The organism is Enterobacter sp. JBIWA003, from assembly GCF_019968825.1.
Classification (GTDB): Bacteria; Pseudomonadota; Gammaproteobacteria; order Enterobacterales; family Enterobacteriaceae; genus Enterobacter; species Enterobacter quasiroggenkampii.
The window spans coordinates 1316478-1373435 of record NZ_CP074170.1 but is presented as its reverse complement, the minus strand read 5'-3'; the positions used below and the strand labels follow the sequence as shown (position 1 = coordinate 1373435).

Sequence of the window (56958 nt, the reverse complement as noted above, 5' to 3'; positions counted from 1 at the left end):
CACCTCTCCATTATTGAGAACCTGACGCTGGCCCAGGTGAAAGTGCTCAAGCGTGATAAAAAAGCGTCGCGCGAGAAAGGCCTGAAGCTCCTGGAACGCGTTGGCCTCTCTGCGCATGCCGATAAGTTCCCGGCGCAGCTTTCCGGCGGCCAACAGCAGCGTGTGGCGATCGCCCGCGCGCTGTGCATGGATCCGGTTGCCATGCTGTTTGATGAGCCAACGTCGGCGCTCGACCCGGAGATGATCAACGAAGTGCTGGACGTGATGGTCGAACTGGCGCACGAAGGGATGACCATGATGGTGGTGACCCACGAAATGGGCTTCGCCCGTAAGGTGGCCAACCGCGTGATCTTTATGGACGAAGGGAAAATTGTCGAAGATTCCCCGAAAGAGGAGTTCTTCGCCAACCCGAAATCCGAACGTGCGAAAGATTTCCTCGCCAAAATCCTGCACTAATCTTCTCGGTGCGCAATCTGCGGATTGCGCACTGCTTCACGCTTTAGCTCTCTTTATCTATTCGACGTCACATTGCAGCGTTAACCTTGTCACAAAATAACGCTATGAATGGAGAACGCTATGGCACAACCCATCATTTTCGATTGCGATCCGGGTCATGATGACGCGATCGCGCTCGTTCTTGCACTTGCCTCCCCTGAACTCGACGTCAAAGCCGTCACCTCTTCCGCCGGAAACCAGACGCCGGATAAAACCCTGCGTAACGTTTTGCGCATGCTGACGCTGCTCGGGCGCACCGATATTCCCGTCGCCGGTGGCGCCCTCAAGCCCCTGATGCGTGAATTAATTATCGCGGATAACGTGCATGGTGAAAGCGGGCTGGACGGTCCGGCGCTGCCTGAGCCGGGCTTCACGCCGCAAAACTGCACCGCAGTGGAGCTGATGGCGAAGGTGCTGCGCGAGAGCGCGGAACCCGTGACGCTGGTGGCTACCGGGCCGCAAACCAACGTAGCGCTGCTGCTGAACAGCCACCCTGAACTGCACAGCAAAATCGCCCGTATCGTCATCATGGGCGGGGCCATGGGTCTGGGAAACTGGACGCCGTCCGCAGAGTTCAACATTTTTGTCGACCCGGAAGCGGCGGAGATCGTCTTCCAGTCCGGTTTGCCCGTCGTGATGGCGGGGCTGGACGTGACCCATCGCGCGCAGATTATGGCTGACGACATTGAGCGCTTCCGTTCCGTTGGTAATCCGGTCGCGACAACCGTGGCTGAGCTGCTCGACTTCTTTATGGAGTATCACAAAGCCGAGAAATGGGGATTCCACGGCGCGCCGCTGCACGATCCATGCACCATTGCCTGGCTATTAAAGCCGGAGATGTTTACCACCGTCCACAGGTGGGTTGGCGTCGAAACTCAGGGGAAATACACCCAGGGGATGACGGTGGTGGACTACTACTCGCTGACGGGAAATAAGCCGAATACCACGGTGATGGTGGATATTGACCGTGAGGCGTTTGTGGATTTGCTGGCGGAGAGGCTGGCTTACTATAGTGCGGCCTGATGCCCTCACCCCGGCCCTCTCCCACGGGGAAAGGGAGCACACACTAAAAACGGCAACATGGTTGCCGTTTTGCTTTTACCTTGTGCGGCCTGATGCCCTCTCCCACGGGGAGAGGGCGCAAACCTGCGCTTTTACCTAGGGCTCAAACGGACGACGCTGGAACTGATCGTGGCCGCATTTCGGACACAGCGACAGGACCTCGGGCGTATACACCGCAATATGATGGTGGCAATTCTCGCACACCAGATTTCCCAGCCCGACCACCTCACCGCTGTGGTACACACCGTGGTGGTTCAAATCCTGAAAGACTTCACGCCACTCCAGCTGAGTTTTATCCGTGATATCGGCCAGCTCCTGCCACAGGCTCTCTTTGATCACCCGCATGAAAACGCTGTCCGTGACCTCCTCCTGGCTCTCCTGGTAGCTGCGCGCGAACTCTTCCAGATCGCGACGCACAGCACGCGTCACCTCTTCCACTTCGGTTCGCGTTAACTCACCCGTTTGCGACACGCGGGCACGCGCCTGCTCCACCAGCGCATCGATATCGCGCTCGCCGTTACGCAGCCGTTCCGTCAGTGTCGCCACCAGTTCGCGGTAAAATTGAGCAACCTTGTTCATCATTTTGCCTCCCGGGTAAGTAACTATTTCTAATAATAGACCTTATTTCATCGCCGCTTTGTCAGGTGAAGCACAGACCCGGTAAATTCCTGCAAAGCGCATTTGTGCGAAAGGCTGTTTTGACGCGGGCGTTTGGGCTAAGCTATGCGGATCTGAATTACCACATCCATTGGCTACATTTGTAGCTGTATTGAAAACAGGACCACTGGCTGCCATGCAAGAGCAATACCGCCCGGAAGAGATAGAATCAAAAGTCCAGCAACACTGGGACGAGAAGCGCACCTTTGAAGTAACCGAAGACGAGAGCAAAGAGAAGTATTACTGCCTGTCGATGCTTCCCTATCCTTCTGGTCGACTACACATGGGCCACGTGCGTAACTACACCATCGGTGATGTGATTGCGCGTTACCAGCGCATGCTGGGTAAAAACGTTCTGCAACCCATCGGTTGGGATGCGTTCGGTCTGCCTGCGGAAGGCGCGGCGGTAAAAAATAATACGGCGCCGGCACCGTGGACGTATGACAACATCGCGTACATGAAAAACCAGCTCAAAATGCTGGGCTTCGGCTATGACTGGAGCCGCGAGCTGGCAACCTGTACCCCGGAATACTACCGCTGGGAACAGAAGTTCTTCACCGAGCTGTACAAAAAAGGCCTGGTGTACAAGAAGACCTCTGCCGTTAACTGGTGCCCGAATGACCAGACCGTTCTCGCGAACGAACAGGTTATCGATGGCTGCTGCTGGCGCTGTGACACCAAAGTAGAGCGTAAAGAGATCCCGCAGTGGTTTATCAAAATCACCGCTTATGCTGATGAGCTGCTGAACGATCTGGATAATCTGGACCACTGGCCAGATACCGTTAAGACCATGCAGCGCAACTGGATCGGCCGTTCCGAAGGCGTGGAAATCACCTTCAACGTTGAGAACTACGACCAGACCCTGACCGTCTACACCACCCGTCCGGACACCTTCATGGGCGCGACCTACCTGGCCGTGGCCGCAGGTCACCCGCTGGCGCAGAAAGCGGCAGAAAACAATCCGGAACTGGCTACCTTCATCGACGAATGCCGCAACACCAAAGTGGCCGAAGCCGATATGGCAACGATGGAGAAAAAAGGCGTTGATACCGGCTTTAAAGCCATTCACCCGCTGACGGGCGAAGCGATCCCTGTCTGGGCCGCCAACTTCGTACTGATGGAATACGGCACGGGCGCCGTGATGGCCGTTCCGGGTCACGACCAGCGCGACTACGAATTTGCCACCAAATATGGCCTGACCATCAAGCCTGTTATCCTGGCAGCTGACGGTTCTGAACCAGACCTGTCCGAACACGCGCTGACCGAAAAAGGGACCTTGTTCAACTCCGGCGAGTTCAGTGGTCTGAGCTTCGAAGAGGGCTTCAACGCCATCGCCGACAAGCTGGCCTCCCTTGGCGTGGGCGAACGTAAAGTTAACTTCCGTCTGCGCGACTGGGGTGTTTCCCGTCAGCGTTATTGGGGTGCGCCAATTCCAATGGTGACGCTGGAAGATGGCACCGTGATGCCAACGCCAGAAGATCAGTTGCCGGTGATCCTGCCGGAAGACGTCGTTATGGACGGCATCACCAGCCCGATCAAAGCCGATCCTGAGTGGGCTAAAACCACCGTCAACGGCCAGCCTGCGCTGCGCGAAACCGACACCTTTGACACCTTTATGGAGTCATCCTGGTACTATGCTCGCTACACCTGCCCGCAGTATCAGGATGGCATGCTGGATTCCAACGCGGCGAACTACTGGCTGCCGGTAGATATCTACATCGGTGGTATCGAACACGCCATCATGCACCTGCTCTACTTCCGCTTCTTCCACAAGCTGATGCGCGATGCGGGCATGGTGAACTCTGACGAACCTGCAAAACAGCTGCTGTGCCAGGGCATGGTGCTGGCGGACGCCTTCTATTACGTCGGTGCAAACGGCGAGCGTAACTGGGTTTCTCCGGTTGACGCGATCGTTGAACGCGACGAGAAGGGCCGTATCGTGAAGGCCAAAGACGCCGAAGGTCATGAGCTGGTCTACACCGGCATGAGCAAGATGTCTAAGTCGAAAAACAACGGTATCGACCCGCAGGTGATGGTTGAGCGTTACGGTGCGGATACCGTGCGTCTGTTCATGATGTTTGCATCTCCGGCAGACATGACGCTGGAGTGGCAGGAGTCTGGCGTAGAAGGCGCAAACCGCTTCCTGAAACGCGTCTGGAAGCTGGTTTACGAGCACACCTCACTGGGCGATGCCCCGGCGCTGAACGCCGCCGCCCTGACTGAAGATCAGCAGGCGCTGCGTCGCGATGTTCATAAAACGATTGCGAAAGTGACCGATGATATTGGTCGTCGTCAGACCTTCAATACCGCAATTGCGGCTATTATGGAACTGATGAACAAGCTGGCGAAAGCCCCGCAGGACGGCGAGCAGGATCGTGCCTTAATGCGTGAAGCACTGCTGGCCGTCGTTCGCATGCTGAACCCGTTCACGCCGCACGTTAGCTTTACCCTGTGGCAGGAGCTGAAAGGCGAAGGCGATATCGACAACGCGCCGTGGCCGCAGGCTGACGAAGCCGCGATGGTGGAAAACACCACGCTGGTCGTAGTCCAGGTGAACGGCAAAGTCCGCGGTAAAATTACCGTGGCGGTCGATGCAACCGAAGAACAGGTTCGCGAGCGCGCGGGCCAGGAACCACTGGTCGCTAAATATCTTGAGGGCGTTACCGTACGTAAAGTGATCTACGTACCGGGTAAACTGCTGAATCTGGTCGTTGGCTAAGCGCGGGAGGAAACGTGCGACAACTGGCAACAATACTCTTATCTCTGGCGGTGCTTGTCACCGCTGGCTGTGGCTGGCACCTGCGCAATACCACGGCGGTGCCTGCTCAGATGAAAACCATGATCTTTGATTCCGGGGATCCGAATGGTCCACTCAGTCGGGCAATTCGCAATCAGCTGCGTCTGAACGGCGTTGAGCTTGTTGAGAAACAGACGCTGCGTCAGGATGTACCGTCTCTGCGTGTGACAGGAAGTGGTCTGTCGAGAGATACCGCGTCTATCTTCCAGGATGGCCGTACCGCAGAGTATCAAATGGTGTTGACGGTCAACGCGGCAGTTCTGATCCCGGGTAAAGACATCTATCCGATCAGCACGAAAGTGTACCGTTCGTTCTTCGATAACCCGCAGACGGCGCTGGCAAAAGATGCCGAACAGCAGATTATCATCAACGAAATGTACGACAAGGCGGCGGAACAGCTGATCCGTAAACTGCCAAGTATTGCAGCGTCAACCAAACAAGGATCTGACATTGTTGATAAACCGGTTGATGGCACGCTTCCTGCTGCTAACTCTCTGGGTAAATGATGATCAGGCTGTATCCTGAACAACTCCGCGCGCAGCTCAATGAAGGGCTGCGCGCGGCGTATCTGCTTCTTGGAAACGATCCGTTATTGCTTCAGGAAAGCCTGGATGCCGTGCGGCATGCCGCCGCCGCGCAGGGCTTTGATGAACATCACACCGTCCAGCTGGATAACAACACCGACTGGAACGCCCTCTTCTCGCTTTGTCAGGCGATGAGCCTGTTCGCATCGCGCCAGACAATTCAGATCCTGCTGCCGGAGAACGGCCCTAACGCGGCGATAAACGAGCAGCTCGCAACGCTGGTCAGCCTCTTACACAGCGATCTGCTCCTTATTGTGCGTGGCAACAAGCTGACCAAAGCGCAGGAAAACGCGGCCTGGTTTACCCAACTCGCGACCCACGCGGTGCTGGTCACCTGTCAGACGCCTGAGCAGGCACATCTGCCTAAATGGGTCGCCGCGAGAGCGAAACAGCACAACCTTCAGCTGGATGACGCGGCAAATCAGCTGCTCTGCTACTGCTATGAAGGTAACCTGCTGGCCCTGGCGCAGGCGCTTGACAGACTCTCCCTGCTCTGGCCGGACGGCAAGCTGACCTTGCCGCGCGTCGAGCAGGCCGTTAACGACGCGGCGCACTTCACGCCGTTCCACTGGGTGGACGCGCTGCTGTCGGCAAAAAGTAAACGCGCCCTGCATATTCTGCAGCAGCTGCGCCTCGAAGGCAGCGAACCGGTTATTCTGCTGCGAACCCTGCAGCGCGAATTACTGCTGCTGATTACACTCAAGCGTCAGTCTGCCCATACGCCTTTGCGTTCGCTGTTTGATAAACACCGGGTGTGGCAAAATCGCCGGGCTTTGACCACCGAGGCCATCAACCGCCTGAGTCATGAACAGCTTCGCCAGGCGGTACAGCTTCTGATGCGCGCCGAGCTTACGTTAAAGCAAGATTACGGCCAGTCGGTCTGGGCGGAGCTGGAAAGCCTTTCTCTGCTGCTCTGCCACAAGGCGCTGGCAGACGTTTTTATTGATGGATAGTATGCATTCTTTACAGGCCCTGTATGGCGGCACCTTCGACCCGGTACACTACGGGCATCTGAAGCCGGTTGAAATTCTGGCGAATCTGATCGGCCTTCAGCGCGTTACCATCATGCCCAATAATGTCCCGCCCCACCGCCCACAGCCCGAGGCGACCAGCGAGCAGCGAAAAGAGATGCTTGCCCTGGCCATCGCAGATAAGCCACTCTTCCGGCTTGACGAGCGTGAGCTGCGTCGCGACACACCCTCATGGACCTCGCAGACGCTTCAGGAGTGGCGCGCAGAACAGGGGCCAGACCAGCCGCTGGCTTTTATCATCGGTCAGGATTCCCTGCTGAACTTCCCCACATGGCATAAATATGAAACCATTCTGGAGAACAGCCATCTGCTCGTCTGCCGCCGTCCTGGCTATCCGCTGACCATGCGCGAAGCACAGTACCAGCAGTGGCTGGAAGATCATCTCACCGCCAATGTTGAAGATCTCCACAACCAGCCTGCCGGGAAGATTTATCTGGCGGAAACGCCGTGGTTCGATATCTCTGCGACCCTCATTCGCGAGCGTTTACAGCAGGGTTTAGCATGTGACGATCTGCTCCCCGCACCGGTGCTGGCCTATATCCATACGCACGGTTTGTATCAGAAAAGCGCAGATGAATAGCGGGAAGGCATAAAAAGCGGCTTATTGTTTATCCTGCCTTGACAGGGTAAGCCATACTGTTATTCTCCGCTGCCAGACTTTCCCGCCAGTCATTGCTTTACAGAAATTGTTTTACAAAAATGGCGATGCAATCTCAGGCGGAGGGTGGGATGATACCCGCCTTCAAAAGCCCGGCCGGAGACATTTGTCCCGACACAGGCATGAGTTCAGGTATACTGCCTGGCTACGAATTCAAAGTTTTACAATCTCATTCACCCCAGGGGGAAAACTTGCAGGGTAAAGCACTCCAGGATTTTGTTATTGACAAAATTGATGACCTGAAAGGTCAGGACATCATCGCGATTGACGTGAAGGGTAAATCCAGTATTACCGACTGCATGATTATCTGCACCGGTACGTCCACGCGTCATGTTGTTTCGATTGCCGATCACGTGGTTCAGGAATCGCGTGCAGCAGGGCTGTTACCGCTGGGTGTTGAAGGTGAAGCGACGGCTGACTGGGTGGTTGTCGATCTCGGCGATGTGATTGTCCACGTCATGCAGGACGAGAGCCGTCGCCTGTATGAACTGGAAAAACTCTGGGGTTAATGCGTGAAGTTGCAGCTGGTCGCCGTCGGCACCAAAATGCCGGACTGGGTACAAACCGGTTTTACTGAATATCTGCGTCGTTTTCCAAAAGACATGCCGTTCGAACTGGTGGAAATTCCCGCCGGTAAGCGCGGCAAGAACGCCGATATCAAACGTATTCTCGATAAAGAGGGTGAACTGATGCTGGCTGCCGCAGGCAAGAACCGCATCGTCACCCTCGATATTCCAGGAAAACCCTGGGATACGCCGCAGCTGGCGCACGAACTGGAGCGCTGGAAGCAGGATGGTCGTGACGTCAGTCTGTTGATTGGCGGGCCTGAAGGGTTATCCCCTGCCTGCAAAGCGGCAGCAGAACAAAGTTGGTCCCTCTCCGCGCTGACGCTTCCCCACCCGCTCGTTCGGGTACTGGTGGCAGAAAGCCTGTATCGCGCGTGGAGCATTACTACCAACCACCCCTATCACCGCGAGTAATGACTGACCAGGGTAGATTAAGCAGCGGATGAAACTACAGAATTCTTTTCGCGACTATACGGCTGAGTCCGCGCTGTTTGTGCGCCGGGCGCTGGTCGCCTTCACCGGGATTTTGCTGCTTACCGGCGTGCTGATCGCCAACCTTTATAATCTGCAAATTGTCCGCTTTACCGATTACCAGACGCGTTCCAACGAAAACCGTATCAAGCTGGTACCTATCGCACCCAGCCGCGGCATTATTTACGATCGTAACGGCACCCCGCTGGCGTTAAACCGCACCATCTATCAAATCGAGATGATGCCGGAAAAAGTCGATAATGTTCAGGATACGCTGGAAGCGCTGAAAAGCGTTGTTGACCTTAACGACGACGATATCGCTGCCTTTAAAAAAGAACGCGCCCGCTCACACCGATTCACCTCCATTCCGGTTAAAACCAACCTGACGGAAGTCCAGGTGGCCCGCTTTGCGGTGAACCAGTACCGTTTCCCCGGCGTGGAAGTAAAAGGTTACAAGCGTCGCTACTACCCCTACGGCTCCGCGCTGACGCATGTGATTGGCTACGTCTCCAAGATTAACGACAAAGACGTCGACCGCCTCGATAAAGACGGCAAGCTGGCGAACTACGCCGCAACGCATGATATCGGTAAGCTGGGCATTGAACGCTACTACGAAGATGTCCTGCACGGGCAAACCGGCTATGAAGAAGTTGAGGTTAACAACCGTGGCCGCGTGATTCGCCAGCTTAAAGAGGTACCGCCGCAGGCGGGGCATGACGTCTATCTGACCCTCGACCTTAAGCTGCAGCAGTATATTGAAACCCTGCTGGCGGGGAGTCGTGCAGCCGTTGTGGTCACCGATCCTCGAACCGGCGGCATCCTGGCGATGGTGTCAATGCCAAGCTATGACCCGAACCTGTTTGTTGACGGCATTTCCAGTAAAGACTACTCCGGTCTGCTGAATGACCCCAACACGCCGCTGGTGAACCGCGCGACGCAAGGGGTTTACCCACCGGCATCAACGGTTAAACCGTACGTGGCGGTCTCTGCACTGAGTGCTGGCGTCATCAACCGCAATACCAGCCTGTTTGACCCGGGCTGGTGGCAGCTGCCGGGTTCAGATAAGCGCTATCGCGACTGGAAAAAATGGGGTCACGGTCATCTGAACGTCACCAAATCGCTGGAGGAGTCTGCGGATACCTTCTTCTATCAGGTGGCCTATGACATGGGGATCGACCGCCTGTCAGAGTGGATGAGCAAATTCGGCTACGGACACTACACTGGCGTTGACCTTGCGGAAGAACGCTCCGGCAACATGCCGACGCGCGAATGGAAGTTGAAGCGCTTTAAAAAGCCGTGGTATCAGGGCGATACCATTCCGGTGGGTATCGGCCAGGGCTACTGGACGGCAACGCCGCTTCAGATGAACAAAGCCATGATGATCCTCATCAATGACGGCGTGGTGAAAGTGCCGCATCTGCTGCAGAGTACGGTTGAAGACGGCAAAAAAGTGCCGTGGAACCAGCCGCACGAAGCCCCGGTGGGTGACATTCATTCCGGCTTCTGGGAAATCGCTAAAGACGGTATGTACGGCGTGGCAAACCGCCCGAACGGTACCGCACATAAGTATTTCGCCGGGACGCCGTACAAAGTGGCGGCGAAGTCCGGTACTGCGCAGGTATTTGGCCTGAAAGCCAACGAAACCTATAACGCGCACCGCATTGCCGAACGTCTGCGTGACCATAAGCTGATGACGGCGTTTGCCCCTTATGACAACCCGCAGGTCGCGGTGGCAATGATTCTGGAGAACGGCGGTGCCGGGCCTGCAGTAGGGACCATCATGCGCCAGATCCTTGACCACATCATGCTGGGTGATAACAACACCGAACTGCCGGCTGAAAACCCGGCCGCCGCTGCGGCGGAGGACCAATAATCATGACGGATAATCCAAATAAAAAATCGCTGTGGGACAAAATCCACATCGACCCAGCCATGCTGCTGATCCTGCTGGCTCTGCTGGTTTACAGTGCGCTGGTTATCTGGAGCGCCAGCGGCCAGGACATCGGGATGATGGAGCGCAAAATCGGCCAGATCGCCATGGGCCTGATCATTATGGTGGTGATGGCGCAGATCCCGCCACGTGTCTACGAAGGTTGGGCGCCCTACCTCTACATCTTCTGTATTATTTTGCTGGTTGCGGTCGATGCATTTGGCGCCATTTCAAAAGGGGCGCAGCGCTGGCTGGATTTGGGTATTGTCCGCTTCCAGCCCTCGGAGATTGCCAAAATCGCCGTCCCACTGATGGTGGCACGCTTTATCAACCGCGACGTCTGTCCGCCGTCGCTGAAGAATACCGCTATCGCGCTGGTGCTGATTTTCCTGCCAACGCTGCTGGTTGCGGCACAGCCTGACCTCGGCACCTCAATCCTTATCGCGCTCTCAGGTCTGTTTGTCCTCTTCCTGTCGGGCCTGAGCTGGCGCCTGATTGGCATCGCGGTGGTGCTGATAGCGGCGTTCATCCCTATTCTCTGGTTCTTCCTGATGCATGATTACCAGCGCCAGCGCGTCATGATGCTGCTCGATCCGGAAACCGATCCGCTAGGCGCGGGCTATCATATTATTCAGTCCAAGATTGCGATTGGCTCCGGCGGCCTGCGCGGGAAAGGCTGGCTGCACGGTACGCAGTCGCAGCTGGAATTTTTACCGGAACGCCACACCGACTTTATCTTTGCGGTACTCGCGGAAGAGCTGGGGCTGGTGGGCATCTTAATACTCCTGGCGCTATACGTTCTGCTGATCATGCGGGGATTGTGGATTGCAGCACGCGCGCAAACGACCTTTGGTCGCGTCATGGCTGGCGGGTTGATGCTGATTTTATTCGTTTATGTCTTCGTAAATATTGGTATGGTGAGTGGTATTCTGCCGGTGGTAGGCGTACCGCTGCCGCTGGTGAGTTACGGGGGCTCGGCACTGATCGTGTTGATGGCCGGGTTTGGTATCGTGATGTCGATCCATACCCACAGAAAAATGTTGTCAAAAAGCGTATAAAAATAAGGGGATCGGAATGCGTAAGCAGTGGCTGGGGATCTGCATTGCGGCAAGTTTACTTGCGGCCTGCACAAGTGATGATGGTCAGCAACAGGCAACCGTCGCGCCGCCGCAGCCTGCGGTGTGTAATGGCCCAATCGTTGAAATCAGCGGTGCCGATCCCGTTTATGAACCGCTGAATGCCAGTGCCAATCAGGATTACGAGCGCGACGGCAAAAGCTATAAAATTGTTCAGGATCCTTCCCGTTTCAGTCAGGCGGGCTTTGCCGCCATTTACGATGCCGAGCCAGGCAGTAACCTGACGGCCTCCGGGGAGACGTTCGACCCGATGCAGCTGACGGCGGCACACCCAACGCTGCCGATCCCGAGCTACGCCCGTATCACCAACCTGGCAAACGGCCGTATGATTGTCGTGCGTATCAACGACCGCGGCCCGTACGGAAATGACCGGGTGATCTCCCTGTCTCGCGCGTCAGCCGATCGTCTGAATACCTCGAACAACACCAAAGTCCGTATTGACCCAATTATCGTGGCACAGGATGGTTCGCTGTCCGGGCCAGGTACCGCGTGTACGACGGTGGCGAAACAGACCTATGCCCTGCCCGACCGCCCAAATCTTGACGGCGGAATGGGCAGCGTCTCTTCTCCGGCCGAGCCTGCTCAGCCGGGGGGAGAAATACGCCCAATCAGCAATGACACGCTGCAAAGCGACGATTCAACGGGCGCACCGGTAAAGAGTAGCGGCTTTCTTGGTGCACCGACGACCTTAGCCTCGGGCGTGCTGGAAGGCAGTGAGCCTACCCCAGCCCCAGCCCCCGCTCCCGTTGCTGCGCCAGCGACCCAGTCGGCTCCCGTAACGGCGTCCGCGGCCACGCAAAGTGCAGCGGTGACGGCTCCAACAGCGGCCAGCGGCAGCTGTGTGGTTCAGGTCGGCGCAGTGAGCGATCAGGCCCGGGCCAAACAGTATCAACAGCGTCTGAGCCAGCAGTTTGGCGTACCAGGACGCGTTGAGCAGAACGGTGCGGTCTGGCGCATTCAGATGGGGCCGTTTGCCAGCAAATCGCAGGCAGCCTCCCTGCAGCAGCGTCTGCAGAATGAAGCTCAGCTTCAGTCATTTATCGCTGTTGCGAAATAATTAACCGGCGGTATCCGAATTGTCAGTTTGTGTAAAACACATTCACAAACTCATGCTTAAAGTCGGATGCCTGCCTGAATAGCATTTGCTATAGTAAGGCACTTTTTTTAATTCCATCACGGATGTCGTAGTTCTGACCATGAAGACCACTTTTTCTGCTTGTTTTGTGCAGCGCATGGCGCTGACCACGGCCCTTTGCGCGGCTGCGCTCTCTGCAGCTCACGCCGATGACCTGAATATCAAGACCATGATCCCTGGCGTTCCGCAAATCGACGCGGAGTCCTACATCCTGATCGATTACAACTCTGGCAAAGTGCTGGCAGAACAGAATGCCGATGCCCGCCGTGACCCGGCCAGCCTGACCAAAATGATGACCAGCTACGTTATCGGCCAGGCGATGAAGGCAGGTAAATTCAAAGAAACGGATCTGGTCACCATCGGTAACGATGCGTGGGCGACCGGGAACCCGGTCTTTAAAGGTTCCTCTCTGATGTTCCTGAAACCGGGTATGCAGGTTCCTGTTTCCCAGCTGATTCGCGGTATCAACCTGCAGTCAGGTAACGATGCCTGCGTGGCGATGGCCGATTTCGCCGCCGGTAGCCAGGATGCCTTCGTGGGCCTGATGAACAGCTACGTGAACGCGCTGGGTCTGAAAAACAGCCATTTCCAGACCGTACACGGCCTGGACGCAGACGGTCAGTACAGCTCCGCACGTGATATGGCGCTGATTGGTCAGGCGCTGATCCGCGATGTCCCTAATGAGTACTCTATCTATAAAGAGAAAGAGTTCACCTTCAACGGTATCCGTCAGACCAACCGTAACGGCCTGCTGTGGGATAACAGCCTGAACGTTGACGGCATCAAAACCGGTCACACCGACAAAGCGGGCTACAACCTGGTCGCCTCCGCCACTGAAGGCCAGATGCGTCTGATCTCTGCCGTGATGGGGGGGCGCACCTTTAAAGGCCGTGAAACAGAAAGCAAGAAGCTGCTGACCTGGGGCTTCCGTTTCTTCGAAACCGTGAATCCACTGAAAGCAGGCAAAGAGTTTGCGTCTGAACCCGTCTGGTTCGGCGACAACGACCGTGCTTCTCTCGGCGTTGATAAAGACCTCTACCTGACCATTCCGCGCGGTCGTATGAAGGATCTGAAAGCCAGCTACGTACTGAACAGCACCGAGCTGCACGCTCCGCTGCAGAAAAACCAGGTTGTGGGTACCATCAACTTCCAGCTGGATGGTAAAACGATCGATCAGCGTCCGCTGGTGGTCCTGCAAGAAATTCCTGAAGGCAATTTCTTCGGCAAAATCATTGATTACATTAAATTGATGTTCCACCACTGGTTTGGTTAAAAATTGAACACTTGAAAGTGTGATTTTGATCCCCATATACTAAGTATCCTGATAACTCCCACCTGACGTGGGAGTTATTATTTTTTGACGTTACGCCGGAGCTGACATGAAAACCAAACTTAACGAACTGCTTGAATTCCCTACCCCATTTACCTACAAAGTAATGGGTCTGGCGAAACCTGAGCTGGTTGATCAGGTGGTTGAAGTGGTACAGCGCCATGCGCCGGGTGACTACTCTCCGTCAGTAAAACCAAGCAGCAAGGGCAACTACCACTCGGTTTCTATTACCATCACTGCGACACACATTGAGCAGGTTGAGACGCTGTACGAAGAGCTCGGCAATATCGAAATCGTTCGTATGGTGCTGTAGTCCCTTTGCGGTTACCCGGTTTGCCGGGTAACCCCTCTCCCCGCTGTGATATACTCCCGCATACCTTTTGTCCCTCGTCTTCGGAGACGCAGTTTTGTATCAGGATAAAATTCTGGTCCGTCACCTCGGGCTGCAACCTTACGAGCCTGTCTCCCAGGCTATGCATGACTTCACCGATTCACGCGATGATACAACCCCCGATGAGATCTGGCTGGTCGAACACCTGCCGGTCTTTACGCAGGGTCAGGCGGGAAAAGCAGAACATTTATTAATGACGGGCGATATCCCGGTTATCCAGAGCGATCGCGGCGGCCAGGTCACGTACCATGGGCCCGGGCAGCAGGTGATGTACGTCCTGCTCAATCTGAAGCGCAGAAAGCTGGGCGTCCGTGAGCTGGTTACCCTACTGGAACAAACCGTCGTCAACACGCTGGCGGAATATGGTATTGATGCGCATCCGCGTGCCGATGCGCCTGGGGTTTACGTTGGGGAAATGAAGATCTGCTCTCTGGGGCTGCGTATTCGTAAAGGTTGCTCATTCCACGGCCTGGCATTGAATATTAATATGGATCTTGCCCCTTTCCAGCGCATAAACCCCTGCGGCTACGCCGGTATGGAAATGACGCAAGTGCGCCAGTGGGTTGAAACCGCTACGCCAGACACTATTCGCCCCGTGCTGTTGAAGAACGTGTTAGCACTACTTAACAATCCCCCGCACGAATATATCCCTGCTTAATATATCCTACAACAGGGCTCGCTAATTTGGCGGGCCACCGTTTATTTACCGTTTTTGCACTTTACAATAATCCACAGATTCTATATTTTCGAAGCGCCCGAATATTACCGCTACATATTATTTAGCCTCCAGCAAGCACGGCAAACACGGCATAAGTAACGTGAGCAATTATCACACAAGTGTTTGCTTTTGATAAACAAGTGAAACAAAACCAACACTTTACGAATCTCTACAAGCATAATAAATAAATTCAACTATCATTCATATTGTGAATGTATACGGAGTGAAAGCGTGGAGTATAATAATTTACCAGCCAAACGACTGAATGAACCTGGTGGCGAAGACAAGCCGCAAATTTTTCGGACTTTACGTAATATTGATCTCAATTTACTGACTATTTTTGAGGCAGTATATGTCCATAAGGGTATCGTTAACGCTGCGAAAATTCTTAATCTCACGCCATCAGCAATTAGCCAGTCCATCCAAAAGCTACGCGCTATATTTCCTGACCCGTTATTTATCCGTAAGGGCCAGGGGGTAACGCCGACGGCCTACGCCACGCATCTCCATGAGTACATCAGCCAGGGGCTGGAGTCGATTCTGGGCGCACTAGATTTAACCGGGAGCTACGATAAGCAAAGAACCATCACCATCGGCTGTTCCCCTTCTGTGGGTGTGCTGGTCATGCCTGCGATCTTCCAGGCCGTGAAAGAGCATGCTCCGCAGCTCCTGCTTCGCAATGTGCCTCTCCATGAACCTGACGTTCAGCTTGCCCAGTTCCAGACGGACCTGATTATTGAAAGCGGCAGCTTCAGCGCCAGAGCGCTGGGGCAAAATGTGCTTTATACGGACAACCTGGTACTGGTTTGCCGGCAGCAGCATCCGGTTCTCAGCGAACCGCTGACCCTCGAAAACCTGCGCAACTACGACCACTCGTCTTTTATGACCGAAGGGCAATCTAACCATGCCCTTCGTCAGCGTATTGATGAAATTTTCCCGGAACGTCAGATCAGCTTCAGCAGTTACAATATGTTCACCACCGCCTCTCTGATCGGCAGCAGCGATATGCTGTGCGTGATGCCATCACGCCTGTATAACCTGCTCCGGAAATGCTGGCCGCTGGACAGCATTCCCCTCAGTCAGCTTAATGCGGAATCAGTTGAAATTTCACTGCATTACAACAAGCTGAGTTTGCGCGATCCGGTCCTGGAAAACGTCATCCGCATTATCCGTCAGGCCTTCTGACAGGTTGAGCCAGCATAAGCCCCTGTGACAGGCAGGGCAAAAGGCACAAAACAACAACTATTTTACAAATTGGCGATCTGGCAGGCTGCTTTAACGACCGTTTCAATGATATACTGCCTGTCGTTCATTCAAAAATAGTTGATAAATACAACATTCCCTTGAATTGAAACGCTTTCCTTCGATATTCGCAACTGGAACACGCACGCTATGAGTAAACCCATTGTGATGGAACGCGGTGTTAAATACCGCGATGCCGATAAAATGGCCCTTATCCCGGTTAAAAACGTGGCTACAGAGCGCGAGGCGCTGTTAAGAAAACCGGAATGGATGAAAATCAAACTTCCGGCCGACTCTTCGCGTATCCAGGGGATCAAAGCGGCGATGCGCAAGAATGGCCTTCACTCCGTTTGTGAAGAAGCCTCTTGTCCGAACCTTGCTGAATGTTTCAATCACGGTACCGCGACGTTTATGATTCTGGGTGCGATCTGTACCCGCCGCTGCCCGTTCTGCGATGTTGCTCATGGCCGTCCGGTCGCACCTGATGCTAACGAACCTCAGAAGCTGGCGCAGACCATCGCCGACATGGCGCTGCGCTATGTGGTTATCACGTCCGTTGACCGTGACGATCTGCGCGACGGCGGAGCGCAGCACTTCGCTGACTGTATTACGGCCATTCGCGAGAAAAGCCCAAACATCAAAATCGAGACGCTGGTGCCTGACTTCCGCGGCCGTATGGACCGCGCGCTGGATATCCTGACCGCGACGCCACCGGATGTGTTTAACCACAACCTTGAGAACGTGCCGCGTCTCTATCGTCAGGTGCGCCCGGGCGCTGACTATAACTGGTCTCTGAAACTGCTGGAACGCTTCAAAGAAGCGCATCCGCATATTCCGACCAAGTCAGGCCTGATGGTGGGTCTGGGTGAAACTAACGATGAAATCATCGAGGTGATGCGCGATCTTCGCCGCCACGGTGTGACCATGCTGACCCTGGGCCAGTATCTGCAGCCAAGCCGTCACCACCTGCCGGTACAGCGCTACGTGAGCCCGGACGAGTTTGATGAAATGAAAGCCGAAGCGATGGCGATGGGCTTCACCCACGCAGCCTGCGGCCCATTCGTTCGCTCCTCATACCATGCCGATATGCAGGCTAAAGGCGAAGAAGTTAAATAAAGCTGTAATATTCATTTACAGTAATACAAAAAAACCGGCCTCATGAGCCGGTTTTTTTTCGCAAGCCCTCAGGCGTTGCTGTCACTCTTTGTGAGAAAGCTTATCTGCCGGGACGTCATCCTCAGCGCTTTTCTTCGCGGCTGCATCATCGTCGTTCATCGCTTTCTTAAAGCCTTTGATGGCAGCCCCCAGGTCACCACCCAGCGTGCGTAACTTCTTGGTACCAAACAGCAGGACGACCAGTGCGGCAACCACCAGCAGTTTGGTAATACTAATCTCACCCATAGATACCTTCTTTACTTAAAACAGGCTGCATTCAGCGCCAAAACCTGACTGTATTAACGGTCATTTAGCGCGTGCACACAATAGCAATCTGTAACAAGGTGAATCAAGCATTGTTGAAAAAAACATCACAATAATTGCGGTGGCGCAAACCGACGGTTGCGAAGAACAGGTAATTGCTGACGTGCAAGCGCAATTCTGTCTATGTTTATCTCCGCCACCAGTAAATCCGGCGCTTCCGCAGCGGCGGCAATCGTCACACCCAGCGGATCGACCACCCTGCTTTGCCCGATGTTTTTCGTGCCGCACTCTCCTGCAGCAACGACATAGCAGGTGGTATCCAGCGCGCGTGCCGCCAGCAGCGTTGCCCAGTGGTGCTCTTTTAACGGTCCTTTGACCCACGCGGCAGGGAGTACCAGTACGTCCGCCCCTTGCAGCGCCAGATGGAGCGCCAGCTCCGGAAAACGCAGGTCATAGCACGTCATCAGCCCAATCTTGAATCCGTCAATCTCCAGAAGCGGTGGGATACTGTCTCCGGGGTCAACGCGCCGCGATTCCTGAATGCTGAACGCATCATAGAGATGGAGCTTGGCGTAACGTGCGACAATGGCTCCGCCGCGAATCGCCACCAGCGTATTCACTGCACGGCCCGGCGTGGAGGGAACATGGATCGTTAAGATCGTCGTCATCGTATTGCCCATGCTCTGGGCGAGCAGTTGCTGCAAGAACTCGCCGTCCAGCGGTTGCGCAGACTTCACCGATAAATCCGGGTCGTTATCATCCCTGGCCAGCAGCGCCTCAGGAAGCACCAGCAGCGACGCGCCTTTCTGCCGGGCCTGCATCATCAGGTTGACGCATGTTATCGCGTTCGCCTGCCAGTCTGGCGTGACCGCAAATTGCCCTACCGCAACATACATATTTGTCCCCTCATCATAAACGGCGTTAAACTCGCTTCTCTTACACATCAAATAGCAGGTATTTAGCGTGTTACAACTACTTTTAGCCGTTTTTATTGGTGGGGGAACGGGTAGCGTTGCGCGATGGTTTCTGAGTATGCGGTTTAACCCGCTGCATCAGGCGATTCCCATGGGGACACTGGCTGCAAACCTGATTGGTGCCTTTATCATTGGCATGGGGCTGGCCTGGTTTAATCGAATGACACACATTGACCCAATGTGGAAAGTCCTGATTACCACCGGATTCTGCGGCGGATTAACCACCTTTTCGACGTTCTCTGCGGAAGTGGTGTTTCTCTTTCAGGAAGGCCGTATCGGCTGGGCGCTGGCGAATATCGCAATTAACATGCTCGGCTCGTTTGCGATGACGGGGATCGCATTTTGGCTCTTTTCCTCCGCAAGCACGCATTAACAGACGGACCGTTAATGTTGGCTTAATTTTTCTCTGTCACTCTGAGTGCAGTACTGAACGAGGGTGACAGAATGAAACAGAGTCTGATGAGCGCAGGCATGGTGTTGTTGAGCGTGCTGATCGTTGCAAGCTTCCTGAAAATGTATCTGCTTGGCTGATTCAAAACGAAAAAAACCCGCTCAGTGAGCGGGTTTTGAAATTCTTGCTGACGCGTCTGAATTACAGAGCGATTACGTTAGCAGCAGAAGGGCCTTTGGCACCGTTAGTGATTTCGAACTCTACACGCTGACCTTCAGCCAGAGTTTTGAAACCATTAGACTGGATTGCAGAGAAGTGTACGAACACGTCTTTGCTGCCATCTTCAGGAGTAATGAAACCGAATCCTTTGGACTCATTAAACCACTTAACGTTACCTTTAATCTTAGACATCAAAATTACCTTTACATTAAAAAACGACACAAATGCTGTGTCGGTTACCAGTACATCAATTGTGAGACCTTTTGTCCAGCGGATCTTTGATAAAAAGTGACTAAAGTCGCGTTAATTTTCACTGGCCGATTTTTATCGTTTATGAATCAACGCCTGCACGTTTTTTCACCAGACTGTGACGTTTTTTCAGTTAAAACTGAAAACGCATCCAGGCGAAGTAGACGTTGCCGTTGTTATACGTGCCCGGAATGTAGGTCATCTGGAACGTTGCGGGACCGTAGCCGATAGAAGCCAAAGGCAGCAGCACCGGGATCGGAATGTAGTTCCAGTTGTCACGCGCGGTGACCCCCGCGGTATAGCCCAACCCAACATGGAAGTTCTCGTCGGCTAGCGGGCGCCAGGTTTTCTCCCAGCCGTAGCCTCCAATCGGCTCCCATTTATTAAAGGAATCTTTAAAGGCCATCAGATAGATGCCATGCCAGTTTCCCTTTTCATCCCAGCGCGACTGACCAAAACCGGCGCCCCACGGACGCTCGTTGTATTTATCGGTCTTCTCTTTGTCATATGCAAAACGCGCATGCCACGTTATTGCCGGAACATAGAGATCATAATGTTCCGGCGACGTCCAGGTCTGGGAGACATTATCCGTAAAGGTTGAGAACCATCCTTTATCCGTCGCGTTGCCCTCTGCCTGTGCAACAGAAGAAAACGTTAACTGCCCAAAAATAAACAATAAAATTGAGAAAAATGTATTACGTACGATCACAATGCAATTACCATTCTTAGTATTCGAGGCAAAGTTTACCATAAAATAGTTGAATCAAAGCTTAACGGCATCAGCGTTATTCCTAATTATTTGGCCTTTTTCCGGGAATATTCTTAATAAAACCGGACAGCAAGGTCGAATAAGCACATACAGGGTGGGTCTTTAGCCTGTTTCACCTTCTTTATCAGCAACATGCCGCATTATACAAAATATTAACAATCTGTTATCATTGTAAGGACATATTGCGCTATTTCTGACGGTCAAGACCCGCATGGCATAAATGTATGAGCCATGGCAAAAACACGGTTGTTCTGCTCTCTAGTCGTCTGTTTATTGATTTTAATCAGCAAGAACAGGCCATTTATTCGGCACATTTTCATCCTTCTTTTTTTTATTGATTTTTTGTGCTCCATAGCAGCAGAGATACAGGGGAAATCATGCTTACGTTATTCGAGCTCCTTATTGGAGTCGTCGTCATTGTCGGTGTCGCACGCTACATCATTAAAGGCTACTCGGCCACGGGCGTATTATTTGTTGGCGGTTTAACGCTGCTGATTATCAGCGCACTGATGGGGCATCAGGTGTTGCCTGCCAGCGCAACCAGCACCGGTTACACCGCCACCGATATTGTGGAATATATTAAAATATTGCTCATGAGCCGCGGCGGTGACCTGGGCATGATGATCATGATGCTGTGCGGTTTTGCGGCCTACATGACTCATATCGGCGCCAACGACATGGTCGTTAAGCTTGCCTCCAAACCCCTGCAATACATCAACTCGCCGTATCTGCTGATGGTCGCCGCCTATTTTCTCGCCTGCCTGATGTCACTGGCCGTTTCGTCGGCTACCGGACTTGGCGTACTGCTGATGGCCACGCTGTTCCCGGTCATGGTGAACGTCGGTATCAGCCGCGGCGCGGCAGCAGCCATTTGCGCGTCTCCGGCTGCGATTATTCTCTCTCCGACCTCCGGCGACGTCGTGCTGGCGGCAAAGGCTGCGGAGATGTCGCTCATCGACTTCGCCTTTAAAACCACGCTGCCGATCTCCATTGTTGCCATAGTGGGCATGGGTATCGCGCATTTCTTCTGGCAGCGCTATCTCGATAAGAAAGAAAACATCAGCCATGAAATGATGGACGTGAGTGAAATCACCACCACCGCTCCCGCGTTTTATGCCATTCTGCCCTTCACGCCGATTATTGGGGTGCTGATTTTTGACGGCAAATGGGGCCCGCAGCTGCACATTATCACCATTCTGGTGATCTGCATGCTGCTGGCTGCCGTGCTGGAATTTGTGCGTGGTTTTAACACGCAAAAGGTGTTCTCGGGTCTGGAAGTTGCCTATCGCGGCATGGCGGATGCCTTCGCTGGCGTAGTGATGCTGCTGGTGGCAGCGGGCGTTTTTGCCCAGGGTTTGAGCACCATCGGCTTTATCCAGAGCCTGATCTCTATCGCCACCTCGTTCGGATCGGCCAGTATTATCCTGATGCTGGTCCTGGTGGTACTCACCATGCTGGCGGCGATGACCACCGGTTCCGGTAATGCGCCTTTCTACGCTTTCGTTGAGATGATCCCGAAACTGGCTCACTCCTCCGGTATTAACCCGGCCTATCTCTCCATTCCCATGCTGCAGGCCTCAAACCTGGGCCGTACCATCTCCCCGGTATCAGGCGTAGTGGTCGCCGTTGCCGGGATGGCAAAAATCTCCCCATTCGAAGTGGTAAAACGCACCTCCGTACCCGTTCTGGTTGGGCTGATTATCGTAATTATCGCCACGGAGGTGCTGGTTCCCGGCGCAGCCTAACCTAAATTAGGGATATCCAGAAAGCGCCTGCGGGCGCTTTTTGTGCTTTAATAACCCCCAGAAATTAATCACGCTCATTCGATCAGGAAATCATATGTTCAGGAAGGATATTGTTATCCCGTCCGGCGCAATCGCGCTTGCACTCTGTGTCTTCTCCACACAGGCAGAACCGCTCAAGGCAACCCAGTATGGCGATTTCGATCGCTATGTGCTGGCTCTGTCCTGGCAAACCGGGTTTTGCCAGAGCATGGTCGAGCGCAACCGCAATGAACCTGACGAATGTCGTCTGCAAAAAGAGCGCGAAAATAAAGCCGATTTTCTGACCGTTCACGGGTTATGGCCCGGCCTGCCGAAATCCATTGCCGCACGCGGGGTAGATGAGCGTCGCTGGATGCGTTTTGGTTGCGCCACGCGCCCCATTCCGAACATGCCGGAAGTGAAGGCCAGCCGCAAATGCGAAGCCGCCGAAACCGGGCTGTCGCTTTCCGCTGCCGCAAAGCTCAACGACGTGATGCCGGGCGCGGGCGGTAACTCCTGCCTGGAGCGTTACGAATACGCTAAACACGGCGTCTGCTTTGGTTTCGATCCCGATGCCTATTTCGGCACGATGGTGCGGATGAATCAGGAAATTAAAAACAGTGCGGTCGGTAAATTCCTCGCCGGTCACTACGGGAAAACCGTCACTCGCAGCGATTTTGACAGTGCCGTGGCCAGGAGCTGGGGCAACGAGAACGTCAAAGCGTTCAAGCTGACCTGCAGCGGCAACCCGGCTTATCTGACCGAGATGCAGATTTCGCTGAAGGCAGACACCATTAACAACCCGCTTTCTGCGACCTCATTTGCCCCGCAGCCACATCCGGGTAACTGCGGTAAACAATTTATGATTGATAAAGCCGGCTACTGATCCACCGTTGGGCGCACCATATCAAACCGGTTTTCATCGCTGATGCCATAGTACGCCGTCGGCCCACCCGCACGCAGGATGGGCTGCGCTTTCGCCGTCTGGTATATCCCCTCTTCCAGCAGCGTTTCGGCAATATGGATACCGACCACTTCCCCCAGCACCAGCCACGTGTCTACCGGCGTACCGTCAGCCCCCGTCAACTGAATGCACTGCGACAGGCGACACTCAAAATTCACCGGGCTTTCTGCAACGCGAGGGGCGTTCACCAGCTGGCTGGCCGCTGGCGTGAGCCCGGCAAAGCTAAATTCATCCCGGTCGTGGGGAAGCATCGCGGAGGTTTGATTCATCGCCTGGGCAAGATCGCGCGTTGCCAGATTCCAGACAAACTCTTTTGTCTCAGTAATATTACGCACGCTGTCCTTCCAGCCGTTGCTGGAAAAGCCGATGATCGGTGGGCGATAGTTAAAGCAGTTAAAGAAGCTGTACGGTGCGAGATTCAGCTGACCGGCCTTATCGCATGAGGAGATCCAGCCTATCGGACGCGGACCAATAATGGCGTTCAGCGGGTCATGCGGCAGGCCGTGTCCCTGAGACGGTTGATAGAAGTACATAATTCTCTCTCGTTGGCGGGCAACGCCCGGATTCATGACACTCAGCGTAACGTATTCCGCCAGGAATGAAGACTGAATAAATTTCAGCAAAATTCATATGGCCTATGAATGTGACTTTCATCACTTCAAACTTGCGCGCTCAGCCAGTATCATCGGGAGAGTTAAACCCTCGCTGCCAGACGGCGAGGGTTTTCTTTTGGATCAGTTTCTGCGTAAGACGCAGCATTAACGACATGGAGTAAAAAATGTCCAGACCTACCATTATCATCAATGAGCTCGACGCAGAACGTATCGACAGGCTGCTGGAAAAAGCGGAGTTCGCCTCGCTCCCCGTGGCCGACGCCCTGAATGAGGAGCTCGACCGGGCACAGATGTGCACGCCTGAGACGATGCCGCATAACGTGGTCACCATGAACAGCCAGGTGAAATTCCGCAACCTGACCACCGGTGAAGAGTTGACCCGTACGCTGGTTTACCCCGCTCAGATGACCGACAGCAGCGCACAGCTTTCTGTTCTGGCCCCTGTGGGTGCCGCACTGCTGGGGCTGCGTACGGGGGATACGATCCACTGGGAATTGCCGGGCGGTGCCTCGACCCATCTGGAAGTGCTGGAGCTGCTCTACCAGCCAGAAGCCGCGGGCGATTACCTGCGTTAATCTCTTCTGAATAAGCGCCTACCCGCTTTGCACAGAGGATGCAGCCGCATCCTCTTTCCGCAAATTCACCCGATTTTCCTATACCGCGCAAAATGGCCTTAATCCACGCTTAATCTGTTTTGGTGCCGCGGGGACGGTCATGAGTGAGATAGGCGTTATCACACTTATCTTTCTGATTTTTGTGGCGATTATCGTCACGGCCGTGCTCTATCTTGAACGCCACTGGTAAGCGAACATTCTCAGGCCACCCCACCCGGGAAGGCATTCACTAGGCCCTTAACGGTCTGCTCTGCGGCTTCGGGCGTGTCTGCGCCCGGGACCAGAATCACCTTCCGGCACTCCTCCTCCCGTTTTTCGAAAATCTTATAGGCGCGCTCCGCATCCGCAAGGGGGAGATAGTGGGTCACGATCTCTTCCGGCGTAAGCAGCCCTTTTTCGATCAGCGGTAACAGTTCACCCAGCCAGGCATGGACGTGCGTCTGGCCCATCTTAAACGTCAGCCCCTTATCAAAGGCATCGCCAAACAGGAAGCCATGGATAAACCCTGCGTATACGCCGGGTACGCTGACCACCCCGCCGCGCCGCACGGCAGCAATGCACTGACGCAACGCTTTGCCGCTGCTGCCTTCAATTTTAAGATTGCTGAGGATCGTTTCCGTGGTGCTGCCTTTCGCTTCAAACCCGACCGCATCAATCACAGCGTCAACGCCGCGCTGGCCCGCGGTCTGCTCGATGATTTTTTCCGCGGCGTCGTTATCATCATCAAAGTTGATGGGAATTGCGCCGTATCGTGCCTCGGCAAATCGCAACCGGTACGGATGATGATCGATGACAAAGATCTGCTCAGCCCCCAGCAGCCGCGCGCAGGCAATGGTCAGTAGCCCCACCGGCCCGGCGCCGAAAACGGCTACGCTTGAGCCTTTTTCAATCTGTGCATTTTTTGCCGCCTGCCAGGCCGTGGGTAAAATGTCGGACAGGAACAGTGCCTTATCATCAGAAAGAAGCTGCGGGACTTTAAACGGCCCGACGTTCCCCTTTGGCACGCGAACGTATTCCGCCTGTCCCCCCGGCACACCGCCGTAGAGGTGGCTATAGCCAAACAGCGCGGCCGGCGCGGGGATTTGCTTTTTGTTCAGTGCAGCACCCTGCCCGGCGTTGGTATTCTCACAGGCCGCGTATTGCTGCAGACGACAAAAGAAACAGTCTCCGCAGGCGATGACAAAAGGGATCACCACGCGATCCCCTTTTTGCAAATTCTTGACCTCTGCACCGCACTCGACGATTTCCCCCATAAACTCATGGCCAAAAATATCGCCGTGCTGCACCTTCGGGATTTTTCCGCGGTAGAGATGCAAATCGGAGCCGCAGATAGCCGTGGCCGTCACGCGCAGAATGATATCGTCGGGCTGTTCGATGATGGGGTCGGGGACATTCTCGACGCGAACATGGTGTGGACCGTGATACGTAAGTGCTTTCATGCGACCTCCGAAAGCTTCCAGGTAAGTGTATAAGGGTAGCTACCCCTGAAGGTCTGCCCGTGAATACGGTTCTTTTGAGATTTATCCTGGCAAGATAAGAAAACTGACGGGGCGCTTACAGAAACCATGACTATTTTGTGGTTGAATGAGTACAGCGTTTATAAACAAGGAGAAACGGGTATGTATCAGAGAATCATTATGCCGGTTGATGTTTTTGAGATGGAGTTGAGCGACAAGGCCGTACGCCACGCGGAGTTCCTGGCGCAGCAGGACGGGGTCATCCATCTGTTGCACGTGCTCCCGGGCTCCGCCAGCCTGAGCCTGCACCGCTTTGCTGCCGATGTGCGCCGCTTCGAAGAGCATCTGCAGCACGAGGCGGAAACGCGCCTGCAAACCATGGTCAGCCACTTCAGTATCGACCCTTCACGGATCAAAACGCACGTCAGATTCGGCAGCGTACGTGATGCGGTAAATGAACTGGCGAACGAGCTGAAAGCAGACGTGGTGGTCATCGGTTCGCGCAACCCTTCCATTACAACGCATCTGCTGGGATCTAACGCCTCCAGCGTGATCCGCCACACGCATATACCGGTGATGGTCGTCAGATAAAAAAAGAGGCCACCTTTCGGTGGCCTCTCGCTATTGCAGGTGTAGCCTTACTTTCTTTTCTTATGCGGTTTTGGTGCGGATCAGGTAGTCAAACGCGCTCAGAGACGCCTTCGCCCCTTCACCCGTGGCGATTATGATCTGTTTGTACGGCACGGTGGTGCAGTCGCCCGCCGCAAACACGCCCTTCACGCTGGTTTCACACTTCGCATCAATAATGATTTCGCCCATGCGGTTGCGCTCAATCGCGCCTTCCAGCCAGGTGGTGTTTGGCAGCAGACCAATCTGCACGAAGATCCCTGAAAGCTGCACGCTGTGCACGTCGCCACTCACGCGGTCGCGGTATTCCAGACCGGTCACCTTGCTGCCGTCGCCCTTCACTTCCGTGGTCTGCGCGTTCAGTATGATGTCGACGTTTTTCAGGCTGCGAACTTTGTCCTGCAGCACCTGGTCGGCTTTCATTTCTGACGCGAACTCCAGCAAGGTTACGTGTTCAACAATCCCCGCCAGGTCAATAGCCGCTTCCACGCCGGAGTTTCCGCCGCCGATCACCGCCACGCGCTTGCCTTTGAACAGCGGGCCGTCGCAGTGCGGGCAGTAGGTCACGCCTTTGGTGCGATACTGATCTTCACCCGGGACGTTCATGTTGCGCCATTTCGCACCGGTGGCAATGATGATGCTGCGTGCTTTCAGCACCGCGCCGGAGGCGGTTTCAATCTGGTGTAACCCCCCCTCAACCGCAGCAGGTACCAGCTTGCTGGCGCTTTGGCTGTCGATCACGTCTACGTCGTAATCGCTGACGTGCGCCTTCAGCGCGCCGGCCAGTTTCTGGCCTTCGGTTTTCGGCACGGAGATATAGTTTTCAATGTCCACGGTATCCAGCACCTGGCCACCGAAGCGCTCGCCCATCAGGCCCGTGCGGATCCCTTTACGCGCGGAGTACACTGCCGCCGCCGCGCCCGCCGGACCGGAACCGACAATCAGCACGTCATAGGCATCACGTTTGTTCAGCGCTTCTGCGGCACGTTTTTCGGCACCGGTATCCACTTTGGCGACGATTTCCGTCAGCGTCATACGACCCTGACCGAATTCCTGACCGTTCAGATACACCGCCGGAACGCCCATCACGTTGCGATCGGTGATTTCATTCTGGAAGGTACCGCCGTCAATTGCCGTGTGCTTGATGCGCGGGTTGAGGACCGACATCAGGTTCAGCGCCTGCACCACGTCCGGACAGTTGTGGCAGGAGAGCGAGTAATAGGTTTCAAACTCAAAATCACCGTCGATATCGCGGATCTGCTCCAGCAGCGCCTGCGCCTCTTTCGACGGATGACCGCCGGTCCACAGCAGCGCCAGCACCAGCGAGGTAAATTCATGCCCCAGCGGCGAGCCGGCAAAACGCGGCCCCAGCTCAGAGCCTGGGTTAGTAATCAGGAAAGAAGGCTTACGGACGTTAAGCGAGTTATCTTCTTTGAAGGTCACTTTTGGCGACAGTTCGGCGATCTCAGTCAGCAGTTCTTTGATCTCTGCCGATTTCGCGCTGTCGTCCAGCGTGGCAATCAGCTCAACGGGTTTAGTCAGTTTCTCAAGGTAGGCCTTGAGCTGGGTTTTCATATTTGTGTCGAGCATTGTTCTTCCCTCTCTTAAGACGTCATCATGCAAGCTGCCTTATGCGGGCGGCCTGAATGCAACTTGCATCATGGTGCTGGAATAACATGGGCGCGGGTGCGCCCATTGATTGCCGGGTGGCACTTCGTTTACCCGGCCTACGATACTGTAGGCCTGTGCAAGCGTAGCGCCGCCAGGCTTTACAGACTTAGATCTTGCCGACCAGGTCCAGAGATGGCGCCAGCGTTGCTTCGCCTTCTTTCCATTTAGCCGGGCAAACTTCACCTGGGTGAGAAGCGACATACTGCGCTGCTTTCACTTTACGCAGCAGGTCAGACGCATCACGGCCGATACCTTCAGCGGTAACTTCGATAGCCTGGATAATGCCCTGCGGGTCAACGACGAAGGTCGCGCGGTCTGCCAGGCCTTCATCTTCACGCATGTTGTCGAAGTTACGGGTCAGGGCGCCAGTCGGGTCACCGATCATCGCGTATTTGATTTTGGCGATGGTTTCAGAGCTGCTGTGCCACGCTTTGTGGGTGAAGTGGGTATCGGTAGACACAGAGTAAACGTCTACGCCCAGCTTCTGCAGTTCGTCGTAATGGTCAGCCACGTCGCCCAGTTCGGTCGGGCAAACGAAGGTGAAGTCAGCCGGATAGAAGAAGAAGACGCTCCAGCGACCTTCGGTATCTTTCTCGGTTACTTCGATGAACTCACCGTTTTTGAACGCCTGGTTTTTGAAAGGTTTAATTTTAGTGTTAATCAAAGACATCTGTACTTCCTCCGTGTTTTCGTTGAGATGTAAGGTAACCAACTTTATCCATCGGGGCTAATGCGTATGCTTTATCAAATCAATCAGCCAAACCTTACAACACCAACAAGACAACGTTGTGAACTGAATTAACGGAAAGCCTGAACGTAAAAAGGCCGCCCTGGTGGGCGGCCCTGATACCTGAACTTTCCACAGGAACTTTCAGTGCCAGCCGGGGCTGGCGTTGCGTTGCGCTCTACATACCTTATATCAGGCCGTAACAGCGGTTTGATTACAGCACCGGTTTTCAGTTTGGGCAATCCGTCACGCCGGCATTCCGCCCTATGGCTGCGATAGGTTTTACCGAATAACGCCCGCGTCTGCCCGACATAACGAGAGAATTAATAATGAGAATGGATTGCAATAAGTGGTCAGACTGGTAGCCGGCGCTAAAGTGGCAATAATGCGTCACAGCAAATCTATAACCGGGAGTGCTTATTGGAGAACAACGCCGCACGTTTTAAAGATAAAAATATCTTAATAACGGCTGAAGTTCTATTTCAATAATCCAGCCTCGTGATATATTAAGCTTGAATTCAAAATATAATAAGCAGGTTAATCACAAGGATTGTAAATGATTAACTTCGAACTATAGTTATCAGTTATGAGATGACAACAACACACTCAGGATGATCCATGGCAAATCTTTATGACCTTAAAAAATTCGATCTCAATCTGTTAGTCATTTTTGAGTGCATTTATCAGCACCTCAGCATTAGCAAGGCAGCGGAAACACTCTATATCACGCCCTCTGCGGTGAGCCAGTCTCTGCAACGCCTGCGTACGCAGCTGAATGACCCGCTTTTTATTCGTTCGGGTAAAGGCATCACCCCGACGACCGTGGGGATCAACCTGCATCATCATCTGGAAGAAAACCTTAATCATATTGAGCAGACCATCAATATCCTGAATAACGCGCAGATCAAAAAGAGCTTTGTCATCTACTGCCCGCAGATTCTGGTCCAGGGGCGATTGGGCGACCTGCTAAGGTCTCTGCTTGCGGACGGAAATTACGAGATAGAACATAATGATGTGGTCTTATCGCCTGAGTCGGCCGAGGATCTGCTCGCCTACCGCAAGGCCGATCTGGTGTTTAGTTTTGCACCGGTTAACAGCCGCTCTATCGTCTGTACCCGCTTTATCCAGTTTTCGGCACAGCTGGTCTGCTGCAAAGAGCACCCCCGCCTTGGCGATAGCGCAACGCTTGAGGAGCTCTGCCAGGAAAAATTCACGCTGATGCGCAGCCAGGAGAACGGCATAAAGGACTTCCAGCAGCAGTCGAACGTACTCCTTCCGGAACGGAATTTCTGCTTCCGCAGCGACTCGCTGATTTCGATTATGAATATTATTGGCATGAGTGATTTAGTCGGTTTTGTTCCAACCGCAATGTTTGAGCGATATAAAGACATTCTCAACCTGAAGCGCGTCGCCTTGCCTTTCACGGTTCCGAAATTAGATATTTTTATGCTATATAATCGTTCAGCGTTAAACAGCAGCGTGTTTTCGCAATTCATTGAAAAAATCGAAGCGGAATAATTTCCGATATTGCCCGAATACTTTTTAATTACATTTGGGCAACAATCCAGGCATGGATAAATCGCATTATTCCGGTTTCGCTTTAATATCTTTACTATTCATGTTTAATTAGCGTAAATAAAAGCCCCGACAGTCATCCTCAGGAAGAGATTGCACATGTCACTGTATAAACATCCCCTGCAGCTTAACGTGCTGGAGGCCGCGCAGGCGCGCATCGACTGGACGTTCGCCACTTTTTCCCGCATCTGCGTCTCCTTTTCCGGCGGCAAAGACTCCACCGTCATGCTGCATCTCACCGCGCAAATGGCCCGGGCGCAAAAGCGAAAAATCAGCGTGCTGTTTATTGACTGGGAGGCGCAGTTCTCCTGCACCATTGAGCACGTTAATGCGCTGCGCGAATGCTACCGGGACGTCATCGAGCACTTTTACTGGGTGGCGCTTCCGCTGACCACGCAGAATTCGCTCTCACAGTATCAGCCGGAATGGCAGTGCTGGGCGCCGGGCGTGCGCTGGGTGCGCCAGCCGCCGGAAGACGCCATCACCGCTGTCGATTATTTTGATTTTTACCAGGCGGGAATGACCTTTGAAGCGTTTGTCCGCTCGTTTTCCGACTGGTTTGCCCTGCACCGGCCGGCAGCCATGCTGGTAGGTATCCGCGCCGATGAATCTTACAACCGGTTTTTGACCATCGCCAACAACCGCAAGCAGCGCTTCGCGGACGATAAGCCCTGGACAACCACCGCTCCCGGGGGGCACGCGTGGTACGTCTATCCTCTCTACGACTGGAAAACCGCAGACATCTGGACATGGTTTGCAAAATCCGGGTGCAGCTATAACCCGCTCTACAACCTCATGTTTCAGGCGGGCGTCCCGCCGCGCTATATGCGCATCTGCGAACCCTTCGGCCCGGAACAGCGCCAGGGGCTCTGGCTCTATCACGTTCTCGAGCCCGAGCGCTGGGCCGCGATGTGCGAGCGCGTCAGCGGCGTGCGCAGCGGCGGTATCTACGCCGGGCAGGACAACCATTTTTACGGCCACCGCAAAATCCTCAAACCCGAGCACCTCGGCTGGCGCGACTACGCCATGCTCCTGCTGGACAGCATGCCGCAAAACACGGCTGAGCATTACCGCAATAAAATCGCGATCTATCTGCACTGGTATCAGAAGAGAGGCATGCCGGATATTCCCGAGACGCAGGAGGGCGATATCGGCGCCAAAGACATCCCCTCATGGCGCCGTATTTGTAAGGTTTTACTTAATAATGACTACTGGTGCAGGGCGCTGTCGTTCAGCCCAAATAAACCCAAACATTATCAGCGCTACAGCGACAGAGTGAAGGCGAAACGCAAGGAGTGGGGCATTTTATGCGACAAAGAATAATTACCGAGATCGAAACGTACCTGCAGTCACTTTCCGAAGAGGATCGGATTAACGCCATCAATGCCTTTCGTGAAGCGATCCATCGACACAGTCCTTTTCGTGAGCAACCGATAGACTGCGTGCTCTGGATCAAACAGGACGCGATTATCGCTAACGACTACAACCCCAATAACGTTGCCCCTCCAGAAAAACGGCTGCTCACCAGGTCGCTGGAACTCGATGGATTCACCCAACCTCTTGTCGTAACGGAAAGTGAACCGCAACATTACGAAATTGTGGATGGTTTCCACCGCCATGAAATCGGCAAAAATCGGGCGGCGTTAAAGCGCCAGCTCAAGGGATATCTCCCCGTCACCTGCCTGCGCCAGGACCGACAGGAAAAGCATGACCGTATGGCCGCCACGATCCGTCACAACCGGGCGCGGGGTCGGCACCAGATTAACGCCATGTCAGAGATCGTGCGCGAACTGGCACAGCTCGGCTGGAATGATGAGCGAATTGGCAAAGAGCTCGGAATGGACAGCGACGAGGTGCTGCGCCTCAAGCAAATCAACGGTCTGCTGGCGCTGTTTGCAGACCGTCGCTATTCCGAAGCCTGGACGGTGAAATAATCAGAGCGTGTTCAAACGCTCTGCCGCCGCCAGCAGCGTCGATTCCTGCTTGGCAAAGCAAAGACGGATCAGCTTGTGTGGGAAGGGATCGGCGCAGAATACCGACAGCGGAATGGCGGCCACTCCCACCTCTTTTGTCAACCACTGGCAAAAGCTGACGTCATCCAGATCGGAAATCGCACTGTAGTCCGCGAGCAGGAAATAGGTTCCTTCAGACGGCAAAATTTCCAGGCGGCTTTTACTCAGCGCCGTCACGAACAGATCCCGACGTTCACGGTAGAAACGCGGCAGCGCGCGATAATGCTCGGGCTCCGCGCGCAGCATATCCGCCAGCGCCAGCTGAGCTGGCGTGTTCACGGCAAAGGTCAGGTACTGATGCACCTTGCGCAGCTCAGCGCTAATGGCGGCCGGTGCGACGCAGTAGCCCACTTTCCAGCCGGTCATATGGTAGGTCTTACCGAACGACGAGACGGCGATAGCGCGCTCGCGAAGCTGCGGATGGGCCAGCACGCTGGCGTGTCCCTCTTCTGCAAAGCAGATGTGCTCGTAAACTTCATCGCTCAGCACGTAAATTTCACGTTCAGCAATGGCCTGCCACAGCGCGGCGAAGTCCGTTTTCTGCCACACCGTCGCGGACGGGTTATGCGGGGTATTCAGGATCACCAGACGGGTTTTATCACTCAGCAGCGCAGCAAATGCCTGCCAGTCAGGGAGGAAATGCGGTGGCTGTAACGCCACGCGTTTCACCACGCCGCCGGAAAGTTCAACCGCAGGCGCATAGCTGTCGTAGCTCGGGTCAAAGCAGATCACTTCATCGCCCGCGCGCACCAGCGCGGTGATGGCCGCATACAGCGCTTCGGTCGCCCCTGCCGTCACCGTGATGTCGCTGTTCGCATCGGGCTTATGACCATACAGCTCAGCCGTTTTGTCGGCAATGGCTTCCCGCAGCGCCTGTACGCCCGTCATTGGCGCATACTGATTCGCCCCCTGCGCAACGTGATACGCTAAACGCGCCTGCAGATAAGCCGGGCCGTCGAAATCCGGGAACCCCTGAGAAAGGTTAATGGCGTTGTGCTGCTGCGCCAGAGCGCTCATCTGCGTAAAGATGGTGGTACCGAGATTGGGAAGTTTACTTTGCGGAATCAAGGCGTTAATGCTCATTGTGTTGTGCCTGCTTGTAATACTTATGTTGCTGCCACTATAACACGATGTTAGTCTTTGGCAATCAAGACGCTTAGACGTCTAAACAATATGAATATTCCTGTCCGAGAGGGTAAAAGGAAAATGACAGACAACCTGCAACTCACGCATCTGGTCGACGCCTGCCGCTGGATCGGTGCCAAAGGCTGGGCGCCCGCCACCGGCGGTAACATGTCGGTGCGTCAGGACGAACATCTCTGCTGGCTTAGCGAATCCGGCAAAGACAAAGGTAGCCTCACAACCGATGACTTTCTGCAGGTGGAGATCGCCACCAACCGCGCGCCGTCCGGTCGTAAACCGTCGGCGGAGACCGGGCTGCACACGCTGATTTATCGTCTGTTCCCTGAGGCCAACGCCGTACTGCACGTTCACACGGTTAACGCCACGGTGCTGTCACGTCTGGTCAAAGAAGCCGAGCTCAGCATCAGCGGCTTTGAGATGCAAAAATCCCTCACCGGACAGACCACGCATCTGGACACGGTGGCTATTCCGGTCTTCGATAACGACCAGGATATTGACGCCCTCGCCTCACGAATCGCTCATTACGCCCAGGAACGTCCGCTTAATTATGGTTTTCTTCTGCGTGGCCATGGCTTAACCTGCTGGGGACGCGATGTGGCCGAAGCCCGCCGTCATCTGGAAGGACTGGAGTTCCTGTTTGAATGTGAAATGCGTTTACGACAACTGGAGAGAGTATGATTCGCGCGATTGTGACGGATATTGAAGGAACCACCAGCGATATTCGTTTTGTCCATGATGTTTTGTTCCCCTATGCGCGTGAGCGGCTGGCGGCCTTCGTGACCGCTCAGCAGTACGCCGAGCCGGTGAAATCCATTCTGGACAACCTGCGTGATGAAATCGCTAACCCACACGCCAGCGTCAGCGAACTTATCGACGCTCTGTTTGCCTTTATGGATGAAGACCGCAAATCGACCGCGCTCAAAGCGCTGCAGGGGATCATCTGGCACGACGGCTACGTCAACGGCGACTTTACCGGCCATCTCTACCCGGACGTGCTGCCCGCGCTGGAAAAATGGAAAGCGCAAGGGATTGATCTCTATGTTTATTCCTCTGGCTCCGTCGCTGCGCAGAAACTGTTATTTGGCTACAGCGACGAAGGTGATATTACTCATCTGTTCAGCGGCTATTTCGACACCCACATCGGCGCCAAGCGCGAGGTGCAGTCTTATCAGAACATTGCGGCGCAAACGGGCATAGCCCCGTCGCAGATCCTCTTCCTCTCCGATATTCATCAGGAGCTGGACGCGGCTGAACAAGCAGGTTTTCGTACCCTGCAGCTGATTCGCGGTGATGATGACGGCGCAAGCCACCACCATCAGGTCCACCAGTTTGACGAGATTAACCCGGAGCAGATCCCTTCATGAGCGCATTGACCATTTATTCCGACAAAGACGCCAGTCAACACCAGTGGCACAGCACCGACGCCGCCGAGATTGCCCAACAGCTCAACGCAAAAGGCGTGCGGTTTGAACGCTGGGCGGCGGATCGCGATTTAGGACACGATCCCGCCCCTGAAGCCGTGATCGCGGCGTATCAACAAGCGATCGACAAACTGGTCGCAGAGAAGGGTTACCAGAGCTGGGACGTGATCAGCCTGCGCGCCGACAATCCGCAGAAAGACGCGCTGCGCGCGAAGTTCCTGAATGAACACACCCACGGCGAGGACGAAGTACGCTTTTTCGTAGAAGGCGCGGGCTTGTTCTGCCTGCACATTGGCGATGAGGTGTATCAGGTGCTGTGCGAGAAAAACGACCTGATCTCCGTGCCCGCGGGCACGCCGCACTGGTTTGATATGGGCTCAGAGCCGAACTTTACGGCGATTCGTATTTTCGATAATCCGGAAGGCTGGGTGGCCCAGTTTACCGGTAACGCCATTGCGGATGCGTATCCGCGCCTCGCTTGATTTTTTCTCCCTCTCCCTGTGGGAGAGGGCCGGGGTGAGGGCACCAGCGCGCACTACGCGTTTAGCCCCTTCACATACTCCACCAGCTGATCCAGCACTATCCCCCACCCTTCGTGGAAGCCCATCTGTTCGTGCTGCTCGCGGATTTCCTTCGTGGGGTGGCGCGCAATCGCCGTATAGCGGGTTTTGCCCTCGCCCACCTCTTCCAGCAGCAGGATCGCCGTCATAAAGGGCTTCTCGGTTGGTTTCCAGCCTTCGGTATAGCCGTCGGTAAAGACCAGCTTTTTTCCCGGGTCGATTTCAAGGAACACACCCCGGTTATCCATCCGCTGACCGTCCACCTCAAACACGGTGTTGAACCGTCCGCCCACGCGGAGGTCAAGGTCGCATTCGGTCACCTTATGGGGAGCAGGAATGAAGAAGTTTTTGATATGCTCGGGCGTAGTCCAGCAGAGCCACAGCAGGTCGCGCGGGGCATCCACCACGCGCTCCAGTTTTAAGTCTGTTTCAGGATCGAGCGTCACGATATTGTCCTCTTAAGGGAACCCCTTAAAGGATAGCCGGACTCAGGCGAATTTGCCGTTTGCCACCGCTTCCGGCGTGACCACACCCGTATCCAGCACCCAGCCGCTAATCAGCGAGGCGGGGGTTACGTCAAACGCCGGGTTATAGACCTGCGCGTTTTCCGGCGCCCACTGCACCGCGCCAAAGCTTCCGGCGACGCCCGTCACCTCGCTGGCGGCGCGCTGCTCAATCGGGATCGCGTCGCCGTTCGGGCAGTCCGGGTCGAGGGTCGTTTGCGGCGCGGCCACGTAGAATGGAATGCCGTGGAATTTTGCCAGCACCGCCAGGGAATAGGTGCCAATCTTGTTCGCCACGTCGCCGTTGGCAGCAATGCGGTCTGCACCCACCCACACGGCGTCCACCTGCCCTTTCGCCATCAGGCTGGCGGCCATAGAATCGGTAATCAGCTGATACGGCACGCCCAGCTCGCCAAGTTCCCAGGCGGTTAACCTTCCCCCCTGCAGCAGCGGACGGGTTTCATCGACCCAGACGTTGCTGACCTTGCCTTCCTGATGCGCGCGAGCAATCACGCCCAGCGCGGTGCCGACGCCCGCCGTTGCCAGCCCGCCGGTGTTGCAGTGGGTCAGCAGGCGGCTGCCAGGCTTCACCAGCGCGCTGCCCGCTTTTGCAATGGCGTCACAGAGCCGTTTGTCTTCGTCGATCAGGCGCAGCGCCTCCGCCACCAGCGCCGGAACATACTCTTCCTGCCACAGCGCCAGCTTCATGCGGTCAAGGTTGTTCATCAGGTTCACCGCCGTCGGGCGGGATGCGCGCAGGGTTTCCAGCGCAACCGCCAGCTCGTCACGGCTTTTGCCGTTTTCCGCCAGCAGCGCCAGCAGCAGACTTGCAGAGAGACCGATCAGCGGCGCGCCGCGCACCCGCAGGGCGTGAATATGCCCCACCAGCGCCTCTACCGTTGAGGCATCCAGCCAGCGTTTCTCCTGCGGAAGGGCCTGCTGGTCGAGAATAAAGAGCTGATTATCCGCTACCCGCAGGCTGGTCGTCTGTAATGTCTGCATGTCGTTAATTCCCTGTTGCGTTGTTGTAGCACATTGTGTCAGGATGAAATCCAGATGTATAGACGTCTACATGTCTTTATTAGCAAACCCGTGAGGAGCAGGCCATGTCGCAATACCGTACCTTTACCGCTCAGGACGCCGTGGAATATGCCAGGCAGTTTGGCGGCCTTGACGATCCTTCATCGCTGGTGGAGGCGCAGGAGGTAGGCGACGGCAACCTCAATCTGGTGTTCAAAATCTTCGATAACGCGGGCGTGAGCCGCATCATCGTTAAGCAGGCGCTGCCCTACGTGCGCTGCGTCGGCGAGTCCTGGCCGCTGACGCTGGACCGCGCCCGTCTGGAGGCGCAAACCCTGGTCGAGCACTACCGGCACAGCCCGCAGCACACGGTGAAAATCCACCATTTTGACCCGGTACTGGCGGTGATGGTGATGGAAGATCTCTCCAGCCATCGCATCTGGCGCGGCGAGCTGATCAAAAATAATTATTACCCGCAGGCGGCGCGTCAGCTGGGTGAATACCTCGCGCACGCGCTGTTCCACACCAGCGATTTCTACCTGCACCCGCACGAGAAAAAAGCGCAGGTGGCGAAATTCATCAACCCGGAGATGTGCGAGATCACCGAAGATCTGTTCTTCAACGATCCGTACCAGATCCACGAACGCAACAGCTACCCGGCCGAGCTGGAAAATGACGTCGCCGCGCTGCGCGACGACGCCCAGCTGAAAATTGCCGTGGCCTCCCTGAAGCACCGTTTCTTTTCTCAGGCTGAAGCCCTGCTGCACGGGGATATCCACAGCGGCTCGATTTTTGTGGCCGACGGCAGCCTGAAGGCCATCGACGCCGAGTTCGGCTATTTCGGGCCGATGGGCTTTGACGTCGGCACCGCTATCGGCAACCTGCTGCTGAACTTCTGCGGCCTGCCGGGACATCTGGGCATTCGCGATGCCGCCGCCGCCCGCGAACAGCGCCTGACCGATATTCAGGAACTGTGGAACACCTTCGCGGAGCGCTTCCAGGCGCTGGCACACGAGAAAACGCGCGACGCCGCGCTCAGCGCGCCGGGCTATGCCTCCGCCTTCCTGAAAAAAGTCTGGCATGACGCCATCGGTTTCTGCGGCACCGAGCTGATTCGCCGCAGCGTCGGGCTTTCCCACGTCGCGGATATCGACACCATTCAGGACGAGGCGATGCGCCACGAATGCCTTCGCCACGCGTTAACGCTCGGCAAGGCGCTGATTGTGATTGCCGACCGTATCGACAGCGCGGAAGATCTGGTGGCGCGGGTACGGCAGTACAGCTGAGTGCCGGCTTTGTGCCCGGTGGCGCTGCGCTTACCGGGCCTACGATTCTGATTTTCTCCCTCTCCCTGTGGGAGAGGGCCGGGGTGAGGGCATCAAACCGCACTCACCCCAAATACTCAATCACCGACAGCCCACCGTTATAGTCCGTGCTGTAGATAATTCCCTGCGCATCCACGAACACGTCACACGACTGGATCACCTGCGGGCGATTCGGGCGGGTATCCATCATTTTCTCTGGTGCCGCAGGCACCAGCGCCCCCGTTTCAACCGGACGATACGGATTGGAAATGTCATACGCGCGCACGCCCGCATTCTGATACGTGGCAAAAATCAGCGTGGAGCTGACAAAGCTCCCCGGCCGGTTCTCGTGCAGATTATGCGGCCCGAAATGCGCCCCTTTCGCCACGTAGTCAGTTTCGTCCGGCTGCGGGAAGGTAGAGATGCTTACCGGGTTCGACGGCTCGCGGATATCAAACAGCCAGATGAGCTTCTCCCCGTCCTCCTGGTTGTCGAGCACCGCTTCATCCAGCACCACCAGCAGATCGCGGTCCGGCAGCGGCAGCGCGGTGTGCGTGCCGCCGCCAAACGGCGGACTCCAGTTACGGTGGCTAATGAGCTTAGGCCGGGTACGATCCTTCACGTCCAGCAGCGTCAGGCCGCCGTCGCGCCAGCTGCCGTACGCGGTATCGCCGGCAATAATCGCATGGTGGAGCGCGTAGCGTTTCCCTTCCGGCCAGTTCGGCTGTTCACCTTCGGCCTGGTTCATCCCCGGCAGCCACCAGCGCCCTGCCACCTCAGGCTTACGCGGGTCGGCCAGATCAATCGTCAGAAAGATGTAGTCGGTAAAACCGTCGATCAGCGCCGACACGTACGCCCAGCGGCCACCGACGTACCAGATGCGGTGAATGCCAATCCCGCTCAGCGACAGAAAGCCGATTTCGCGCGGCCTGTCCGGCGTGGAGATATCAAACGCGCGCAGCCCGGCGCTCCAGCCTTTGTCCTGCACGTCGCGGACAGTCTCGCCCACCTGGCGGGTGTAGTAGACCTTCTCGTCGGCAAAGCGGGCATCGGCAAACAGATCCCGGGCGTTGATGACCAGCAGCAGGTCATCATGCGCCTGCAGATGCACGTTCCAGGTGCCGGGCGGCGCGGGCACGTAGCCCGCCGCTTTCGGGTTTTTCGGATCGCGCACGTCGACAATCGAAAAGCCCTGCGACACCATATGGCCGATATAAGCGAAACCGCGGTGCACCATCAGTTGCACGCCGTCCGGGCGACCACCCTGATCGCTATGGCCAATCAGCCGCATGTTGCGGCTGTATTCGGGTTGAGGTAATGCAGACATAGTTGAGTCCTTTCGCCGGATGGCGGCTTCGCCTTATCCGACCTACAACACCGTAGGCCCGGTAAGCGAAGCGCCACCGGGCATTATTTTGACCTGGCTTCCAGCGTCGCAAACCACGGCGCGATAAAATCTTCCGTCTGGCCCCAGCCCGGAATGATTTTCCCCAGCGACGCCACGTTCACCGCGCCCGGCTGGGCGGTCAGCAGCGCCTGTGGAATAGCGGCCGCCTTAAAATCGTAGGTCGCAGGCGTGGCTTCCCCGGCAATCTTGTTCGCCACCAGACGCACGTTGGTCGCGCCAATCAGCTTCGGATCCACCGCCACGCTCACCTTCCATGGGCTGCCCGGCTCGCGCATCAGCTGCAGATCCTGGTTGGAGATGTCGATGCTGTAGAGTTTGATCTCGGTACGGCCGTTCTCTTTCAGCGCTTTGTACGCGCCCTGGCTGAAGGCGTCCCAGGTTCCCCAGATGGCGTCGATTTTACCTTTCGGGTATTTAGCCAGAATCGCACCCACCTTGTTGGCGGTGTCGCCCTGCACGTCAGAGGAGACCGCGCCGATAGACTCCAGCTCTTTGATGTCCGGGTACTGTTTTTGCAACTCTTTATACGCCGCCTGACGACGCTCCATCGGCGGGAAGCCCGCGACCCACAGCTTGACGATATTGGCCTTGCCGTTGAAATCTTTCGCCAGTTGGCCGAAGGAGAGGTTCGTCAGGGAGGCATCATCCTGCTGGGTGACGGTCACGCCCGGGATCTCGCCGTTAACCGCCGTATCAAAGACGGCGACTTTGATCCCGGCGTCCACCGCCTTTTTCACCAGCGCGGTGGAGTACGGATCGCGGCCCTGAGAAAGGATAATCCCGTCGTACTTCTGGCTGATGGCCTGGTTCACGAAGTCCTGGAATTTGGCGTCGTCCCCGTTGCTTAAAAAGGTGCTGACCTTAAAGCCAAGCTTCTTCCCTTCCTGAATGGCCCCGGCAATAAACTGCGTGGTGTTGTCGTCTGAGCCGAGGTTACGGATCACCGCGATGCGGATCGGGCCGTCATGGTTGGCAATGGCCGCCGGAAGCGGTGCGGGCGTGGCCGCGAAGCCAGGCAGAGCGGTGAATAACCCTAATGCCACCAAAGAGAGTGCAATCTTTTTCATTTTTTTATCCCGTTGTGTTGTCAGCGTTTTTGTATGTACGTAATCGCCAGCGCTACCGCGAGCACCAGCCCTTTTATAATGTCCATGGCGTAATACGGCACGGAGAGCATCACCAGCCCGTTCGACAGCACGCCGAGAATAACCGCCCCGACCAACGTCCCCAGCGCATTCGGCTTGCCGGATCCGGCCAGCGAGAAGCCAATCCACGCCGCCGCCACCGCATCCATCAGGTAACCGCCGCCCGCGTTTACCTGCGATGAGCCAATGCGCGAGGCCAGCAAAATCCCGCCCAGGCCAGCCAGCAGGGAGGCAATCACGTAGGCCGCCACCTTGTAGCGGGTGGTGCGAATCCCTGAGAGACGCGCCGCTTCCGGGTTACCGCCGATGGCGTACATCCGACGACCGTGAGTGGTGAGCGACAGCCCCAGCTGCGCCAGAACCGTCACCACCAGCATGATGATCACAATCGTCGGCACCTGCCCCAGCAGGCTGAACGTCGCAGGGATGGTGCCTTCCGCCATGTCACCGCTGGGCAGCACCATGTTCTCGGTAATCGACCCGCCGTAGCTGTAGGTCATCGCCACGCCCTGGATCACAAACAGGCTGGCCAGCGTCGCGAGCATGTCCGGAATGCGCAGGATGACGATCAGAAAGGCGTTAAACAGGCCGACCAGCGTGCAGAGCGCGAGGGTGATCAGAATCGACTCGGTGGTGCCGAAGCCGTGCCAGACGAAAAGGGAAATCACCAGCGCGTTCGCCAGCGACGCGGTCGATCCTACGGAGAGATCGAACCCGCCAATGGTCAGCGATATCGACACGCCAATAGCTATCACCGTCACGATGGCAATCGAACGCAGAATATTGATGATGTTGTTTGGATCGAGGAAGCTGTCCGACGCCAGGCCAAAGACGGCCACCAGCGCGACGACGGTTAACAGCATGCCCCACTTGTAGAGAAAATCGAAAATCTGCTGACGACCAGACGCCGTCGCGTTTACTGAAAGGGCCTTGCTCACGACGCCGTTCCTCCGGTTGAATAATAAAGTAGTGTCTCTTCACGGGCCTCGGCCCCGGCGATTTCCGCCACGATGCGCCCGTCCCACAGCACGCAGATGCGGTCGCACAGCCCGACCAGCTCGGCAAATTCGCCGGAGGCGTAAATCACCCCTTTGCCCTCACGCGCCAGGCCGTCAATCAGCTGGAACAGATCGGTTTTGGCCTTCACGTCCACGCCTTTGGTCGGCTCGTCGAAGATCAGCACGCTCGCGTCATTGCGCAGCCACTTGCCGATGGCGACCTTCTGCTGGTTGCCGCCGGACAAGCGTCGCAAAACCTGTCCGGGACCGCGGGCGCGCACGCCGACGCGAGCGATCACCTCCTCCGCCCAGCGCCACGCCTGACGATGGCCGAACAGGCTCCAGCGCGAGAAGCTGTTATCGGCGCACACGGCAAGGTTCATGCTCACCGGCTCGTCGATAAAAATGCCCTCTTTGCGCCGCTCTTCCGGCACCAGCGCCAGGCCGCGCAGCACCGAGTCCGCCGGGTCGCGCGGCTGCCAGGGCTGTTGATTCAACTCACCGCGCGACACGCGGCTTTTGCTGGCGCCAAACAGCGCCTTACAGAGTTCGGTTTTGCCCGCGCCCGCCAGCCCGGCAATCCCGAGAATTTCGCCTTTGCGCAGGTGCAGGGAGATATCTTTCAGCAGCGCGTCGTCGTGCAGCCCTTCAACCCGCAGCAACGTTTCGTCGCCGTGCGGCGGCCGCGCGGGCGGGTAGATATCGCTCAGCACGTGGCCGAGCATCTTCTCGACGATCGCTTCGCCGCTGAGATCGGCCATCGGGCCGGACTCGATCAGCTTGCCGTCGCGCAGCACCGTCAGGGTGTCGCAGATGGCCTTCAGCTCGTGAATGCGGTGGGAGATAAACACCACGCCGATGCCCTGCTGCTTTAACCGTCTCACCACCGCAAACAGGCGCTCGCTCTCGTGCGCGTCCAGCGGCGCAGTGGGCTCATCAAGAATGAGAAAACGGCAGTGGTGTGACAGGGCGCGCGCCAGCAAAATCTGCTGCTTTTCGGCAAGCGTGCAGCTGTCGATGGAACGGCGTACGTCCAGAGCAACATCCAGCTGCGCCAGGGCCTGTCTCGCCTGCTGGCGGACGGTACGCCAGCGGAAGCGATGCCCCGGCTGCGCCAACTGGTCGAGCATAATGTTCTCGGCGATACTTAACCCCGGGATCAGCGCCACGTCCACCTCCTGCTGCACAAGGTGGATGCCCAGCCGTTTGGCGTCGAGCGGCTCGCGGATGCTTACCGGCTGGTTATTAATGGAGATTTCGCCCTCATAGTGGTCGTGCGTCCCGCACAGCACCGCCATCAGCGTCGATTTCCCCGCGCCGTTGGCGCCGGTCAGCGCATGTACCGATCCGCCGGTTAAGGTGAAGTTCACGCGCGACAGCGCCTGAAAGCCGGAAAAGGCCAGGCTGATACCGCGCATCTCAAGGCGACTGGAAACCATCCGCGTAAATCCTTCATAACTCTTCTGATTTATCGAATTTTTCACAGCTCCGGTTGACTGACAACGACGGAAAAGGCATAAGTTAAAGCGAAATATTATTAGCCATCCGGATGTCCAGACATAACATCGGGTTAGCGCTTGCTAAAAAAGGACAACACCATGAGCAACACCGATATCCGCGTCGTGCCTGGCCCGGCGAACTACTTCTCCCATCCCGGAAGCCTTGCGCATCTGAATGACTTCTTTACCCCGGAACAGCTTTCCCGCGCGGTGTGGATTTACGGCGAGCGCGCTATCGACGGCGCGCGCCCGTTCCTGCCGGAGAGCTTTCACGCGCCGGGGGCGAAACACCTGCTGTTTAAAGGCCACTGCAGCGAGCGCGACGTCATCCATCTGGTGAACGAATCCGGCAGTGACGCCAGCGTGGTGATTGGCGTCGGCGGCGGTGCGGTGCTGGATACCGTCAAGGCCGTGGCGCGTCGTCTGGGCGTGCCGTTCGTGGGTATCCCCACCATTGCCGCAACCTGCGCGGCATGGACCCCGCTCTCCGTCTGGTACAACGATGCCGGGCAGGCGCTGCATTTTGAGATCTTCGATGACGCCAACTTCCTGGTGCTGGTAGAGCCACAGATCATTCTCAACGCACCCGCGGAATACCTGCTGGCGGGCATTGGCGATACGCTGGCGAAGTGGTACGAAGCGGTAGTGCTTGCTCCGCAGCCTGAAAACCTGCCGCTGACCGTGCGGCTGGGCATCAACGGCGCGCTGGCGATCCGCGACGTGCTGCTGGAGCACAGTGAGGAAGCGCTGGCCGACCAGCAGCGCGGCGAACAGACGCAGGTCTTTCGGGACGTGGTGGATGCGATCATCGCCGGCGGCGGGATGGTCGGCGGTCTGGGCGAACGCTATACCCGCGTGGCGGCGGCGCATGCGGTGCACAACGGTTTAACCGTGCTGCCGCAGACGGAAAAATACCTCCACGGCACCAAGGTGGCCTACGGCATTCTGGTGCAGAGCGCCCTGCTCGGCCAGGACGACGTGCTGGCACAGCTGGTCTCGGCGTATCGACGTTTTAACCTGCCGACCACGCTTCGCGCGCTGGAGGTCGATATTCACAACCGCGACGAGCTGGATAAGGTGATTGCCCACACCCTGCGTCCGGTGGAGTCAATTCATTATCTGCCGGTGACGTTAACGCCTGAGGTTCTGCGCGCGGCGTTTGAGAAGGTGGAATACTTCAGCCGTTAATCTCCCTGACCGTCTATACCTAATGATGATTCTTACCACTCTCGTAACGAGGTCATCATGCAGATCGATTTAACAGGTAAAAAGGCGCTGGTTACCGGTGCCAGCCGCGGGTTGGGTCGGGCTATTGCACTGTCGCTGGCGCGCGCCGGTGCGGATGTGATTATTACGTATGAAAAATCTGCCGATAAAGCCCAGGCGGTCGCTGAGGAGATTAAGGCGCTGGGACGACACAGCGAAGCTGTGCAGGCCGACAGCGCCAGCGCGCAGGCGATTCAGGATGCCGTTACCCATGCGGCGCGTTCCCTTGGCGGGCTGGACATTCTGGTCAACAACGCAGGTATCGCGCGTGGCGGCCCGCTGGAATCCATGACCCTGGCGGACATTGACGCGCTCATCAACGTCAACATTCGCGGCGTGGTGATCGCCATTCAGGAAGCGCTGGTGCACATGTCCGACGGCGGGCGCATTATCAACATCGGCAGCTGTCTGGCCAACCGCGTGGCGATGCCGGGTATTGCCGTTTACTCGATGACCAAGTCTGCCCTTAACTCCCTCACCCGCGGCCTGGCGCGCGATCTGGGCCCGCGCGGTATTACCGTTAACCTTGTCCACCCCGGCCCCACCAACAGCGATATGAACCCGGAAGACGGCGAACAGGCGGAAGCCCAGCGCCAGATGATCGCAGTCGGTCACTACGGCCAGCCGGAAGACATCGCGGCGGCGGTCACCTTCCTCGCCAGCCCGGCTGCGGGGCAGATCTCCGGCACAGGGCTGGATGTCGACGGCGGGTTGAACGCCTGATCGCATATTTCCTGCAAGCCTCTGTCGCCCGGCAGAGGCCTTCTCGAGGCGCCTCGACGGTTTGCGTTTTACCTCTTACCTGTATTTTTTCTCCGCTCTACAGTACCCCATAAGAAATTCGGAATTTATCTAATAGTCTTATTATTTCCTTATATTTTGTGTGGGCGTACAGTGGAGGTACGGATGAAGATTGTCTGGTCCAATGGTGCAAAGAAGGCGTTTTCAAAGATTGAAGAGCGGTATCAGCGACGCATTGAGGTAAAGCTTACTGAGCTGGATGACCGCTCGGCTCCCCGGCCCGATATCAAAAAAATATCGGCGACAGAAGATCATTTCAGGCTACGCGTTGGCGATTACCGCATCATCTATACGCTTCGGGACGATCCCGATGACCATTGTTATGTTTTGGCCGTCAAACGCAGAACTTCAACGACTTACCTGCATGAGGAGAGTGCCACATATGGCTGTACAGCTAATCAAGGACGATAACGGGAAAACGCAGTACGCCGTTATTCCCTATCACGAATATTTTCGTATGCTCTTACAGATGTCAGAAATTGACGACGAAACCGATGACGATCTGGAGGATATTGAGGTCGAACACGATAGTCTGGATGACGTGGAATTGCCCGGAGAAGTATGCAGCATCATGACCTGGCAGAACGTCAGCCTGCAGGCCGCGTGGCGTATCCTGCGCGGGCTATCCCAGCAGGAGGTGGCGGAGAAACTGGGCATCAGCCAGTCCGCCGTGTCGCAGCTGGAAGCGCTGGACTCCCGTCCGCAAAAGCGCACCCGTGAAAAGCTGGCAGCGATCTACGGCTGCAAGCAGGAGCAGATCAGCCTCTATTTACCGAAAGAGGGTTAACAGCACTTCGCCCCGCCCTTGCCGCCGTAACGGGCGTCCTGGCGGTCACGGAAAAATTCTTCGTAGGTCATTGGCGTCTGGTCCGGATGATTGACACGCATATGCTCGACGTAGTTGTCGTAGTCCGGCACGCCAATCATCATTTTGGCGGCCTGGCCCAGGTATTTACCGGCTTTGGAAAGGGTGTCGAACATGATTCTGATCTCACAGGAAATGTAGGCCGGGTAAGGCGAAGCCGCCACCCGGCACAAAGGTTAGTGCGCCCCTTTCGCCTGGGTCACAATCTCTTCCAGGTTTTCAGGCATTGGCTCATACGGCGTCTCTTTCGCCGTTGGCGTGTCGACTTTCAATGCCGCCAGCGCGGTCTTGAGAGAATACAACGCCAGCACCACGACCACCACCATAAAGAAGATGGTCAGCCCGGCGTCCAGACGGTTGTTAAACACCAGCTGCGACAGCTGTGATTCGGTGTACTGTGCCGGGATCTTGCCGCTGTCGAGCATCGCCTGGAACTTGTTGGCAATCGCCAGGAAGCCCACCTTATTATCCGGACTGAAGGCCTTCTGCCAGCCCGCCGTCAGGGTACAGATCAGCAGCCACGCGGTAGGCACTAGCGCCACCCACGCATAGCGCTGGCGCTTCATCTTGAACAGCACCACCGCGCAGAGCATCAGCGCCATGCCCGCCAGCATCTGGTTGGCGATACCGAACAGCGGCCACAGGGTGTTAATCCCGCCCAGTGGATCGACCACGCCCTGATGCAGGAAATAGCCCCACGCCAGCACGCACAGCGCCGTCGCCAGCAGGTTAGCCGGGAGCGAGTCGGTCCGCTTCAGGTTCGGGGAGATGACGCCCAGCAGATCCTGCAGCATAAAGCGCGCCGCACGGGTTCCCGCATCCACCGCCGTCAGGATAAACAGCGCTTCAAACAGAATGGCGAAGTGATACCAGAACGACACGTCCATCAGCCCGCCCAGCGCGCCGTGGAGAATATACGCCATGCCCACCGCCAGCGTCGGCGCCCCGCCCGCGCGGGAGATTATGGACTGCTCGCCCACTTCGCTGGCGATGCTCGTCAACGTATCAGGGGTAATCGCGAAGCCCCAGCCGCTCACCACCTGCGCGGCGGATGCCACCACGTCAACGGTACCGGCCGGAGCCAGGACCGCCATCGGGCTGTTCATCGCGAAGTAGACGCCCGGATCGATAATGCAGGCGGAGACCAGCGCCATGATGGCCACGAAGGACTCCATCAGCATGCCGCCGTAGCCAATCAGGCAGGCCTGATTTTCATTCGCCAGCATCTTCGGCGTCGTCCCGGAGGCGATCAGCGCGTGGAAGCCCGACACCGCACCGCAGGCAATGGTAATAAACAGGAACGGGAAGAGATTCCCGGTCCAGACCGGGCCGGTACCGTCGATAAATTTGGTCAGCGCCGGCATGGTCAGCGTTGGGCGCATAATCAGAATACCGATTGCCAGCCCGACGATGGTGCCGATTTTCAGGAACGTTGAAAGGTAGTCGCGCGGGGCCAGCAGCAGCCACACCGGCAGCACCGCCGCCACAAAGCCGTAGCCCACCAGCATCCAGGTCAGCTGTACGCCGGTAAAGTCGAAGAACGGTGCCCAGGTCGGGCTTTCCGCCACCCAGCCGCCGGAGATAATGGCGAACACGAGCAACACCAGACCAATCACCGACACTTCACCAATGCGGCCCGGACGCAGGTAGCGGATGTAGATCCCCATGAACAGCGCCAGTGGAATGGTAAAGGCTACGGTATACGTTCCCCACGGGCTGTGGGTCAACGCTTTCACTACGATCATCGCCAGCACCGCGAGGATGATCACCATGATCATAAAGGTCGCCACCAGCGCAATCACCCCGGCCGTGGCCCCCATCTCCTCTTTCACCAGTTCACCCAGCGAACGTCCGTCGCGGCGGGTGGAGACGAACAGCACCATAAAGTCCTGCACCGCCCCCGCCAGCACCACCCCGGCGAGGATCCAGATCATCCCCGGCAGGTAGCCCATTTGCGCCGCCAGCACAGGGCCCACCAGCGGGCCTGCCCCGGCGATCGCCGCAAAATGGTGACCGAACAGCACTTTCTTGTCGGTCGGCACGTAGTCCAGACCGTCGTTATGGCGGACGGCAGGCGTCATGCGGGTGCTATCGACCGCCAGAACATTTTTAGCGATATAGCGGCCATAAAAACGATAGGCGATCAGGTAAACGCAGACCGAGGCAACGACGATCCAGAGCGCGTTGATCTGCTCCCCCCGGTTGAGGGCGATGTAGCCCAGGGCAAAGGCTCCCACAACGGAGAGCCCTGCCCATGTAAGGTATTTCCCTGAGTTGTTCATAGTTGTTGTCCGTTGTTGTGAAACAGTGAGATGTTACATTTTGTTTCTAGAACAACCGGAAAAATTTAACAACTTTGAAACGCAATAATGCGTGGTCAAACCAGAGATTTACACCACAGTGTTAAGCCGATCACTTTGATCTGAGTTAGCCCAGCACCATCGTACTCAACCGGCAGGTACAGCACCGCCGCCCCTGCTCGTCGAAAACACCAATCTCCCAGCTCTGGCTCGAACGCCCAAGATGCAGCGGCTGACACACGCCACGAACCGTACCGTGGGATACCGCCCGATGATGCGTGGCGTTCAGCTCCGTTCCCACCACGCTCTGCCCGTCGCGGGTCATCAGAAATCCGGCCATTGAGCCGAGCGTTTCCGCCAGCGCCGCCGAGGCCCCGCCGTGGAGCAGGCCAAACGGCTGATGGGTACGCGCATCCACCGGCATCTCCGCTTCCAGCGCGTCATCCCCGAGGCGGGTATAGACGATGCCCAGGTTCGCCACCAGGGTATTCACGCTGGTGGCGTTCAGTTCCTCAAGCGATAAATGACGTTTCCAGATCATTTACGCCCCCAGCGTGGAGCCGCCGTCCACCACGATATCCTGCAGGGTGATATGGCTGGCGGCATCGGAGGCAAGGAACAACACCGTGCTGGCGATCTCCTGTGGACGGGCAATTTTGCCCAGCGGAATACCGAGCTTAAACTGCTCGCCGAAGCCGCGAATGCGCTGCTGCTCCGCATCGTCGCTTTTCCACAGGGTGCGCTGCATATCGGTGTCCGTTGAGCCCGGCGACACCAGATTGCAGCGCACGCCGCTGCCTGCCAGCTCCAGCCCAACGGTCAGAGCCAGACTTTTCAGCGCCGCTTTCGATGCGCCATAGGCGCTCATGCCGATGCGCGGCGTGTGCGCCGCATCGGACGCCACGGTAACAATCGCCCCGCCCTGCTGACGGCGGAACTGCCCCATGGTCTGCTGGAACAGATTGAACGCGCCGCCAACGTTGACCGCAAAGGTGTCCTGCCAGTCCTTCTGCGAGAGCTGGTCCGTCGCCCCCATGCGCAGAATGCCCGCCGCGTTGACCAGCACGTCCAGCCGTTCGAGCGAAGCCAGCACGCGCCCGCACACCTCATGCACCTGCGCGGCATCCGCCACGTCCAGCGTTTCGGTGGTAAACGGATAGTGATCCTGCGGGAAGGCCAAATCGAACCCGGTCACCTGCGCGCCGGCTTCGGCAAATGCCAGTGCGGTCGCGTAGCCAATCCCCTTCCCCGCGCCCGTCACCCAGACGGTTTTACCGGTGAAATCCCATCCCATCACTTCACCTCGCGGGAAAGCAGCGCCCACCAGGCGTCGAGGGTCGGATTTTTCGCCAGCATCACGAAGTCGATATCGCCGTGTACTTTGCGCCAGCGGGCGGCCAGCGCCATCATGCGCACTGAATCCAGGCCGTAGTCGATCAGGTTTTCGTCATCCATCGGCTCGTCGGACTCGTCCAGCAGCGGCAGAATAAGCTCGCGCAGTGCGGTCTTCGAGGCCGGAACGGACGGCAGTAGTTCGTCGGTCATCACCACGCGGCCCGAGCGTCCGGCCACATAGTTCAGCGACATCAGGTGCTCGTCACGGGTGAAATCCGCCAGCGCGTCGGCAATGAAGAACGGCTTAATGTCGCGCATAAAGGCGTCGGTAGCGGTGGTCATGCAGCCGATGTGGGCGTACACGCCGGTAATCAGCAACTGGTTGCGGCCCGTCTCTTTCAACATCTGCTCCAGCGGCGAGCGGTGGAACGCGCTGTAGCGCCACTTCACCAGCACCGTGTCCGCTTCGTCCGGCGCCAGCTCGGCGACGATGCGCTGCTGCTCCGGCGAACGGGTCAGGCCCGGGCCCCACATGTCGTTCAGCAGGGCGCGATCGTCGTCGCTCTGCTCTTTTGGCTGCGCGGTGTAGTACACCGGGATATTGTGTTCTTTGCACCAGGCGCGCAGTCTGGCGATGTTCGCCACCACCTGCTGCATCATCTCGCTGTTTTCGCCCCAGAAGTTCAGGAAATACTCCTGCATATCGTGGATCAGCAGCGCTGCGCGCTCGGGCTCAAACGCCCAGTTCACCTTGCTGGTCGGCAGCTCTGCGGCGGTCGGCAGCGCGTAAGCGGTTAATTTTGGAATGGCCATACTCTGTTCCTCAGCCCCGGGCGCGTTCAGCAAGCCACAGGCGCAACTGTTTCTTATCGACTTTGCCGACCGGCGTCAGCGGGAGCGCATCCACGCTCTCCACGCGGTCCGGCAGCTTAAATTCGGCAACGCCCTGCTCGCGCAGGAAGCGACGCACCTCCACCGCGCGCAGGGGCTGTTTCACCACCAGATACGCGCAGCTCTTCTCACCCAGCAGGCTATCCTCCATGCTCACCAGCGCGGCGTGGATCACCGACTCATGGCGCAGCAGCAGGTTCTCGATCTCTTCGGCAGCAATCTTCTCGCCGCCGCGGTTGATCTGATCTTTCTCGCGCCCCTGCACGGTGATGTAGCCCTGCTCGTCAATGGCGATCAGATCCCCGGAGCAGTAAAAGCCGTCGGCGTCGAAGGCGCTGGCGTTGTGTTCCGGGCTGTTGAAATAGCCGCGGAAGGTGTACGGGCCACGCGTCATCAGGCGCCCGACTTCCCCGCGCGGCAACGGGTTGCCGTGCTCGTCCGCCACCCACACTTCGTCGTCCGGGCACATCGGTCGGCCCTGGGTGTTGATGATGCGTTCCGGCGCGTCGTCGAGCGCGGTGTAGTTCACCAGCCCTTCTGCCATGCCGAACACCTGCTGCAGCTGGCAGCCAATCTCCAGCGGAATGCGCGCCGCGAGCGTGGATGAGAGCCGTGCGCCGCCCACCTGGAGCAGCTTCAGCGACGCAAGCTGCGCTTTGCCCGCGCCGTCGGCAATCGCCTGCAGCCAGAGGCTGACCGCCGGCGGGACCAGCGAGGTGACGTTAATCTGATGCTGTTCGATCAGCGGGAAGCAGAGCGTGGCGCTCGGATCGTTCGCCAGCACCACGCAGCCGCCCGCGGTAAAGACGCCCAGCGAGCCCGGCGAGCTCATGGCGTAGTTGTGCGCCGCGGGCAGCGCGTTCAGATACCGGGTGTGCGCAGTGATACCGCAGATCTCGTTGCTGCGGCGAATGCTGTAGTCGTAGTCGTTATGCGTCCGCGGGATCAGCTTCGGCGTGCCGGTGCTGCCGCCGGAGAGCTGGAAGAACGCCACTTCGTCGGCGGGCGTCGGGTCAGGGATAAAATTGTCCGCCGGGCGCGCAATCGCCGCGTCCAGGGCATATTCACCCTTATCGCCGCGCAGGAGCACGACGCGCACCGAGCGATGTTCATCCACAAAGGCATGAAGAAAATCATCGCCCGCAAACAGCGCATGGTCGCGATCGGCGATCAGCACGGCGGGATTGATCTGCGCCGCGTAGGCGTTCAGCTCGCTGCGCTGGTGGCTAAAGAGCGCGTTGACCGGCGCGACGCCGATTTGCAGCAGCGCGAAGAAGGTCATGTAGAACTCGGCCACGTTGCCAAGCTGCACCAGCGCCGTCTCGCCACGCTGCAGTCCACGCGCCTGAAGGGCTGAGGCCAGGTTGTTTACGGCCTGATTCAGCGCGCGGTAGGTAATGTGGCGATCGCCATCGATAATCGCCACCGCATCGCTGTCCGCCCGATCCGTCAGGATGTGGGTCAACGGCAGATCCTGCCAGTAGCCTTTTTCACGGTAGCGGCGGGCAAATGCCTCAGGCCAGCGGGTAAAGGGAATGGTCATGAGTCTTCCTTAGTGCAAACCAAACACGTTGAGCATGGTGGAGAGCTTCACGCCCGTCTCGCGCCACTCGCCCACCGGGGAGGAGGCAGGCACAATGCCCGCACCGGCAAACAGGCGAACGGTATTTTCACGAAGACGCGCGCAGCGGATGGTCACCACCCACTCACCGTTGCCTTCGCTGTCGCACCAGCCAACGATGCCGCCAAACAGCTCGCGGTCGAACGGCTCCAGCTCGGCAATCAGCTCTTTCGCCGCCTGATGCGGGAAGCCGCTCAGCGCCGGGGTCGGGTGCAGCAGGCAGGCCAGGGTCAGGGCGTTCTCGTTTTCACGCGCCTCGCCTTCCACCGGCGTCGCCAGATGCCACAGCGTCGGCGTGGTAATCAACTGAGGAGAATCAGGCATGCTGAGATGGTGGCTGCGCGGTGCCAGAATGGCCTTCATCGCCTGGGTGACCAGGTCGTGCTCGTGACGGTCCTTTTCGGAGGCCAGCAGCTTGTTGCCCGCTTCGCGATCCAGCACGTCGTCCGGCTGACGGCGCGCGGAGCCTGCCAGCGGCAGCGAGCTAAAGTGCGCCCCCTCTTTACGCAGCAGCAGCTCCGGGCTGGCGCCCAGCAGCACGCCGCCGTCTTCCAGCGGCACGTGGAAGTTGAAGCTCGCCGGGTTCTGGGCGATCAGGCGCTCCATCAGGGCACCGCTGTCCATGCGTTTGTCGGTCGCGATATCAATCAGGCGCGACAGCACCACCTTGTTCACCTGCGGCGTGGCGGTCAGCGACGCGGCGCGAGCGACCATCTCTTCGAAGACGGGCTGCGGCGGGATCTCGGTGCGTTGTGCCACCTTCAGCGCCTGCGCGCCGGAAAAATAACGTGCGGACTGCTGACGTGCGGGACGGGAAAAGGTCTCCCAGCGTTGCGGAATAAACAGCGACGAGGGCTTGCGGGTGTCGAACGGGATCGCCCCCACCATCACCGGGTGAGCAATACCGCTGGCTTTTGCCGTGCGGAAGGCCTGGGCTAATTTTTGCTGGAAGCGACCCGCCGGATCGTCACCGCCGACGGCGGGTTCACTGAAGCGGGCAAAGCAGCCGGACGTGGTAAAGCTGCGGTAAGGCGACATAAAGAAAAAACGGTCTGATTCCAGCGTGGTTGCGGCGTGCTGAACTTCCTCAGCCAGGGACGTATCCATATCATCCTCCTCAAAATGATAAAAGAAGCAATAATGATTATCATTTATATTTTCGTCGGCTAACCTAATCCCACATCGCTTCGCTGTCAACCGTCGGGCAAATAACTTGTGCGACAAAAGCTTGCATCCCGGTGCGGTAACTATGAAAATGAGAAGCATTATCTTCAACGAAAACAGGATCCCGCGCTGTGAAATTCCCTGCCGTTTTCCGTAATCCCCTGCTTTTATTATCACTTTTTGTTTTAGGACTTACCTCAGCCGCTGCCGCCGACTGGCCACGTCAGGTGACTGACAGCCGCGGGGTACATACCCTTGAGCACAAACCGACGCGCATTGTCTCCACCAGCGTGACCTTAACCGGCTCCCTGCTGGCCATTGACGCACCGGTCGTCGCCAGCGGCGCGACCACGCCAAACAACCGCGTGGCGGATGGACAGGGTTTCCTGCGCCAGTGGGGCGATATCGCGAAGCAGCGCAAGGTAGCGCGGCTGTACATTGGCGAGCCGAGCGCCGAAGCGGTAGCCGCGCAAATGCCGGACCTGATTTTGATCAGCGCTACCGGCGGGGATTCCGCGCTGGCGCTGTACGATCAGCTTTCCGCCATTGCGCCGACGCTTATCATCAACTACGACGACAAGAGCTGGCAGGCGCTGCTGACCCAGCTGGGCACGATAACCGGACATGAAAAGCAGGCCGCCGGGCGCATAGCCGCGTTTGATACGCAGCTCGCGCAGGTGAAACAGCAAATGACGCTGCCGCCGCAGCCGGTGAACGCCATCGTCTACACCGCTGCCGCGCATTCCGCCAACCTGTGGACCGCCGAATCGGCGCAGGGCAAGCTGCTGCACCAGCTGGGCTTTACGCTGGCGGACCTGCCTGCCGGGTTGCAGACCTCAACAAGCCAGGGCAAGCGCCACGACATTATCCAACTGGGCGGTGAAAACCTGGCGACGGGACTGAACGGCGAAGGGCTGTTTGTGTTTGCCGGTGACGAGAAAGACGTGGCGGCGATTTACGCTAACCCACTCCTGGCGCACCTACCGTCGGTGAAAAACAAGCGCGTGTGGGCGTTAGGAACCGAGACGTTCCGCCTGGATTATTACAGCGCGATGTTGGTGTTGCAGCGTTTAGAGGCAATTTTCGGGTAATGCATGCGCCCGGTGGCGCTTCGCTTACCGGGCCTACGGGTGCAAAATGTAGGCCGGGTAAGGCGCAGCCGCCACCCGGCAAATCACACAGGGGCACTCTCCTGCCTGAACCGCCGCAATTCCACCAGCGCCACTAACAAAATCCCACCAACCATCGCTAACACAAACCCGCTGCTGCTCGCCGACGCCACCGGGCTCATTATCGCCCCCAGCCCGCCGAGGATCGCCGCGCCGATGGCATCGCCCGTGACGTTCTGCGCGGTCCACAGGCCGTTGATGCGCCCGAGCATCCCTTCCGGCGTCTGGGTCTGGATCAGGGTGTACTGCAACAGCGAGCTGATGGCGCTCAGCCAGCCAAAGATCACCAGACACATCACCCCGAGCGCCCAAACCGGCATCAGGCTGAAGAAGCCAATGGCGATAAACGAGGCCAGCGTGGCAAGCAGCATAATCAACCCCGGTCGCGCGCTCTGCGCCAGGTTGCCGCTGGTCAGCGCCCCGCAGGCCGCGCCGAGCGGAATCGCGGCGTACAGCAGGCCAATCTCCGAGGCGCTCATCCGCCACTCTCCCGCTAACGCCGGATACAGCACGCGCACGGCGCTCGCCATGGTCAGCAGGCCGCCAATCAGCGCAATGCCGCCAATCAGCGGGTTACTGAACAGAAAACGAATAGCAGCCATCAGTGATGTCAGCGGATGCTCGCGCGGCTGCGGCGGGGGTGGCAGCAGCGGCAGGCGCAGCAGCGTCAGCGTGGTGATAAACGTCCCCGCCGCTGCCAGGCCGTAGTTCCACGCCACGTTGCCGGTTGCCAGCAGCAGGCCGCCGACCATCGGCGAAATCACCGAGCCAAGGCGCACGGTGAGCATGGTGATTGCCCCCGCCTGCATCAGGTTCTCGCGCCCGACCAGCGCGGGCGTCGCCGCCAGCAGCGCCGTCACGCCTAAGGAGGCAAAGAAACCGTCCCACAGCCCGAGGGCATATATGGCCATCAGCGACGGCTCCGGCAGCATGGCGTTCAGACACAGCCCGATAAAGCCCACGCCGCAGGTGCCGCGTGCCAGCAGGATCAGCTTTTTACGCTCGTAGCGGTCCGCCAGCACGCCGCCGACCATCAGACCGATAAACATCGCCCCGCCGGTTAACGTCACCGATAACCCCACCAGCCAGCTGGAGTGCGTCATAGTCTGGATCTGGACCGGTACGGCCACGCCGAGCAGGCCGAGGGATAAAATGGAGATAAAACGAGCGATAAAGACGGCGCGATACGCCGGGTGTGTTTTGAGCAGGCTGAGGTTGAGCAGCCAGGATTTTTGATTCATGACAAAGCCTTGAGTGTAATTCTACCCATTCCATGGGCGCACATGCTAACATAGCCAAATAAGATAGATAACGATAATCACTATCATTATCAAATCATGGATGTTGCTATGTCGTTTTCCTCTTCTTCGGTGCGCGCCATTGCCGTGCCCGTTTTATTGCTGCTATTGAGCCTGGCGATTGCACTCAGCCTGCTGGTCGGCGCGAAGCCGCTGCCCGCCTCCGTTATCGTTGATGCGCTCTCCGGCACCTGTCAGAGCGCCGACTGCGTCATCGTGCTCGACGCCCGCCTGCCCCGCACCCTTGCCGGACTGCTGGCCGGCGGCGCGCTCGGCCTTGCCGGTGCGTTGATGCAAACCCTTACCCGTAACCCGCTGGCGGACCCCGGCATTCTCGGCGTGAACTCCGGTGCCAGCTTTGCCATCGTGCTCGGCGCGGCGCTGTTCGGGTTAACGTCGCCCTCTGAACAGTTGGTGATGGCCTTTTGCGGCGCGCTGGCCGCCTCGCTGGTGGTGGCGTTTACCGGCAGCCAGGGCGGCGGACAGCTGAGCCCGGTACGCCTGACGCTGGCGGGCGTGGCGCTTGCCGCGGTGCTGGAAGGCTTGTCCAACGGCATCGCCCTGCTCAACCCGGACGTTTACGACCAGCTGCGCTTCTGGCAGGCCGGCTCGCTGGATATCCGCACCCTTGAAACCCTGAGAGTGGTGGCGATCCCGATGATGATTGCCGCCGCCGTAGCGCTGTCGTTAAGCCGGGCGCTCAACAGCCTGAGCCTCGGCAGCGACACCGCCACCGCCCTCGGCAACCGCGTGGCGCGCACGCAGCTGACGGGCCTGCTGACCATCACCGTACTGTGCGGCAGCGCGACCGCCGTGGTCGGGCCGATTGCCTTTATCGGCCTGATGATGCCCCATATGGCGCGCTGGCTGGTGGGGGCGGATCACCGCTGGTCCCTGCCGGTGACGCTGCTGGCCACGCCTGCCCTGCTGCTGTTTGCCGATGTGCTGGGCCGCCTGCTGGTTCCCGGCGAGCTGCGCGTCTCGGTGGTCAGCGCCTTT

The 56958-nt window shown here is 57.1% G+C and carries 59 protein-coding genes (2 of these 59 running past the window's edge); 35 read left to right on the top strand and 24 right to left on the bottom strand.

What is annotated here, in order from left to right; genetic code table 11:
* Both KGP25_RS06520 and rihA read left to right on the top strand, forming a co-directional pair.
* Nucleotides 1-456: the 3' portion of an amino acid ABC transporter ATP-binding protein gene (locus KGP25_RS06520; protein WP_014883001.1), read on the top strand. The gene continues 270 nt to the left of window position 1, outside the view; the window shows 456 of its 726 coding nt (coding positions 271-726); its start codon lies off the left edge, out of view; the stop codon is at nt 454-456.
* Between the two features lie 120 nt (nt 457-576).
* A complete protein-coding gene (gene rihA, locus KGP25_RS06515; RefSeq protein ID WP_126534597.1) occupies nt 577-1518 on the top strand; it encodes a pyrimidine-specific ribonucleoside hydrolase RihA in 942 nt (313 codons plus the stop codon).
* 135 nt (nt 1519-1653) lie between these two features.
* On the opposite strand, the gene KGP25_RS06510 is transcribed toward rihA, so the two are convergent.
* Nucleotides 1654-2136, bottom strand: a complete 483-nt coding sequence (locus KGP25_RS06510) for a zinc ribbon-containing protein (protein WP_023617134.1) — start codon at nt 2134-2136, stop codon at nt 1654-1656.
* A 214-nt stretch (nt 2137-2350) separates the two neighbouring features.
* Here KGP25_RS06510 and leuS point away from each other — a divergent pair, with 214 nt between their 5' ends.
* The 14 genes from leuS to lipA all read left to right on the top strand — a co-directional run bounded on the left by leuS (nt 2351) and on the right by lipA (nt 17319).
* Nucleotides 2351-4933 carry a leucine--tRNA ligase gene (gene leuS / locus KGP25_RS06505; RefSeq protein WP_045909589.1) on the top strand — a complete coding sequence of 861 codons (2583 nt, stop codon included), beginning with the start codon at nt 2351-2353 and terminating at the stop codon, nt 4931-4933.
* Nucleotides 4934-4947: 14 nt separating this feature from the next.
* Nucleotides 4948-5517: an LPS assembly lipoprotein LptE gene (gene lptE, locus KGP25_RS06500; RefSeq protein ID WP_008501042.1), complete on the top strand. Its 570-nt coding sequence runs from the start codon at nt 4948-4950 to the stop codon at nt 5515-5517.
* Nucleotides 5517-6548, top strand: a complete 1032-nt coding sequence (holA, locus tag KGP25_RS06495; protein WP_048026955.1) for a DNA polymerase III subunit delta — start codon at nt 5517-5519, stop codon at nt 6546-6548. Before lptE ends, holA begins: the two co-directional genes overlap by 1 nt.
* Complete coding sequence (nadD, locus tag KGP25_RS06490) at nt 6541-7206, top strand: nicotinate-nucleotide adenylyltransferase (protein WP_025912714.1); 666 nt, start codon at nt 6541-6543, stop codon at nt 7204-7206. Before holA ends, nadD begins: the two co-directional genes overlap by 8 nt.
* A gap of 269 nt (nt 7207-7475) precedes the next feature.
* Nucleotides 7476-7793, top strand: a complete 318-nt coding sequence (rsfS, locus tag KGP25_RS06485; RefSeq protein ID WP_023334893.1) for a ribosome silencing factor — start codon at nt 7476-7478, stop codon at nt 7791-7793.
* A 3-nt stretch (nt 7794-7796) separates the two neighbouring features.
* Complete coding sequence (gene rlmH, locus KGP25_RS06480) at nt 7797-8264, top strand: 23S rRNA (pseudouridine(1915)-N(3))-methyltransferase RlmH (RefSeq protein ID WP_003858701.1); 468 nt, start codon at nt 7797-7799, stop codon at nt 8262-8264.
* 28 nt (nt 8265-8292) lie between these two features.
* The gene (gene mrdA / locus KGP25_RS06475) at nt 8293-10194 is read left to right on the top strand and encodes a peptidoglycan DD-transpeptidase MrdA (RefSeq protein ID WP_008501038.1); all 1902 of its coding nucleotides are present in this window, start codon (nt 8293-8295) and stop codon (nt 10192-10194) included.
* Between the two features lie 2 nt (nt 10195-10196).
* The gene (gene mrdB, locus KGP25_RS06470; protein ID WP_008501037.1) at nt 10197-11309 is read left to right on the top strand and encodes a peptidoglycan glycosyltransferase MrdB; all 1113 of its coding nucleotides are present in this window, start codon (nt 10197-10199) and stop codon (nt 11307-11309) included.
* A 16-nt stretch (nt 11310-11325) separates the two neighbouring features.
* Complete coding sequence (rlpA, locus tag KGP25_RS06465; protein WP_223540144.1) at nt 11326-12444, top strand: endolytic peptidoglycan transglycosylase RlpA; 1119 nt, start codon at nt 11326-11328, stop codon at nt 12442-12444.
* 139 nt (nt 12445-12583) lie between these two features.
* On the top strand, nt 12584-13795 hold the full coding sequence (gene dacA / locus KGP25_RS06460; protein ID WP_223540143.1) for a D-alanyl-D-alanine carboxypeptidase DacA: 1212 nt from the start codon (nt 12584-12586) through the stop codon (nt 13793-13795).
* Between the two features lie 106 nt (nt 13796-13901).
* Complete coding sequence (gene ybeD / locus KGP25_RS06455; RefSeq protein WP_003858718.1) at nt 13902-14165, top strand: DUF493 family protein YbeD; 264 nt, start codon at nt 13902-13904, stop codon at nt 14163-14165.
* 94 nt (nt 14166-14259) lie between these two features.
* The gene (gene lipB, locus KGP25_RS06450; protein WP_045909592.1) at nt 14260-14901 is read left to right on the top strand and encodes a lipoyl(octanoyl) transferase LipB; all 642 of its coding nucleotides are present in this window, start codon (nt 14260-14262) and stop codon (nt 14899-14901) included.
* Nucleotides 14902-15192: 291 nt separating this feature from the next.
* Nucleotides 15193-16146 carry a YbeF family transcriptional regulator gene (locus tag KGP25_RS06445; protein WP_045909593.1) on the top strand — a complete coding sequence of 318 codons (954 nt, stop codon included), beginning with the start codon at nt 15193-15195 and terminating at the stop codon, nt 16144-16146.
* A 207-nt stretch (nt 16147-16353) separates the two neighbouring features.
* Nucleotides 16354-17319, top strand: coding sequence for a lipoyl synthase (gene lipA, locus KGP25_RS06440; RefSeq protein ID WP_013097595.1), 966 nt, complete (start codon nt 16354-16356; stop codon nt 17317-17319).
* An 81-nt stretch (nt 17320-17400) separates the two neighbouring features.
* Here the strand turns inward: lipA and tatE are convergent, their stop codons facing one another.
* On the bottom strand, nt 17401-17604 hold the full coding sequence (gene tatE / locus KGP25_RS06435) for a twin-arginine translocase subunit TatE (protein ID WP_023310742.1): 204 nt from the start codon (nt 17602-17604) through the stop codon (nt 17401-17403).
* Between the two features lie 125 nt (nt 17605-17729).
* On the bottom strand, nt 17730-18518 hold the full coding sequence (locus tag KGP25_RS06430) for a deaminated glutathione amidase (RefSeq protein ID WP_045909594.1): 789 nt from the start codon (nt 18516-18518) through the stop codon (nt 17730-17732).
* Nucleotides 18519-18585: 67 nt separating this feature from the next.
* On the opposite strand from KGP25_RS06430, the gene crcB reads away from it, so the two are divergent.
* Nucleotides 18586-18969, top strand: coding sequence for a fluoride efflux transporter CrcB (crcB, locus tag KGP25_RS06425; protein ID WP_024907010.1), 384 nt, complete (start codon nt 18586-18588; stop codon nt 18967-18969).
* A 219-nt stretch (nt 18970-19188) separates the two neighbouring features.
* Here crcB and cspE read toward each other — a convergent pair whose 3' ends face one another.
* Together cspE and pagP are read right to left on the bottom strand one after the other, a co-directional pair.
* Nucleotides 19189-19398, bottom strand: coding sequence for a transcription antiterminator/RNA stability regulator CspE (gene cspE / locus KGP25_RS06420; protein ID WP_002439184.1), 210 nt, complete (start codon nt 19396-19398; stop codon nt 19189-19191).
* A 190-nt stretch (nt 19399-19588) separates the two neighbouring features.
* The gene (gene pagP / locus KGP25_RS06415) at nt 19589-20206 is read right to left on the bottom strand and encodes a lipid IV(A) palmitoyltransferase PagP (RefSeq protein ID WP_080347338.1); all 618 of its coding nucleotides are present in this window, start codon (nt 20204-20206) and stop codon (nt 19589-19591) included.
* A gap of 395 nt (nt 20207-20601) precedes the next feature.
* Here pagP and dcuC point away from each other — a divergent pair, with 395 nt between their 5' ends.
* Entirely contained in the window at nt 20602-21969 is a 1368-nt protein-coding gene (dcuC, locus tag KGP25_RS06410) for an anaerobic C4-dicarboxylate transporter DcuC (protein ID WP_048026951.1), read from the top strand.
* Between the two features lie 94 nt (nt 21970-22063).
* Nucleotides 22064-22873: a ribonuclease I gene (gene rna / locus KGP25_RS06405; RefSeq protein ID WP_048026950.1), complete on the top strand. Its 810-nt coding sequence runs from the start codon at nt 22064-22066 to the stop codon at nt 22871-22873.
* Here rna and KGP25_RS06400 read toward each other — a convergent pair.
* The gene (locus KGP25_RS06400; protein ID WP_048226075.1) at nt 22867-23484 is read right to left on the bottom strand and encodes a flavin reductase family protein; all 618 of its coding nucleotides are present in this window, start codon (nt 23482-23484) and stop codon (nt 22867-22869) included. The genes rna and KGP25_RS06400 overlap by 7 nt on opposite strands.
* A 245-nt stretch (nt 23485-23729) precedes the next feature.
* Between KGP25_RS06400 and rnk the strand changes: the two genes are divergently transcribed.
* Both rnk and yldA read left to right on the top strand, forming a co-directional pair.
* Nucleotides 23730-24140, top strand: coding sequence for a nucleoside diphosphate kinase regulator (gene rnk / locus KGP25_RS06395; protein WP_045261020.1), 411 nt, complete (start codon nt 23730-23732; stop codon nt 24138-24140).
* Nucleotides 24141-24279: 139 nt separating this feature from the next.
* Nucleotides 24280-24369, top strand: coding sequence for a small membrane protein YldA (gene yldA, locus KGP25_RS26750; RefSeq protein ID WP_008501020.1), 90 nt, complete (start codon nt 24280-24282; stop codon nt 24367-24369).
* Nucleotides 24370-24379: 10 nt separating this feature from the next.
* Here yldA and KGP25_RS06390 read toward each other — a convergent pair whose 3' ends face one another.
* Nucleotides 24380-25618: a zinc-dependent alcohol dehydrogenase gene (locus KGP25_RS06390; RefSeq protein ID WP_045909599.1), complete on the bottom strand. Its 1239-nt coding sequence runs from the start codon at nt 25616-25618 to the stop codon at nt 24380-24382.
* A gap of 180 nt (nt 25619-25798) precedes the next feature.
* Between KGP25_RS06390 and uspG the strand changes: the two genes are divergently transcribed.
* Nucleotides 25799-26227, top strand: a complete 429-nt coding sequence (uspG, locus tag KGP25_RS06385) for a universal stress protein UspG (protein ID WP_023310731.1) — start codon at nt 25799-25801, stop codon at nt 26225-26227.
* 60 nt (nt 26228-26287) lie between these two features.
* Here the strand turns inward: uspG and ahpF are convergent, their stop codons facing one another.
* Both ahpF and ahpC read right to left on the bottom strand, forming a co-directional pair.
* Nucleotides 26288-27853 (bottom strand): alkyl hydroperoxide reductase subunit F, encoded by a 1566-nt coding sequence (ahpF, locus tag KGP25_RS06380; RefSeq protein WP_223540142.1) that lies wholly within the window; start codon nt 27851-27853, stop codon nt 26288-26290.
* Between the two features lie 187 nt (nt 27854-28040).
* A complete protein-coding gene (gene ahpC / locus KGP25_RS06375; RefSeq protein ID WP_008501015.1) occupies nt 28041-28604 on the bottom strand; it encodes an alkyl hydroperoxide reductase subunit C in 564 nt (187 codons plus the stop codon).
* 675 nt (nt 28605-29279) lie between these two features.
* On the opposite strand from ahpC, the gene KGP25_RS06370 reads away from it, so the two are divergent.
* The 3 genes from KGP25_RS06370 (at nt 29280) to KGP25_RS06360 (ending at nt 32170) form a co-directional block, all read left to right on the top strand.
* On the top strand, nt 29280-30179 hold the full coding sequence (locus tag KGP25_RS06370; RefSeq protein WP_045909601.1) for a LysR family transcriptional regulator: 900 nt from the start codon (nt 29280-29282) through the stop codon (nt 30177-30179).
* Nucleotides 30180-30335: 156 nt separating this feature from the next.
* Complete coding sequence (locus KGP25_RS06365) at nt 30336-31559, top strand: phosphoadenosine phosphosulfate reductase (RefSeq protein WP_223540141.1); 1224 nt, start codon at nt 30336-30338, stop codon at nt 31557-31559.
* Nucleotides 31544-32170: a ParB/RepB/Spo0J family partition protein gene (locus KGP25_RS06360; RefSeq protein ID WP_045909603.1), complete on the top strand. Its 627-nt coding sequence runs from the start codon at nt 31544-31546 to the stop codon at nt 32168-32170. Before KGP25_RS06365 ends, KGP25_RS06360 begins: the two co-directional genes overlap by 16 nt.
* On the opposite strand, the gene KGP25_RS06355 is transcribed toward KGP25_RS06360, so the two are convergent.
* Complete coding sequence (locus KGP25_RS06355) at nt 32171-33331, bottom strand: pyridoxal phosphate-dependent aminotransferase (protein WP_223540140.1); 1161 nt, start codon at nt 33329-33331, stop codon at nt 32171-32173.
* Between the two features lie 123 nt (nt 33332-33454).
* On the opposite strand from KGP25_RS06355, the gene KGP25_RS06350 reads away from it, so the two are divergent.
* From KGP25_RS06350 to KGP25_RS06340, 3 genes are read left to right on the top strand one after another with little or no spacing between them, the layout of a single operon-like run.
* Nucleotides 33455-34069 (top strand): methylthioribulose 1-phosphate dehydratase, encoded by a 615-nt coding sequence (locus KGP25_RS06350; RefSeq protein WP_032656195.1) that lies wholly within the window; start codon nt 33455-33457, stop codon nt 34067-34069.
* Nucleotides 34066-34755, top strand: a complete 690-nt coding sequence (gene mtnC / locus KGP25_RS06345; RefSeq protein WP_008501009.1) for an acireductone synthase — start codon at nt 34066-34068, stop codon at nt 34753-34755. Before KGP25_RS06350 ends, mtnC begins: the two co-directional genes overlap by 4 nt.
* Nucleotides 34752-35294: an acireductone dioxygenase gene (locus KGP25_RS06340; protein WP_223540139.1), complete on the top strand. Its 543-nt coding sequence runs from the start codon at nt 34752-34754 to the stop codon at nt 35292-35294. The genes mtnC and KGP25_RS06340 overlap by 4 nt, the downstream gene beginning before the upstream one ends.
* Before the next feature lie 53 nt (nt 35295-35347).
* Here the strand turns inward: KGP25_RS06340 and KGP25_RS06335 are convergent, their stop codons facing one another.
* On the bottom strand, nt 35348-35818 hold the full coding sequence (locus KGP25_RS06335) for an SRPBCC family protein (RefSeq protein ID WP_048026947.1): 471 nt from the start codon (nt 35816-35818) through the stop codon (nt 35348-35350).
* A 42-nt stretch (nt 35819-35860) separates the two neighbouring features.
* The gene (mtnA, locus tag KGP25_RS06330; RefSeq protein WP_063615568.1) at nt 35861-36877 is read right to left on the bottom strand and encodes an S-methyl-5-thioribose-1-phosphate isomerase; all 1017 of its coding nucleotides are present in this window, start codon (nt 36875-36877) and stop codon (nt 35861-35863) included.
* Nucleotides 36878-36981: 104 nt separating this feature from the next.
* On the opposite strand from mtnA, the gene mtnK reads away from it, so the two are divergent.
* Nucleotides 36982-38181: an S-methyl-5-thioribose kinase gene (gene mtnK / locus KGP25_RS06325; protein ID WP_223540138.1), complete on the top strand. Its 1200-nt coding sequence runs from the start codon at nt 36982-36984 to the stop codon at nt 38179-38181.
* Between the two features lie 103 nt (nt 38182-38284).
* Here the strand turns inward: mtnK and KGP25_RS06320 are convergent, their stop codons facing one another.
* The 4 genes from KGP25_RS06320 to KGP25_RS06305 form a co-directional block, all read right to left on the bottom strand.
* Nucleotides 38285-39526 (bottom strand): LVIVD repeat-containing protein, encoded by a 1242-nt coding sequence (locus tag KGP25_RS06320; RefSeq protein ID WP_223540137.1) that lies wholly within the window; start codon nt 39524-39526, stop codon nt 38285-38287.
* Nucleotides 39527-39609: 83 nt separating this feature from the next.
* Nucleotides 39610-40674, bottom strand: coding sequence for a sugar ABC transporter substrate-binding protein (locus KGP25_RS06315; protein WP_039265942.1), 1065 nt, complete (start codon nt 40672-40674; stop codon nt 39610-39612).
* 20 nt (nt 40675-40694) lie between these two features.
* Nucleotides 40695-41690 (bottom strand): ABC transporter permease, encoded by a 996-nt coding sequence (locus tag KGP25_RS06310; RefSeq protein ID WP_045909610.1) that lies wholly within the window; start codon nt 41688-41690, stop codon nt 40695-40697.
* A complete protein-coding gene (locus tag KGP25_RS06305) occupies nt 41687-43189 on the bottom strand; it encodes a sugar ABC transporter ATP-binding protein (RefSeq protein WP_223540136.1) in 1503 nt (500 codons plus the stop codon). The genes KGP25_RS06310 and KGP25_RS06305 overlap by 4 nt, the downstream gene beginning before the upstream one ends.
* Before the next feature lie 159 nt (nt 43190-43348).
* On the opposite strand from KGP25_RS06305, the gene KGP25_RS06300 reads away from it, so the two are divergent.
* The 4 genes from KGP25_RS06300 (at nt 43349) to KGP25_RS06285 (ending at nt 46103) form a co-directional block, all read left to right on the top strand.
* The gene (locus KGP25_RS06300) at nt 43349-44437 is read left to right on the top strand and encodes an oxidoreductase (RefSeq protein WP_196345973.1); all 1089 of its coding nucleotides are present in this window, start codon (nt 43349-43351) and stop codon (nt 44435-44437) included.
* 57 nt (nt 44438-44494) lie between these two features.
* The gene (locus tag KGP25_RS06295) at nt 44495-45238 is read left to right on the top strand and encodes a 3-oxoacyl-ACP reductase family protein (RefSeq protein WP_045909613.1); all 744 of its coding nucleotides are present in this window, start codon (nt 44495-44497) and stop codon (nt 45236-45238) included.
* Between the two features lie 183 nt (nt 45239-45421).
* Nucleotides 45422-45727 carry a type II toxin-antitoxin system RelE/ParE family toxin gene (locus KGP25_RS06290; protein WP_032649596.1) on the top strand — a complete coding sequence of 102 codons (306 nt, stop codon included), beginning with the start codon at nt 45422-45424 and terminating at the stop codon, nt 45725-45727.
* The gene (locus KGP25_RS06285) at nt 45699-46103 is read left to right on the top strand and encodes a helix-turn-helix transcriptional regulator (protein WP_045909615.1); all 405 of its coding nucleotides are present in this window, start codon (nt 45699-45701) and stop codon (nt 46101-46103) included. Before KGP25_RS06290 ends, KGP25_RS06285 begins: the two co-directional genes overlap by 29 nt.
* On the opposite strand, the gene KGP25_RS06280 is transcribed toward KGP25_RS06285, so the two are convergent.
* From KGP25_RS06280 to entC, 7 genes are all read right to left on the bottom strand, one after another.
* Entirely contained in the window at nt 46100-46297 is a 198-nt protein-coding gene (locus KGP25_RS06280) for a YbdD/YjiX family protein (RefSeq protein WP_006809671.1), read from the bottom strand. The two genes, KGP25_RS06285 and KGP25_RS06280, sit on opposite strands and share 4 nt — an antisense overlap.
* Before the next feature lie 60 nt (nt 46298-46357).
* A complete protein-coding gene (gene cstA / locus KGP25_RS06275) occupies nt 46358-48463 on the bottom strand; it encodes a pyruvate/proton symporter CstA (RefSeq protein WP_223540135.1) in 2106 nt (701 codons plus the stop codon).
* Between the two features lie 145 nt (nt 48464-48608).
* A complete protein-coding gene (gene entH / locus KGP25_RS06270) occupies nt 48609-49022 on the bottom strand; it encodes a proofreading thioesterase EntH (RefSeq protein WP_021242608.1) in 414 nt (137 codons plus the stop codon).
* Entirely contained in the window at nt 49023-49775 is a 753-nt protein-coding gene (gene entA, locus KGP25_RS06265) for a 2,3-dihydro-2,3-dihydroxybenzoate dehydrogenase EntA (RefSeq protein WP_223540134.1), read from the bottom strand.
* Nucleotides 49775-50629 carry an isochorismatase gene (locus KGP25_RS06260; RefSeq protein WP_223540133.1) on the bottom strand — a complete coding sequence of 285 codons (855 nt, stop codon included), beginning with the start codon at nt 50627-50629 and terminating at the stop codon, nt 49775-49777. The genes entA and KGP25_RS06260 overlap by 1 nt, the downstream gene beginning before the upstream one ends.
* Before the next feature lie 10 nt (nt 50630-50639).
* The gene (entE, locus tag KGP25_RS06255; RefSeq protein ID WP_223540132.1) at nt 50640-52250 is read right to left on the bottom strand and encodes a (2,3-dihydroxybenzoyl)adenylate synthase EntE; all 1611 of its coding nucleotides are present in this window, start codon (nt 52248-52250) and stop codon (nt 50640-50642) included.
* 9 nt (nt 52251-52259) lie between these two features.
* Entirely contained in the window at nt 52260-53435 is a 1176-nt protein-coding gene (gene entC, locus KGP25_RS06250) for an isochorismate synthase EntC (RefSeq protein WP_219368501.1), read from the bottom strand.
* Between the two features lie 188 nt (nt 53436-53623).
* On the opposite strand from entC, the gene fepB reads away from it, so the two are divergent.
* Nucleotides 53624-54583 carry a Fe2+-enterobactin ABC transporter substrate-binding protein gene (gene fepB / locus KGP25_RS06245; protein ID WP_223540131.1) on the top strand — a complete coding sequence of 320 codons (960 nt, stop codon included), beginning with the start codon at nt 53624-53626 and terminating at the stop codon, nt 54581-54583.
* 83 nt (nt 54584-54666) lie between these two features.
* On the opposite strand, the gene entS is transcribed toward fepB, so the two are convergent.
* A complete protein-coding gene (gene entS / locus KGP25_RS06240; RefSeq protein ID WP_223540130.1) occupies nt 54667-55902 on the bottom strand; it encodes an enterobactin transporter EntS in 1236 nt (411 codons plus the stop codon).
* A gap of 108 nt (nt 55903-56010) precedes the next feature.
* Between entS and fepD the strand changes: the two genes are divergently transcribed.
* Nucleotides 56011-56958 carry the 5' portion of a Fe(3+)-siderophore ABC transporter permease gene (gene fepD, locus KGP25_RS06235; protein ID WP_196345967.1) on the top strand. Its footprint extends 57 nt past the window's final position, so only the first 948 of its 1005 coding nucleotides appear in the window; its start codon is at nt 56011-56013; its stop codon lies beyond the right edge, outside the window.

Bases quoted from the DNA above. Each gene is read 5' to 3' on its own strand.
- dcuC (WP_048026951.1), top strand. From the start codon at position 20,602: ATGCTTACGTTATTCGAGCTCCTTATTGGAGTCGTCGTCATTGTCGGT.
- holA (WP_048026955.1), top strand. From the start codon at position 5,517: ATGATCAGGCTGTATCCTGAACAACTCCGCGCGCAGCTCAATGAAGGG.
- KGP25_RS06360 (WP_045909603.1), top strand. From the start codon at position 31,544: ATGCGACAAAGAATAATTACCGAGATCGAAACGTACCTGCAGTCACTT.
- KGP25_RS06390 (WP_045909599.1), bottom strand. From the start codon at position 25,618: ATGAAAGCACTTACGTATCACGGTCCACACCATGTTCGCGTCGAGAAT.
- lipA (WP_013097595.1), top strand. From the start codon at position 16,354: ATGAGTAAACCCATTGTGATGGAACGCGGTGTTAAATACCGCGATGCC.
- mtnA (WP_063615568.1), bottom strand. From the start codon at position 36,877: ATGCAGACATTACAGACGACCAGCCTGCGGGTAGCGGATAATCAGCTC.
- KGP25_RS06350 (WP_032656195.1), top strand. From the start codon at position 33,455: ATGACAGACAACCTGCAACTCACGCATCTGGTCGACGCCTGCCGCTGG.
- ahpC (WP_008501015.1), bottom strand. From the start codon at position 28,604: ATGTCTTTGATTAACACTAAAATTAAACCTTTCAAAAACCAGGCGTTC.
- ybeD (WP_003858718.1), top strand. From the start codon at position 13,902: ATGAAAACCAAACTTAACGAACTGCTTGAATTCCCTACCCCATTTACC.
- KGP25_RS06365 (WP_223540141.1), top strand. From the start codon at position 30,336: ATGTCACTGTATAAACATCCCCTGCAGCTTAACGTGCTGGAGGCCGCG.
- KGP25_RS06290 (WP_032649596.1), top strand. From the start codon at position 45,422: ATGAAGATTGTCTGGTCCAATGGTGCAAAGAAGGCGTTTTCAAAGATT.
- KGP25_RS06260 (WP_223540133.1), bottom strand. From the start codon at position 50,629: ATGGCCATTCCAAAATTAACCGCTTACGCGCTGCCGACCGCCGCAGAG.
- KGP25_RS06510 (WP_023617134.1), bottom strand. From the start codon at position 2,136: ATGAACAAGGTTGCTCAATTTTACCGCGAACTGGTGGCGACACTGACG.
- mrdA (WP_008501038.1), top strand. From the start codon at position 8,293: ATGAAACTACAGAATTCTTTTCGCGACTATACGGCTGAGTCCGCGCTG.
- mtnC (WP_008501009.1), top strand. From the start codon at position 34,066: ATGATTCGCGCGATTGTGACGGATATTGAAGGAACCACCAGCGATATT.
- KGP25_RS06295 (WP_045909613.1), top strand. From the start codon at position 44,495: ATGCAGATCGATTTAACAGGTAAAAAGGCGCTGGTTACCGGTGCCAGC.
- mrdB (WP_008501037.1), top strand. From the start codon at position 10,197: ATGACGGATAATCCAAATAAAAAATCGCTGTGGGACAAAATCCACATC.
- cstA (WP_223540135.1), bottom strand. From the start codon at position 48,463: ATGAACAACTCAGGGAAATACCTTACATGGGCAGGGCTCTCCGTTGTG.
- pagP (WP_080347338.1), bottom strand. From the start codon at position 20,206: ATGGTAAACTTTGCCTCGAATACTAAGAATGGTAATTGCATTGTGATC.
- entC (WP_219368501.1), bottom strand. From the start codon at position 53,435: ATGGATACGTCCCTGGCTGAGGAAGTTCAGCACGCCGCAACCACGCTG.
- mtnK (WP_223540138.1), top strand. From the start codon at position 36,982: ATGTCGCAATACCGTACCTTTACCGCTCAGGACGCCGTGGAATATGCC.
- rna (WP_048026950.1), top strand. From the start codon at position 22,064: ATGTTCAGGAAGGATATTGTTATCCCGTCCGGCGCAATCGCGCTTGCA.
- tatE (WP_023310742.1), bottom strand. From the start codon at position 17,604: ATGGGTGAGATTAGTATTACCAAACTGCTGGTGGTTGCCGCACTGGTC.
- KGP25_RS06320 (WP_223540137.1), bottom strand. From the start codon at position 39,526: ATGTCTGCATTACCTCAACCCGAATACAGCCGCAACATGCGGCTGATT.
- uspG (WP_023310731.1), top strand. From the start codon at position 25,799: ATGTATCAGAGAATCATTATGCCGGTTGATGTTTTTGAGATGGAGTTG.
- entS (WP_223540130.1), bottom strand. From the start codon at position 55,902: ATGAATCAAAAATCCTGGCTGCTCAACCTCAGCCTGCTCAAAACACAC.
- KGP25_RS06400 (WP_048226075.1), bottom strand. From the start codon at position 23,484: ATGTACTTCTATCAACCGTCTCAGGGACACGGCCTGCCGCATGACCCG.
- KGP25_RS06355 (WP_223540140.1), bottom strand. From the start codon at position 33,331: ATGAGCATTAACGCCTTGATTCCGCAAAGTAAACTTCCCAATCTCGGT.
- KGP25_RS06430 (WP_045909594.1), bottom strand. From the start codon at position 18,518: ATGTATGTTGCGGTAGGGCAATTTGCGGTCACGCCAGACTGGCAGGCG.
- rnk (WP_045261020.1), top strand. From the start codon at position 23,730: ATGTCCAGACCTACCATTATCATCAATGAGCTCGACGCAGAACGTATC.
- KGP25_RS06340 (WP_223540139.1), top strand. From the start codon at position 34,752: ATGAGCGCATTGACCATTTATTCCGACAAAGACGCCAGTCAACACCAG.
- KGP25_RS06370 (WP_045909601.1), top strand. From the start codon at position 29,280: ATGGCAAATCTTTATGACCTTAAAAAATTCGATCTCAATCTGTTAGTC.
- rlpA (WP_223540144.1), top strand. From the start codon at position 11,326: ATGCGTAAGCAGTGGCTGGGGATCTGCATTGCGGCAAGTTTACTTGCG.
- entE (WP_223540132.1), bottom strand. From the start codon at position 52,250: ATGACCATTCCCTTTACCCGCTGGCCTGAGGCATTTGCCCGCCGCTAC.
- KGP25_RS06285 (WP_045909615.1), top strand. From the start codon at position 45,699: ATGGCTGTACAGCTAATCAAGGACGATAACGGGAAAACGCAGTACGCC.
- entH (WP_021242608.1), bottom strand. From the start codon at position 49,022: ATGATCTGGAAACGTCATTTATCGCTTGAGGAACTGAACGCCACCAGC.
- KGP25_RS06315 (WP_039265942.1), bottom strand. From the start codon at position 40,674: ATGAAAAAGATTGCACTCTCTTTGGTGGCATTAGGGTTATTCACCGCT.
- dacA (WP_223540143.1), top strand. From the start codon at position 12,584: ATGAAGACCACTTTTTCTGCTTGTTTTGTGCAGCGCATGGCGCTGACC.
- KGP25_RS06280 (WP_006809671.1), bottom strand. From the start codon at position 46,297: ATGTTCGACACCCTTTCCAAAGCCGGTAAATACCTGGGCCAGGCCGCC.
- ahpF (WP_223540142.1), bottom strand. From the start codon at position 27,853: ATGCTCGACACAAATATGAAAACCCAGCTCAAGGCCTACCTTGAGAAA.
- KGP25_RS06300 (WP_196345973.1), top strand. From the start codon at position 43,349: ATGAGCAACACCGATATCCGCGTCGTGCCTGGCCCGGCGAACTACTTC.
- entA (WP_223540134.1), bottom strand. From the start codon at position 49,775: ATGGGATGGGATTTCACCGGTAAAACCGTCTGGGTGACGGGCGCGGGG.
- nadD (WP_025912714.1), top strand. From the start codon at position 6,541: ATGGATAGTATGCATTCTTTACAGGCCCTGTATGGCGGCACCTTCGAC.
- KGP25_RS06305 (WP_223540136.1), bottom strand. From the start codon at position 43,189: ATGGTTTCCAGTCGCCTTGAGATGCGCGGTATCAGCCTGGCCTTTTCC.
- leuS (WP_045909589.1), top strand. From the start codon at position 2,351: ATGCAAGAGCAATACCGCCCGGAAGAGATAGAATCAAAAGTCCAGCAA.
- yldA (WP_008501020.1), top strand. From the start codon at position 24,280: ATGAGTGAGATAGGCGTTATCACACTTATCTTTCTGATTTTTGTGGCG.
- rihA (WP_126534597.1), top strand. From the start codon at position 577: ATGGCACAACCCATCATTTTCGATTGCGATCCGGGTCATGATGACGCG.
- cspE (WP_002439184.1), bottom strand. From the start codon at position 19,398: ATGTCTAAGATTAAAGGTAACGTTAAGTGGTTTAATGAGTCCAAAGGA.